The following is a 57671-nucleotide window of genomic DNA, read 5'->3' on the forward strand; positions in this document are numbered from 1 at the left end:
TTCGGTGGCGTAGGTGTCGGGGCCGTCGAGCTCGGCGGGGAACGGTTCGTCGGGCTGCCCGGGCACGGCCCGCGTCCAGTACTCCGTCTCGTCCTCGAAGCCGCCCTCGGCGGCGAAGGCGCTCAGCCGCTCGGCCCACTGCCGCAGCGGCGAGGACTTGACCGGCAGGGCGGCCACCCCGTCCCGGCCCTCGCGGCGGGCGCGGTAGGCGGTGTCGAGGTCCTCCAGCAGCACCCGCCAGGAGACCCCGTCGACCACCAGGTGGTGGACGGCCAGGTGCAGGACCGGGGGCCGGTCCCCGGCGCGCTCGTGCAGCACGGCGCGCAGCAGCGGCCCGCCGCCGCCCAGGTCGTGGGGGCCGAAGTGCGGGGTGTCCCGGTCCGGGCCGGTGTGCCGGGCCAGGGTGAGCCGGGCGGCCGGCTCCCGGATGTGCCAGCGCGCGGCGCCGGCGCCGTCCGGGGCGGTGAAGGCCGAGCGCAGCGCGTCGTGGTGGGCGACCAGGTCGTTCAGGGCCTCCTCCAGGGCCGCCCGGTCCAGGTCGCCGGGCAGCAGCAGGGAGAGCGCCTGGCCGAAGTGGCCGGCCCGGTCGGCGGCCCGGCCGAGCCACCAGCGCTGGATCGGCGTCGGCACGGCCTCCCCGGTGGCGGCCACCGGCGCGGGCGCGGGCGGCGCCTCGGCGTCCTCCGCGGCCAAAGCGAGCGCGGCGACCGTCTGGTGGCGGTAGAGGTCCCGGGAGGTGAGCGCCAGCCCGGCCTGCCGGGAGCGGGCCACCACCTGGATGCCGAGGATGGAGTCGCCGCCGAGGTCGAAGAAGTTGTCGTCGGCGCCGACCCGCTCCAGCCGCAGCACCTCGGCCCAGATCCCGGCGAGCGCCCGTTCGGCGGGGGTGCGGGGGGCGACGTGGCGGACGGCGGTGGCGGCCGGCCCGGGGTCGGGCAGCCGGCCGCGGTCGAGGGTGCCGTCGGGGCCCAGCGGCAGGGCGGGCAGCGGCATCACGACGGTGGGGACCAGGTGGTCGGGCAGGGTCAGGGCGAGGGTGCGGCGCACCGCCTCGGGCTCGACCCGGCCGCCGGGGACGGGCACCACGTAGCCGACCATCCGCCGGGGGTCGTCGGTGAGGACGGCGGCGGCCTCGGCCACCCCGGCGCAGCGCCGCAGCGCCCGCGCCACCTCGTCCGGGTCGGTGCGCAGCCCGCGGGGCTTCGCCCACTGCTCGACCCGTCCGAGGTGCTCCAGTTCGCCGTCGGCGGTCCACCGCACCAGCTCCCCGGTGCGGTGGAGCAGTTCCCCCGGCGCGCCGTACGGGTCGGCGACGAACTGCCCGGCGGCGCCTTCCGGCTGCTCGGGGAAGTCGCCCGCGAGGTACAACTCGCCCGGCACTCCCTGGGGTTGGGGGCGCATCGCGCGGTCGAGGACGTAGCCGCGGGTCCAGCCGGGCAGGCCGGACGCGGTGAGCGCCCCGGGCAGCGCGGTGTCCGGCTTCCAGGCGTCGAGCAGCGCCCGCTGCTCCTCCTCGGGGATCAGCGGCAGCTCGGCGAGGGTGCGCTGGGGGCCGTCCGCCATCCCGGCCAGCAGGCGGTGCAGGTGGTCCGCCAGCGCGGTCACGGTCCGCCGGTCGAACAGGTCGGTGTTGTACTCCGCCGTCAGCGTGCAGCCGCCGTCGGCGTCGGGGGTGAACTCCAGCACCAGGTCGAAGCGGGCGGCCGGGCGGGGCAGCGGGTACTCGGCGAAGCGCAGGCCCCCGGCGGGCGCCGGGGCGACGGGGGTCTGCTGGACGACGACGACCTGGACCAGCGGGGTGCGGCCGGGGTCGCGGGGCGGGGCCAGTTCCTCGACCACCCGGTCGAAGGGCACCTCGGCGTGGGCGAAGGCGTCCAGCAGGGTGGTGCGCATGCCCGCCACGAAGTCGTCGACGGTGGCCCGCTCGTCCACGTCGCCGCGCAGCACCACGGTGTTGACGAAGAAGCCGGTCACCTCCTCCAGTTCCCGCCGGTCCCGCCCGTTGGTGACGGTGCCGAAGGCCACGTCCCGCTGGCCGGAGTGGCGCGAGAGCAGCAGCGCGCACGCCCCGGCGAACAGGGTGAACACCGTGGTGCCGCGACCGGCGGCGAGGTGGCGCAGCCGGTCGACCAGGTCGGCCGGCAGCCGGTGGCGGTGCGCCGCGCCGTTGGTGGTGCGCTGCTCGGGCCGGGGGCGGTCGGTGGGCAGGCGCAGGGTCGGCAGGTCGGCGAGGGTGTGCTTCCAGTAGGCGAGGTCGGGTGCGTGGTCGGTTCGGCGGTGCTGCTCCCAGTGGGCGAAGTCGGGGTACTGGAGGGCGGGGGCGGGCAGGGCGTCGGGTTCGCCGGTGGCCTCCGCCCGGTAGAGGGCGGCCAGTTCGCGGGTGAGGACGCCCACCGACCAGCCGTCGGTGACGATGTGGTGCTGGGCCAGCAGCAGCAGGTGCTCCTCGGCGGCGAGCCGGACCAGCAGTACCCGGGCGAGCGGGCCCCGGGCGAGGTCGTAGGGCCGTTCCAGTTCCTCGGCCAGCAGGCGTTCGGCCGCCGGGGCGCGCTCCCCCTCGGGCAGGGCGCCGAGGTCCTCGGTGCGCAGCGGCAGCTCCGCCCGCTCGGCGACGCGCTGCACCAGCTGCCCGTCGAGGGTGGCGACGGTGGTGCGCAGCGAGTCGTGCCGGGCGGTGAGCCGCCGCAGGGCCCGGTCGAGGGCGTCCCGGTCGAGGGCGCCGTGCAGCCGCAGGGCCACGCCGGTGTGGTTGCCGGTGCCGCCGGGGGCGAGGTCGTCCAGGAACCAGAGCCGGCGCTGGGCGCTGGACAGCGGCAGCGGCTCCCCGCGCGGGGCGGGCGGGATCGGCCCGGTCGGTGCGGCGGCGGGCACCGCGTCGAGCAGCGGGGCGAGGGCGGCGACGGTGCGGGCGGTGAAGACGTCGCGCAGGGTGAGCCGGACGCCGAGGCGTTCGGTGATCCGGGCCAGGGTGCGGGCGGCGAGGACGGAGTCGCCGCCGAGGTCGAAGAAGTCGTCCTCCACCCCCACGGCGTCGTGGCCGAGCGCCTCGGCCCAGACGGCGGCCAGGGCGCGCTCCCGCTCGGTGCGCGGGGCGGTGCTCCCGGCGGCGGCCCGCCGGGCGGGCGCGGGCAGCGCCCGCTGGTCGATCTTGAGCTGCGGGGTGAGCGGGAACTCGGCCAGCACGACGACGACGGCGGGCACCAGGTGGGCGGGCAGCGCGGCGGCCAGGGCGGTGCGCAGCTCGGCCGGGTCGGGGGCGTGCCGCGGGTCGGCGGGCGTGGCGTAGCCGACCAGCCGGGTGTGGCCGGGCTCGTCCTCGCGGACCGTCACGACGGCCTGGTCGACGGCGGGGTGGGCGCGCAGCGCGGCCTCGATCTCGCCCGGTTCGATCCGGAAGCCGCGGACCTTGACCTGCCGGTCGAGCCGGCCGAGGAACTCCAGTTCCCCGTCGGCCCTCCAGCGGGCCCGGTCGCCGGTGCGGTAGAGCCGGGCGCCGGGCGCGCCGAAGGGGTCGGCGACGAAGCGCGCGGCGGTCAGGCCGGGTCGGCCGAGGTAGCCGCGGGCGACGCCCTCGCCGCCGAGGTACAGCTCGCCGTCGGTGCCGGGCGGCTGGGGCCGCATGGCCTCGTCGAGCACGTACACCCGGGCGTGCGGCAGGGCGCCGCCGATGGTGGGTGAACCGGTGCCGGCGGTGAGCGGGCCGGTCCAGGTGGCGACGATGGTGGCCTCGGTCGGACCGTAGGAGTTGATCATGCGTCGGCCGGGCGCCCAGCGGTCGACCAGTTCGGCGGAGCAGGCCTCGGCCCCGACGATCAGGGTGCGCAGGTGGCGGCCCGCGCCGGCGGGGACGGTGGCCAGGGCGGCGGGCGGGATCAGGGTGTGGGTGATGCGGTGCCCGTCCAGGACGGCGGCGAGCTCCTCGCCCAGCCAGGGGCCGTCCGGGGGGATCACCAGGGTGGCACCGGTGAGGACGGAGACGAACAGTTCCAGGACAGAGGCGTCGAAGCTGGGCGAGGAGAACTGGAGCACCCGGTCGCCGGGGCGCAGCGCGTAGTTCTCGACGGCCGCGGCGGTGAATCCGGCGATCCCCCGGTGGGTGACGACGACGCCCTTGGGGGTGCCGGTGGAGCCCGAGGTGTAGATCACGTACGCCGGGTGGTCGGTGCCGGCCGGGGCCGGGCCGCCCGTGCCGTCCGCGGCGCCCGGCACGTCCGGGCCTGCGGGCAGGGCGGTCTCCAGGACCCCGCTCACGTCGGCCGGGTCGTCCAGGACGATCGCGGGGGCGGCGTCGGCGAGCATCAGCGCCCGCCGCTCGGCGGGGTAGCCCGGGTCCACGGGCAGGAAGGCGGCGCCCGCCCGGACGACGGCCAGTTCGGCGGCGACCAGTTCCATGGAGCGCGGCAGGACCAGCGCCACCGTCCGCTCCGGGCCGGCGCCGCGCCGGCGCAGGTCACGGGCCAGCCGCTCGACGCGCTCCGCCAGGTCCCGGTAGGTCCAGCTGCGCCGGCCGTCGGTCACCGCGGGCGCGAGCGGGGTGCGGGCCGCCTGGGCGGCGAACAGCGCGTCCAGGGTCCGGGGCCTCGGGGAGGTGCCTCCGGCGGTGCCGCCGGCCTGCGGCGGGGCGGACGGGTGCACGGGCTGGGCAGGCCGGTCGGCCATGGCGGAAGGTCCTTCCGATGGGGGCGACGACGAGGGCACCGGGGCAGGCGGTAGCCCGCCCTCGGGCCCGGAGGAACAGGGGAACGGGAACACGGCGGAACGGCGGAACGGTGGTGCGGCGGTGCGTGGATCGGGCCTACGGCTGCGGGACCGACCGGCTCAGCCGGAGGCGGCCCGGCGGGCCGTGCGCCCGGAGACCTGCACCCGGTCGACGCGGCCGGTGGCCAGGTCCCGGTGGAAGCGTCCGCCGGGCTCGGGGCGGCCGGTGTCGGGGGCGAGCAGGTCGTAGGAGAGGTCGGTGTAGCAGCGCAGCGGGATCGGCGGGTCGCCGTCGACCGAGAGGGTGGCCGTTCCGTCGCCGGCCGCCTCGATCCGGTAGCGGACCGAGCCGTTGCGGTAGTCGCCCGCGCATCCGGCCAGGGTCCCGGGTTCGGCGAGCGGCACGGGCCCGCGCGCGTCCACCGGTTCGATCGCCGCGGGCACCCGCAGCCCGGCCGACTTCTCCAGTTCGGCCGCGAGTTCGCGCCAGAGCGCGGTGGCGGCGCCGGCGTTGCCGGTGAAGGCGACCACCACGCCGCTGTCCGGGTCGGCCCGCAGGTGGCAGGAGGTGCCCATGGCGTTGCCGTCGTGGCCGCACCAGAACCGCCCGTCCTGGCGGTAGAGCGCCACGCCGGCGCCCCAGCCGTCCGCGAGCGCTCCCGGCCGGGCGGCGGGTTGCGGGCGGCGCATCAGCTCGGCGACGTCCGGGGGCAGCGTCTTGGACCGGCCGACCAGGGCGGCGCCGAGGGCGGCGAGGTCCGCGGCGCCGGCCAGCAGGGCGCCGGCCGGGGCTTCCAGCGGGGCCAGGTTCTGCCGGACCGCCCGGGGCCGGCCGGTCGCGGCGTTGAGCGCGTGGCCGGCGGCGACCGGTCGCCCGGGCGCGGCCGTGTCGACGAAGACCGGCCCGGTGCCGAAGGGTTCGAGCAGCAGGGCGCGCACCGCCTCCTGCCAGGGCATCCCGGTCACCGTCTCGACCAGGCGCCCGGCGGCGACGTAGCCGGCGTTGGAGTAGGAGAAGTCCGTCCCGGGCCGGAACAGCGCGTCCCGGGCGGTGCACACGGCGGACAGGTAGCGGGTGGCGGTGGTGCGGGCGGCGGCGTCGGAGTCCGGCCCGGTGGGCAGTCCGCCGGTGTGGCCCAGGAGGTGACGAATCGTTACTTCAGGCAGCTGCCGGAGCTCCGGAAGGTGCTCGGCGGCCGGCTCGTCGAGGTCGAGGTCGCCGTCGTCGGCGAGCAGCATCACCAGGGCGGCCGTGTAGGGCTTGGTGAGCGATCCCACCGGAACGGCGGTGTCCTCGGTGAAGGGCTCCGCGGTGGCGGTGTCGGCCACCCCGGTGTGCAGGGCGACGGTCTCCGCGCCGGTGTCCAGCACCAGCTGGGCACCGGGCACCCGGTGGGCGCGCGCGAGCGTGTCGAGCCGGTGCTGCAGCTCGCTGCGCAGGACCTGCGGCACCCGTTCTCGTACGGGCGCCGGACTGGCGTAGGGCATGGCGGAAGCTCCCGTTGACTGGTTCTCGGGTGCGGGCGCGCCGGGCGCCCGCAAGGGAATTGCGGATGGGAGTGCGGCACAGCGGGGAATTTCCGGCCGTCGGCGCCGCCCGCTTCCGGACGCGCGGGAACGGGGGGAATCGCGGGAAGCCCCGTCGCCCACGACCGGCCGGCCCGGCATCGGGAATCCCCGGGACACCCGCGGCCGAGCGCCGCACCCGCCCTCGCGGAGCCGTTCCGAGGGCGCATCGACGTGCCCGGGACGGACGGTGCGAATGCGACCCGAATTTCCCGCCGCACGATGAACGGCGGGCCGGCGCGCGGTGAACCGCGAACGGCCGAATACCCTTACCCCGCCGGAACGGTCGGACAGAATCCCGTCCCCCGGCGACCAGCCGCTCTCCCGGCCCCCACCTGCGCAATGGCCGTACCCGGCATGTCCATCCCCCCTGTTTGCGATCCGTCCGCGCACCCGTCGCGCGGAACGCGCCGACGCGGCCGGGGAGCCGCAGAATCCCTGCCGTCCCGAACGCCCGGACGACGAACGCGCAACAGTCTTCACGGCGGGTCAGCCGCTCGCAACCCCTTCCGATTGAACGGAAAGCGGCTCCGTCGGTAATCGGAACGCCAAAATCCCTGGTGCGACTCCCGGCCGCGCCCGGAGCACCCGAGAACGGGCTCGAATTCTTTGGCCGAAAATATGAGGTTCAGATCTCACCAGCCACTCGAACAGCTATTCGCAGCAATATTCGAGTGATTTCCCGGACGACTGTGACGGAAGTGCCGGAACGCAACGGAATCAATCGGGTGAGCCGTGAGTGAAACCGCCCGGACGCGGCAACAGGTCCAGCGCGGCGTCGACGAGCACCCCGGGGGCCGGGCCGACGTCCAGCACCGCCCCCCGCTCGTCCGGCTGGAGCGGTTCGAGCGCGGCGAGCTGCGAACCGAGCAGCGACCCCGGCATGAAGTGGCCGGTGCGCCCGCCGATCCGCTCCGCCAGCAGCTCGCGGCTCCCCGTCAGATGCAGGAAGAAGGCGTCCGGGCCGGCCTCCCGCAGGACGTCCCGGTAGCGCCGCTTCAGCGCGGAGCAGCTGACCACACCGCCGGTGCCCGCCGCCTCCCGTTCGCGCAGCCACCGCCCGACGGCCTCCAGCCAGGGCCGGCGCCGCCCGTCGTCGAGCGGGATGCCGGCCGCCATCCGGGCGATGGAGTCCGGCCGGTGGAAGTCGTCCCCGTCCGCGAAGGGCACCTCCAGGCGCTCCGCGAGCAGCCGGCCCACCGTCGACTTGCCGGTGCCGGCCACCCCCATGACCACGACGTACGGGGCGCGGCGCTCGTTGCCCGGGGCCATCGGCGCCCCTACCCCCAGAACTGCGGTGGCGGGCCCTGCGAGCCGGCCGGGTACTCCTCCAGCGGCACCAGGCCCCGCTCCCAGCCGGTCAGCACCGGTTCGAGCACCCGCCAGGCCTCCTCCGCCTCGTCGCCGCGGATGGACAGCGCCGGGTCCCCGTTCAGGACGTCCAGCAGCAGCCGGCCGTAGGCGGGCAGCTCCTGCGGGTCCATCCGCGCGGTCATCGAGAACGGGGCCAGCCCGTGGGCGTGGGCGCCGATGCCGGTCAGGTCCAGGGTCAGCCCCTCCGGCTCCAGTTCGAAGCGCAGCACGTTGGGCCGGGCCTCCTCACCCTGGCCGAACGGCAGGTGGGGCACCGGGCGGAAGTGCACCGCGACCTCCTTGCGGTCCTCGCCCAGGGCCTTGCCGCTGCGCAGCCGGAACCTCGTCCCGGCCCACCGCCAGCTGGTCAGCTCCAGTTCCACCTCGGCGAAGGTCTCGGTGCGGCGCTCCGGGTCGACGCCCTCCTCCTCGGCGTAGGCGGGGACGTCGCGCTCCCCGATCCGGCCGGGCAGGTAGCGGGCCCGGCGGGTGCGGTGCACCACGTCGTGCTCGGTCAACGGCCGTACGGAGCGCAGCACGTCCACCTTGCGGTCGCGCAGGTCCCGTTCGCCGAGCGTGATCGGCGGCTCCATGGCCACCAGGCAGAGCAGCTGCAGCAGGTGGTTCTGGATCATGTCCTTGAGCGCCCCGACCTGGTCGTAGTACCCGGCCCGGCCCTCCAGCGCCAGCGTCTCGTCCCAGACGATGTCCACCTCGGAGATGTGGGTGCTGTTCCAGATCGGCTCCAGCACCCGGTTGGCCAGCCGGCTGCCGAGGACGTTCTGGACGGTCGTCATGGCCAGGAAGTGGTCGACCCGGAACACCGCCCGCTCCGGCAGCAGGTCGGCGAGCAGCCGGTTCAGCTCCTGGGCACCGGCCAGGTCCTCGCCGAACGGCTTCTCCAGCACGATCCGGCTGCCGGCCGGCAGGCCCGCCGCGTGCAGGGCGGTGATCACGGCGGGGAAGAGGGCCGGCGGGAGGGCGAGGTAGACGGCCACCGGCCCCTCGCCGGCGACGACCGCGGCCACGTCCGCGGGGTCGGTGACGTCGGCCCGCCGGTAGCGGACGGCGGCCGCCACCGCCTCCCTGGCCCCGGCCGGGAGGTCGCCGGCGTGCCGGTCGAGCCGGGCCGCGGCCCAGCCGCGGTACCGCTCGGTGTCCCAGTCCTCCCTGCTCGCGCCCGTCACCCGCAGCGAGTCGCCGACGTGTCCCGCCGCCCGCAGCGCGGCCAGCGCCGGCAGCAGGAAGCGGGCGCTGAGGTCCCCGGTCGCGCCGAGGATCGCGAGCCGGTCGATCATCCCCGCCCTCCGGCCCTCGCCCGGCCGAGGCTCACGCCGCCGGCGATGATCCCGATGTGGCTGAACGCCTGGGGGAAGTTGCCCATGAACTCTCCTGTGGACGGGTTGATCTGCTCGGACATCAGCCCCAGCGGACTCGCCCGGGAGCACAGCGAGTCGTACAGCTCCTCCGCCTCCTCGATCCGGCCCTGGCCGACCAGGTTCTCGACCAGCCAGAAGCTGCACAGGACGAAGGCGCCCTCGTCGCCCGGCAGGCCGTCCGGGGACTCCTCGTGGAGGTAGCGGTAGAGCAGCCCGCCGCCCGCCGACAGGCGCTCGGCCACGGCCGCGGCGGTCGCCACCATCCGCGGGTGGTCGGCCGGCACCACCTGGCGCAGCGGGAGCGCGAGCAGGCTCGCGTCCAGGGCGCCGCCGCCGTCCAGGTGGGCGCTGAGGGTCCCGGCGTCCTCGTCCCAGGACTGCTCCAGGATGAGCCGGCGCAGCTCCTCGGCCGAGGCGCGCCAGCGGTCCGTCCCGGCGGGCCGGCCGAGCCGCTCGCCGATCCGCGCGGCCCGGTCCAGCGCCACCTGGCACAGGCCCGCCGAGTAGGTGAACACCCGGCCCTCGCTGCGCACCTCCCAGATGCCCTGGTCCGGCTGCCGCCAGGCCTGCCCGGCGGTGTCGGCCAGCTTGGCCAGGCCGGCCCAGAGCGCGGGCTGGATCTCGCCGCCGGCGCGCAGCCACTGCTCGGCGCAGTCCAGGATCTCGCCGTACACGTCGTGCTGGCGCTGGTCGGTCGCGCCGTTGCCCCAGCGCACCGGGGCGGAGCGCCGGTAGCCCTCCAGTTCGCCGTCCTCGATCTCGTCCGGCACCGGGCCGCCCCGCAGGTCGTACATGATCCGGGGCCCCCGGCTGGCCTCGAAGGCGTCCAGGACCCAGCCGAGGAAGGCGTCGGCCTCGCCCCGGAAACCGATCCGGCGCAGCGCGAACACGGCGAACGCCGCGTCGCGGATCCAGCTGTAGCGGTAGTCCCAGTTGCGGATCCCGCCGATCGGCGCGGGCAGCGAGGAGGTGGGCGCCGCGACCAGCGAGCCGTTGGCCCAGTCGTCGCAGAGCTTCAGGGTGATCGCGGCCCGCCGGACCAGGGGCTCCCGGGGACCGTCGTACGAGAAGTGCCCCATCCAGCGGCGCCAGGCCTCGGCGGTGCCTTTCAGGGTCGCGTCGGTGTCGAAGCGGTGGTGGCGGTGGAAGCGGCCCCAGGACAGCACGAGGTCCAGGCGCTCGCCCTGCCGCAGCTCGTGGGTGCTGTGCAGGCCGGTCAGCGGACGGTTGGAGCGCAGGTGCAGGCGCAGGTCCGGGCGCCGGTGGGGCCGCACCTCCAGTCCGCTGAACAGGGCCCGGGTCTGCGCGCCGCCGCGCGGCTCCAGTTCGGCGCGCAGCCGGACGGTCCCGTCCAGCACCACGGCGGAGCGCACGAGTTCGCCCCGGTCGGCCGGTACGTCGTCGGTGAGGTCGGCGCCGGAGCGCAGGGTCAGCGCGTCGGTGACGCGCACCAGGCCGGTGGGGCCGCGCAGTTCGGTGATCAGGACGCCGGTGTCCGGTTCGTAGCGCTGCCTGGCCTCGATGAGGTCCTCCGGGGCGAGGGTGAAGTGCCCGCCGCGCGCGTGGTCCAGCAGGCCGCAGAACAGCGGTTCGGAGTCGAACCGGGGCAGGCACAGCCACGGGATGGCACCGTCCAGGCCGACCAGGGCGGCGGTCGCGCCGTTCCCGATCAGGCCGAGGTCCTCCAGCGGCAGGTAGCCCTGGCGCCGGCGCACCGGCCGGAACGGTGGGTCGGGGTCGTGCATGCCGCCTCGCTTCCGCAGTGCCGGGGGGAGTCGGTCGAAGGGGGCGCCCCGGTGCGGCTCCCGCTCCGCCGGCGGCCGGTGACCGGCCGCGCGGCCGACGGCTCCCACCTTCCCGGGGATCGGGCCGGTCCGCGATCCGGCCGCTGCCGGCTGCGGTGCATTCCGGTGAAAAGAACGCGGCCCCCGTGGCCCGCCGCTGCCCACGCGGCCCTGCCGGGCACGGTGGGGCAGCTGCTAGCGTCTGATCGCGGACGATGGACGGCGGACGGCGGAGGTTGCTGTGGTGGACAGGGGCGCGGAGCGGGCCTTCATCGGGTCGTTCACCTCGACGGGCGGGCGCGGGATCGTCCTGGCCGCGCTGGACCCGGACACCGGGGCGCTGACCGCCACCGGGGCCGTCGACGGCGTGGACCCGTCCTACCTCGCCCTCGGGCTCGCCACGGGCGGCCCCGTGCTCTACGCCGTGTCCGAGACGGCGCCGGGCGCCGTCACCGCCTACGACATCGCCGGTCCGGTTCCCCGCCCGCTCGGCGCCCCGGTCCCGGTGGACGGGGACCACCCCACCCACCTGAGCCTCGTCCAGGGCCATCTGCTGACCGCCAACTACGGCTCCGGCAGCGTCAGTGTGCTGCCGCTCGCCGCCGACGGCACCCCGCGGCCCCCGAGCACCGTGCTGCGTCACCGGGGCAGCGGCCCGCACCCGGACCGCCAACGGGCCCCGCACGCCCACCAGGTGCTCCCCGACCCGTCGGGGCGCTGGGTGCTCGCGGTCGACCTCGGCACCGACTCGGTGCGGATCTGCGCCCTGGACCCGGCGACGGGAGGGCCGGCCCCGCACTCGGAGACCGCGCTGCCGCCCGGCACCGGTCCTCGGCACCTGGCCTTCCACCCCTCCGGCCGCCACGCGTACGTGCTCGGCGAGCTGCGCCCCGTGGTGACGGTCTGCCGCTGGGACGCGGCGGCCGGGGCCCTCGAACCGGTCGCGGAGGTCCCGCTGTTCCCCGAGGGTGTCGAAGGCCCGGTCTCCCCGTCGGCCCCGGTGGTCTCCCCCGACGGCCGGTTCCTGTGGGCGGCGGAGCGCGGCACCGACACCATCGTGGTGCTCGCCCTCGACGGGACGGGCGAGCGGGCCCGGGTGGTCACCTCCGTGCCCTGCGGCGGCCGCTGGCCGCGGGACCTGGTGCTGGGCCCCACGGGCACCCGCCTGTACGCGGCGAACGAGCATTCCGGCGACGTCACCTGGTTCGAGGTGGACGGCGCGACGGGCGTCCCCCGCCGGGCGGGCTCGCTGGCCGTCCCGTCGGCGTCCACCGTGCTCTTCGGCTGACCGCGGCGCCCGGCCCGCCTCCGGGCGCCCGGCCGGTCACGCGTCCTCGGCGCGGACCACCACGACCGGGACGGTGGCGTGCCGGGTGCAGTGCTGCGCCACCGATCCCAGCAGCATCCCGGTGAAGCCGCCGAGGCCGCGGCTGCCCACCACCAGCAGGTCCGCCCCCCGGGCCGCCTCGACCAGCGCCCCCGCCGGGGTGCCGTGGCGCGCCTCGGTGCGCACCTCGACCGGCGGCCGCTCCCCCACGGCCTGCCGGACGGCCCGGTCGGCCTCCTGCCGCGCCCGGCCCTCCAGCGCCGCCTCGTCGGTGATCCCCGGGGGGAACCAGCCGCGCGCGCCGTGGTACGTCGGGTACTCCCAGGCGATCACCGCCACCACCGCACCGCCGGTGAGCTCGGCCTGGCGCACGGCCCAGCGCAGCGCCCGCCGGGACGGCTCCGAGCCGTCCACCCCGACCACGATGCGGCCCTTGTCCTCGGGCCGGTCGGCCATGGCTCCTCCTCGACTCGACGGCGGCGGAGGATCGCACCGGTCGGTGGTCCCCGTCACCGGGCTCGGTGTCCAGCCTGGTACCGACCGCACCGGGCGCGCAGCGCGGCTGGTCCGGGCGGGTGGGTGGGCCGCGGCCGACGACGGGCGGGCCCCGGGTCGGCGGCGCGGGCGGACCGAGTGGAAACCTGCACATGAAAACGGATATCGTTTCGCCGGACCCCCCGTGCCGGACCGGTTGCGGGGGCATATGAACATGACAACACTGGCAGAAGGCGATGTCTCGAATGCGCACGGACACGGCGGGAGTCGGAATGCGAGTGGACGCCGCGCTGGCCGGGACCTGGGTGGACCGCTGGGAGCGCCAGCAGGAGCGGTACGCGGTGGAGCGTGAGGAGCGCTTCACCGTCATCGCCGACGTACTGGAACAGACCGTCGGACACCGCGAGCGGCCGCTCGTCGCCGATCTCGGCAGCGGCCCCGGCTCGCTGTCGGCGCGCGTCGCCGCCCGCCTGCCGCACGCCGAGATCCTCGCCGTCGACATCGACCCGCTGCTGCTCGCCCTCGGCCGCGCCCGGCACCCCGAGGTCGCCCGCTGGATCGAGACCCTGATCGGCCGCCCGGGCTGGGTCGGGGACCTCGGGCTCGACCGCCCGCTGGACGCCGTGGTGTCCACCACCGCGCTGCACTACCCACCGCCGGACGCGCTGCTCGGGATCTACCGCGACCTCGCGGGCGTGCTGCGGCCCGGCGGCGTCCTGGTCAACGGCGACCACCTGATCCCCGAGGACCGGCCGCTCGCCGAGCTCGCCCTCGCGATCGGCCGGCGCCGCGCCCGGCGCCGGGGCGCCGACGCCGCCGAGGACTGGTCCCAGTGGTGGGCCGCGGCCGGGCGGGTCCCCGAGTTCGCCGACCTGCTGACGGCCCGCGAGCGGCAGCTGCCCCCGACGGACGGCGCCGGCAACGGCCTGTCGGCCGCCCGGCACGGCGAACTGCTGCGGGAGGCCGGCTTCCGGCAGGCCGGACCGGTGTGGCAGTACGGCACCAGCTCCGTCCTCGTCGCCCTGCGCTGACCCCGGCCCGGAAAGCGATCCGGAGCGACCCGTCCGGGAAACGATCCGGAGCGACCCGTCCGGGAAACGATCCGGAGCGCCGACTTCCGTACCGGCACAGTCTTTGCGAGCGCGTGACACACGCGCCCTGTTGATCACCCAGGGAAACGGTTAGCGTTTCCCTCGGTCGCCGACGCCCGCCGCGGTGGGAGCCGCACGCGGCGTCCGACCGCGCGCGCCACGCCGACGCGCGGACCGCCGGGGGACGCGGGCCGACACGGGGCAGCCTGTCGGCGGCTGCGGCCCCCTCCGCCGACTTCTCACGGAGAGCTGGTTTCGCATGCGGCCCTTACCGCTGTATCTCGAACCACGGCTGGAGCCCCCGCTCCGATCCCTCCTGGAGGAACGCGACCTCCTCCACACCCTCACCGACGCCCTGGGATCGCCCCTCAACCTGCTCCTGCCCGAGCAGATCGCCGAGAACCTGGCACGCTTCCAGGCCGTCTACCGCAAGCACCACCTCACCGGCCGGATCCACTTCGCCCACAAGGCGAACCGCTCCAGCGCCCTCGTCCGCCGGCTCGCCGCCACCGAGGCCGGACTGGACGTCGCCTCGCTCGCCGAGCTCCAGCACGTGCTCGGAGCCGGCTGCCCGCCCGAGCGGATCATGGCGACCGGGCCGAAGAACCGCGAGTACCTCTGGCTGGCGGCCCGCACCGGCGTCACCGTCCACCTGGACTCCCGCGCCGAACTCGACGACCTGGCCGACCTGGTGCGCAAGCAGGCCCTGCCCCCGGTGCGCGTCATGCCCCGGCTGTCGGGCTTCCGGGCACCGGGGACCACCGTGCTCACCCGGCCGAGCCGGTTCGGCACCGACGTCGGCGAGCTGACGGAGCTGCTCGACGCGCTCGAACGCCACCGGGACGCCGTGGAGACGACCGGCGTCGCCTACCACCTGGACACCACCGGCGTACCGGAGAAGGCCGTCGCCCTGGAAACCTGCATCACGGTGCTGAACGAGTGCCGGCGCCGGGGGCTGCGGCCCCGCACCGTCGACATCGGCGGCGGGTTCGGGGTCGACTACCTCGCCGACGCCGGCCAGTGGGAGCGGTACACCACCGAACTGACCCGTGCCGTCCTGGGCAAGCGGCCCGCGCTGACCTGGCAGGGCCACGGCTACGGGCTGCGCAACGAGTCCGGCAGACTGCGCGGCACCCTCGGACTGTACCCGGCGCACCGCCCGGTGGCCGCCGAGGCCTACCTGGACGAACTGCTCTCCTACCCGGCGCCCACGCTCGGACGGCCGCTCGGCACCCTGCTGCTGGAGAACCTGTACGACCTGGCGGTGGAGCCCGGCCGGGCGCTGGCCGACCAGTGCGGGGCCACCCTCGCCCGCGTCCTGGAGGTCCGGCACACGGCGGCCGGCGAGCACCTGGTGCGGCTGGAGATGAACGCGCGGGACGTCGGCCTGGAGGAGCACGGGGTGCTGATGGACCCTCTGCTGATCCCCCGGCCCGGTGCGCCGGCCACTCCCCACCCGCCGGACGAACCGGTCGGCGTCCACTTGATCGGCAACCTCTGCCTGGAGACCGACCTGATCACCCGCCGGACGGTCTTCCTGCCCGGCCTCCCCGCCCCCGGCGACCTGCTCGCCTTCGCCAACACCGCGGGCTACCTCATGGACTTCAGCGCCGGCCGCGCACTGCGCCAGCCCGTGGCGCGCAAGGTCGCCGCGTACCGGCAGGACGGCGCCTGGCGCTGGCGCCTGGACGAGCAGTACTGGCCCGTCGACGTGACGGCCGCCGCAGGACACCGGGGGGACGGACAGGCATGAGGTACGACAGCATCACCGACGCGATCGGCAACACCCCGCTGGTCCGGATCGACCCGGCGGTCACCGGCCTGACGCACATCGACCTGTACGCCAAGCTGGAGATGCTCAACCCGTTCGGATCCGTCAAGGACCGCGCCGCCTGGAACATGACCCGCGAGGCCCTGCCCGGCGCCGTCGAACGCGGCGACACCGTCGTGGAACTGTCGAGCGGCAACACCGCCAAGGCACTCGCACTGATCGCCGGCCTGCACGGACTGCCCTTCAAGAGCGTCACCAACCGGATGAGGGTCCCCGAGGTCAAGGACCTGCTCCTGCTGCTGGGCGCGGAGATCGAGGAACTGCCCGGCCGCACCGAGTGCCTCGACCCGACCGACACCGACGACCCGCTCACCCGCATCCACCGGATGCTCTCCGAGGCGGACTCCGGCTACCTGCACACCGACCAGTACTACAGCCCGCTCAACCTCGACGCCCACCTCACCGGCACCGGGCCGGAGATCGTCCGGGACCTCGACGGCCGCGCCCCCGACCACTTCATCGCCTGCGTGGGCACCGCCGGTTCGTCCACCGGCGTCGCGGCCGTGCTGCGCGCCCACAACCCGGCCGTCGAGGTGCTCGGACTGGTCGCCCACAAGTCCGACTTCATCCCCGGCATCCGCACCATCGACGAGGTGCACGAGGTCGGGCTGTTCGACCCCGCCACCTACGACGCCATCGCGTCGGTCACCTCCGACCAGGCCATCGAGGGCATGCTCACCCTGCTGCGCCGCTGCGGCCTGCCGGCCGGCCCGACCGGCGGCGGCGCCCTCTTCGGCGCCCTGCGCCACCTGCGCACCGTGGACGCCGAGTTGGCGCGACGGGCGAGCGGCGAACGGCACACCGCCGTCTTCATCGTCTGCGACCGGGTCGAGAGCTACCTCAGCTACGTCCGCCGCCGCCGGCCCGAGCTGTTCAACCAGCCCGCCCGGCCGAACCCGGTGGAGGCCGTGACCCCGGCCGAACTGGCCGCCGCCCGGACCGTCGAGGTCGACGCCGCCCGGAAGTGGATCGCCGAGGACCGGCCGCTCGTGGTCGACCTGCGCGGTCCGTTCGCCTTCGCGGCCCTGCACATCGAGGGCTCGATCAACATCGTCGACGAGCTGTTCGACGAACTCCTGCACGGCGGACTGCCGTTCGGAACCCACCAGCCGGTGCTGCTGGCCTGCCCGGTCGGCGAGAAGTCCGCCCGGTACGCCGCGCTGCTCGGCCGGATGGGACACCGGGACGCGCGCAGCCTCACCGGCGGCATCATCGCCTGGCGCGACGCGGGCGCCCCACTGGTCCGGGACTGAGCGGAGCCGGCCATGACCACCCTCACCGAGCTCCACGACTGGCACCGCGACCTGCGGGCACAGTTCCCCATCGTCACCGGCAACCCGGACCGGGCCTACCTGGACAGCGCGGCCACCTCGCAGAAGCCCCGGGCGGTGCTCGACGCCGTCCAGCGCTACCTGACCACCGCCAACGCCAACGCCGGCCGCGGCACCTACACCTGGGCCAACGCCACCACCGCGCTGGTCGACCGCACCCGCACCCGGGTCGCCCGCTTCCTCGGCGACCCGGCACCGCAGCAGCACTCCGGCGTCCACTTCGTCAGCGGCACGACCGAGGGGCTGCGCACGGTGGCCCGCGACTGGCTCCCCCACCACCTGCGGGACGGCGACGAGATCATCGTGCCGTTCGCCGACCACCAGGCGAACGCGCTGCCGTGGCTGGAGGCCCAGCGGCTGCTGGCCGGCCAGGGCGTGCGCATCACGGTGCGCGAACTGCCGTACGACCCGGCCTCGCACGACTACGACCACCGCGCGCTGGCCGGACTCGTCACCGACCGCACGGCGTTCGTCGCCGCCACCCATGTGCACCACGTGTACGGCGGCGACATGAACGTCCACCGCATCCGGGCCGCGGTCGGCCCGCACGTGCCGATCTGCCTGGACGCCGCGCAGAGCGTCGGCCACCTGCCGGTGGACGTCGGCACGCTGGACGTCGACTTCGTGGTCTTCTCCGGACACAAGGCCATGGCCCTGCCCGGCACCGGCGCGGTGTGGGCCCGCAACACCCGGGGCCCGGTCTTCACCCCCGGCGGCTGGAACGGCACGCCCAACACCTGCGGGATCGCCGCTCTGGAGGCCGCCCTGGACTGGCTCGACGCCGCCGGGCCGGACCGCGTCCGGCGGTGGAACACCGCCCTGGCCGCCCGGCTCACCGACGGGCTGCGCACCCTGGCCCCGTACGAGGTCCTCGGCTGCCGGTCGAGCCTGGCCGCCGATTCCGCGGTCCAGCAGCGCGAGGGCATCGTCACCTTCCGGCACCGCGGGATCGGCTCCAACGACCTGGGCTTCGTCCTCGACAGCCACGGCCTGATGGTGCGCGCCGACGGCCACTGCCAGGCGAGGGCCGGGGAGCGCGAGAGCTCGGTGCGGGTGAGCCTGCACGTGTACAACGGCCCGGAGGAGATCGACCGGCTGCTCTCCGTGCTGCGCGGGCTGCGGTAGCGGCCCGGCCCGGGCGCGGCGTTCCGCGCCCGGGCCGCTTCGCCGGCGTGGAGTCGGGCGCCGCCGGCGGGCCGTCACATCCGCTGGAGGTTCCGCACCAGTCCGGTCATCTTCGGCGAGGGGGCGACGTTCAGCTCCCGCTGCAGGAACGAGCGGTAGTGCTGGTACGAGCGCAGCGCGCTGGCGAGGTTGCCCTCGGCGAGGTGCACCTCGACCACGATCCGGTGGGCCGTCTCACGGACCGGGTCGATGGCGATCGCCGCCAACGCGGTCTGCAGCGCCGACAGATAGCGCTCCGCGTCGCACAGTTGGTGCGCCAGACCCTCCAGGGCGTACAGCCGCAGCTGGTCCCACCGCTCCCGCTCCAGCGTCAGCCACTCCTCCTCCCAGCCCGGCAGCAGCTCGGCGGCGAGGTCGTCCACGATGTCGTCGCAGCTGACCGGCAACCGGTCGAGCCCGGACACGACCTGCCGTGCGGAGCAGCGCGCCGACCGCAGGTCCACCCGGACCGCCGGGGCGAGGCGCAGCCACTGCCCCGGGCTCTCGACCGGTATGGCCCGGCCGCGCCGCACGTGGTAGAGGGCGGTGCGCAGGTTCGCGGCCGAGCGGTGCTGGGTGCAGTCCGGCCAGAGCCGTTCGGCGACCGCCCCGCGCTGGACGCCGCCGTCGTGCAGGGCGAGGAACGCCAGCAGGTGCTGAGCACTCACCGGAAGGGAGACACAGCGTCCCGCGTCGGTGGCCTCGAAGCCCCGCAGCAGCTCGATGCCCGGACCGTCCCACAACACACCCCCACTCTGTCCCGACAGTCCGTCGCCCGCACCCGTTCGGACATGCCCCGGTTGCGGCCGAGGCCCGTCACGGCCGTGTCCGTCCGGCCCCGGACCACCGTCGCGCGTGCGTCGCACGGACGTTGTGACGGCGTCACGGTGACGCCGCCCGGGCGTCACGGCCGTCGTCGCCGACCGTGACGGCGACGCCCCGCAGTCGACCGGCCGACACCCTAATGGGCCGCCCCCGAACGGGTGTTGGAGAAGCCGCCGCTCCGCCGTGGGCACCCGGCCCGGTCCGCGGGACCGCCGGCGGTCACGGCGCGTGCACCGACCGGGCCGTGACGCGGCGAACGGCCGCGGCGGATCCGTCACGAGGACGCGACGCGTCCGCGACGGCGCTCCCGCGCCGGCCGTGACGCTCCCGGGCACACCCGTGCGACGGCCGCCCCGTTGACTGGCACCACCTGCTGCCCGGCGGAGCGCACCCGAAGCCCCGCCCGACACCGGAAGGCGATTCCCCATGAAAGCCAGATCGGTGCTGCACGACGTCCGCACCCCCGAGGACGGACTCCTCGGCGACCCGGCCGTGTGCATCGCCGTCCTGGACGGTCCCGTCGACCTGTCGCACCCCTGTTTCGAGGGCGCGGACCTCACCCGGCTGGACACGCTCGTCGCCGAACCGGCCGGCAACGGCCCGATGTCGCTGCACGGCACCCACGTCGCGAGCCTGCTCTTCGGCCGGCCCGACGGTCCGTACGCCGGGATCGCCCCGCGCTGCCGCGGACTGGTCCTGCCGGTCTTCACGGACGCGGGCGAAGGCCGGGTGCCGCAGCTCGACCTGGCCCGGGCCGTCGAACGCGCCGTGCAGGAGGGGGCGCACATCATCAACATCAGCGGCGGCGAAGCCGGCACGGACGCCCAGCCGGACCCCATGCTGGAGCGGGCGCTGCGGCTGTGCGACGACAACGGGGTCCTGGTGGTCGCGGCCGTCGGCAACGACGGCTGCGACTGCGCCCAGGTGCCGGCCTCCGTCCCGACGGTGCTCGCCGTCGGCGCGGCCGGACCCGACGGCGAGCCGCTGGACATCAGCAACTGGGGCTCCGCGTACGCCACCCACGGCGTGCTCGCCCCCGGGAGCGACATCGAGGGCGCCGCCCCGGGCGGGGGCGGCGCCGCCCTGACCGGCAGCAGCTTCGCCACACCGCTGGTGGCCGGGGTCGCCGCCCTGCTGGTCGCCGCGCAGGTACGCGCGGGGCGCCCGCCCGACCCGCGGGCGGCCCGCCGGGCCCTGTTGCGGGGCGCGCGGTCCGTGCCCTGCGCACCCGCCGACGCACCGGAGTGCCGGCGCCGGCTGGTCGGCCACCTGGACGCGGCCCGGGCCTACGAGCTGATCACCCGAGGAGACCTGACGGACCGGCCGGCCACTGCCGGGACCACGGCGGACGGCACCCGCCGCACCACCCTCCCCCCCGAGGTCGGGGCCGCCGCGGCCGGCGCACCCTCGCTGCTCGGGGCCTCCCCTTACGACTCGCACGAGGGAGCCAGCACCATGGACACCCAGAGCGTTCCCGTCGCCACCGCCGAGGCCGTTCAAGCCCCCCAGGTCGCACCGGCCGCGCAGGCCGTACCGGGCCCGGAGGCCGTCCAGGCCTTCCAGGCCGCACCCGCCGCGCAGACCGCACCGTACGAAGCCCTCCCCCCGGCCGCAGCCGCCGGGGTGACGGGCGCCACCGCCTCGGGCGCCCAGCCCGCGGGCGCCCCCGCCGTCCCGCCGCCCATGCCACTGACCGCGCCCACCGTGGCCGCGCCCCCGCCGTCCACCGGCGCGACGGTGTCCGGCCAGGCCCCGGCGGCCCCCTGCGCGTGCCAGGGCGGCGGGCCCTCGGGGGCCGGGCTGCCAGGGGCCGTGCCGTCGGGATCCGTGCCGTCGGGTGGCGCACCCTCGGGCGGCGGCGTCCGGCCCTCCTGTGCCTCCACCAACAACCGCCCGCTGGTGTTCGCGATCGGCCAGGTCGGCGTGGACTTCCTGACCGAGGCCCGCCGGGACAGCTTCCGCCAGCTGATGGACCCCGTCGAGGTGCCGGTCGAAGGCAAGCCCGATGTGACGAAGGAACTGCCCGCCAATCCCTACGACGCCGACCAGCTGCACAGGTACCTGACCGCCAACCCGTGGGCCTCCGACAAGGTCACCTGGACGCTGAACCTGGAGAGCACACCCGTCTACGCGATGGAGGCCGAACCCGCGGCGGGCATGGACTGGACCAGCAACCCCCTCGTGCAGCTCGGGTCGAGGGCGGAGGTGGAGGCGATCGTCAACGACCGCAGAAAGCTCGCGGACGCCCTGCTGGCACTCGCCGCGCCCGCCGCCCCGGTGTCCACGATCTACCGGTCCTTCCGGGACGCGTACCTCGGCCAGCACAAGTTCACCCAGGACGAGGACGGCTACATCTCCCGGATCTCGATACCCGGCCGGCTGACCGACCGGACCGTACGGCTGTTCTCCGGACAGGTCGTACCGGTCGTCGAGGTCAAGAGCCGTGGCGTCTACATCTGGTACCAGAAGCAGTTGGTGGACGCCGTGGTGAAGGCCGTCATGCACCAGGCGCACCACGATTCGCTGACGGTCGACGAGACCTACGTCCGCAAGACCATGGACGCGTTCCTCGACAAGGTCTACTACCAGTTCCGCAACCTCGGGCAGACCTCCGCCGACCGGGCGCTGAACTCCGCCGGGACGAACGCGTTCTCGATCGCCGGCCCGATCAGCAAGGCCATGCTGCTGGGCCAGAGCGTCCCCAGCACCGTGACGGAGTCCGGCAAGCCGATCTCCCTGTACTGCATCGACACCATCTCCGTAGCGAAGAGCCCGTACTGCCGCATGGGATCGGACTGCCAGGACGTGAAGGTGACCTTCTTCGACCCCGAGGACGACCGGCACGCGCGGGTCTCCATGCTGTTCACGATCGACGTCAGCGACGAGTTCCCCGTCACCCTGGCGCCGGCCCACCAGTTCCTGGAGTCCTGAGCACCCGGCACCGTCGGTGTCCACGCCGACCGCACGCCCCCACACCACCCGTCAGGAGGAGACGGATCATGAAAACCCCCGCAGGGCTCCCCAAGCCCACGCCGAGACTGCCGGTCCTCGCACCACCGGTCCGCCGGGACGGCCGGGACGAGGCCGGAACGCTGTCCGGCAGCCCGGGCGTCGTACCGGCCCGGTCGGCCTGCGCCGGCCTCACCGGCCCGGCCCGGGGCATGTGCTACGCGGCCCTCTGACGCCCCGCCCCGACGGGCCCCGCCGAGGACGGAGTGCAACCAGCACGACGAGAAGGGATGAGCAGAAATGACCAACGAAGAATTCCGTGAGGAGCGCCGGACGTGGACCCCCACGCCGCAGCTCCCGAAGCTGGCGGAGCCGGTGGACCGCACCCGCCGCACCGGCGGCGCCCTGGGCAATACCCCCGGCGTCGAAGCCGACTTCGACTGGGGCAGGCTCGCAGGCACCCTGGCGAACGTGGCCTCCAGCATCTTCTGATGAGGCACCCCGCGCCGGCGACGGGCCCCGAAGGGTCCGTCGCCGGCCACCCGCCCGGTGACGCCGCCTCGTACGGCCGACCACCGGAGCACCGAACAGGAGAGAGAGGACCATGTACGAGCAGCCGCCGCCCCAGGTGCCGCCGATCGACCGCACGGTCGGCTACGACGCGTACCTGAAGGTGTACAAGGAGACCGTCGACGTCGGCGACGACCGGAACGCGGCCGCGCGCCCCGTCCGGGCGCCCGTCGGATTCACCGGCGGCCCTCGGCCGACCAGCGTGGTGGCCCCCACCTTGAAGGAGGGCGCCGATCCCACCGAGCACCCGACCACACTGATCATGGACGGCCCCGGGGGGATCTACGGCCCCAGCTTCGCGGACCCGGCCCCCTGGGCCTGCGGCGGCGCCCCCACCCCCGGCTGCCTGCCGCCCCCACCCCCCGCCATCGGAGGCCTCTACTGAACCCTGCCAGCCGTCCCCGTACACACGAAGGGAAGAGCAACCATGACCATGGAAGACGTCCGCGAGGAACACCGGGTGTGGTCCCCCACCCCGCAGCTCCCCAGACTGGCCCCTCCGATCGACCGCACCGGCCGCACCGGCAGCGCCCTGGGCAACACCCCCGGCGTCGAGGCCGACAGCTTCTGGGACATCGTCAAGACCATCGCCCCGATCGCCGCCAGCGTGCTGCTCTGACGGGATCCCCCCACGGACACCTCGTCCGTACCGTGCCGGCCGCGCGGCCCATCCGCCGCCCGGCCGGCACTCCGCTGCTCCGCAGCTGCCCGGTCGCCCGACCCCCTGTCCGGCCGAACGTCCGTTCAGTAGCATGAACCCGCCTCCGCCCGCGGCCCCGAGGGGACGAGTGACCGCCATGACCACCCTGACCGCCAACACCCCGCCCGTCGACGTCGTGGACATCGACGTGGACATCGACCTGATCCTGGACGACGACGGCGGCACCGTCGCGGACGCCGCCACGGCTCCGGGAACCCTCGCGTCCGGAGCACCGGTGCTGATGACCCCGCCGCAGAGCACCCAGGCCGTCTTCGAGTTCGACCCGCCCGTCCAACTCGACCCGCCGCTCCTGGTGGACGCGCTGCCCCCGCAGGTCACCCAGATGGTCACCGGCGACGACCGCTGAAGGCCCGCGCCGCCGCATGGACCCCGACCGCCGCTCCGCGCACCGCTACACGCGCCCCTTCGACCGCTTCCCCTCCCGCCGCGAGCACCAGGCCCGGTGGGCCGAACTGTCCCGCGCGATCGCCGCGGCCGGCCCGCCGGGCGGTGAACCGTCCGAGCAGAAGGGCGAGTTGACCGTCCTCGGCTCCGGCATCGAGGCCGCCGGCTTCACCCGCGCCGACGAGCGGTTGCTCCGCGAGGCCGACCACGTCTTCCACTGCGTGGCCGATCCCGCGACGATCGTGCGCATCAACGCCTGGCGCCCGGACGCCTACGACCTCGGCGTCCTCTACGACGACGCGAAGGACCGCTACCTGACGTACGTCCAGATGTCGGAGGCGGTCCTGCACTTCGTGCGGGCCGGGCGCCGGGTGGCGGCGGTCTTCTACGGCCACCCGGGCATCTTCGTGCTGTCCAGCCACCGCGCCGTGCGGATCGCCCGCCGCGAGGGCCACACCGCCGTGATGCGCCCCGGCATCAGCGCCCTGGACGTGCTCTGCGCCGACCTCGGCGTGGACCCGAGCACCCCCGGCATGCAGACCTTCGAGGCCTCCGACCTGCTGATCCGCGGACGGCGCCTCGACCCCGGCCTGCACCTGGTGCTCTGGCAGGTCGGCATCGTCGGCGAACTCGACTACCGGCGCGCCGGGTTCACCAACCGCCACCTGCCCGTCCTGCTGGACCGGCTGGAGGAGGTCTACGGGCCGGACCACACCGTGGTCAACTACATCGGCGCCCGCTACCGGGGCCTCGACCCCGTCACCGCCCGGTACACCGTCGCCGCCCTGCGCGACCCGGCCGTGCAGCGCACCGTCACCAGCGCCTCCACCTGGTACCTGCCGCCCGCCGTCGCCGCCCCGGCCGACCCGCGGGTGCTCGAACGCCTCGGCCTGCTCGAACCCGGCCGGACCGTCCGCCCGCCCGACGGCCCGCTGCGGGTCGTCGACGCGTACGGCCCCCGCGAACTCGCCGCCCTCCGCGGCTTCGCCGACTTCCGCGTCCCGGCCGGCTACCACTGGCAGGAGGACACCCCGGGCGCCCGCTTCGCCCTGGCCCTCGGCGAGGACGGCGCCCTGCGCGAGCGCTACGTCCGGGATCCCGCGGCCGCCGTCGCGCACTGGGCCCCGCCGGACCTCGGAGCCGACGAACGCGCCCTGCTGGCCCGGCGCGAGGACCTGGCCCTGCAGGCCGCCGCCCGGGGCGTCCCCCGGCGGCCCGGGCCGGAGGCGGCACACCGGCTGCGCACCCTGCTCACCCGCAAGTCGGAGGCCCGCCGGCTGGCGCGGGACGGCGCGGCGGGCTGGCCGTCGATCCGGCGGGACCTGGACTCCGTCCTCGCCGGGGCCCTGTACCCGTGGACGGGCCTGTACGGCACCGCGGACGGCGGCCTCTCGGTCTACGTCCTGGGCCGCGCGACCGACCCGCCCCGGCACCGGGTCCACGTCGACGGCCTCCGGGTGACCGACCCGAGTTACGCCCACGGCGTGCTGCGCTGGCGCGCGGCGGACGGCGGCGTCGGCGGCGAGCTGCGGACGGAGTTCGGCCGCGACGGCCGGCGCCGGCTGACCGGAACCGTCGCGGGCGCGGCGGTGCGCCTGACCGAGTACCCGCTGCCGCAGGTGCCACCGCTCGCCGACCTCGTCGGCGGGTACCGCAGCGAGGGCCTGCGCGTGGACGTCGTACCCGGCGCCCCCGGCTCGGCCCCGCGTCTGCGCGTCACCCTCGACGGCGAACCCGTCACCGCCGCGGTGGTGATCGGACCGGCGGGCTTCGAGGTGGACGGCGTCACCGTCCCCTTCTCCGCGGCCGTGGCGGAGCCCGCCCGTCGCCTGTACGGGGACTACCGGCTGCGGCTGCCCGACCGCCCGGGCGGCGCCCGCCTGGAGGTCGCCGCGGACGGCGTCGTTCTCGACGGCCGGCCCGTCCCCGGGGCCGGGCCGAGCGGACGGCGGCTCGGCTGGCGGGACGGACCGGAGCTCTTGCCCTCCGCCGACCTCACCCTGCTGCTCGACCCGATCACCCTGCACCCGATGCTGCACGGCACCGGCCGGACGGCGGACGGCGAACCGTTCCCGCTGCTCGGCATGGTCCCGGTCGACGGCGAGGCCGCCCGACGGCTCGCCGCCCGGCCGCGGTTCGGCATCCCGGCCGGCCCCTGGGCCCACCTGACGGCGCTCGCCGCCGGGGCGAGCCACGACGGCGGGCTGTTCTGGTGGCACGGCTGGGAGCAGTCGGCCACCGCCCTGCGGACCGTGGAGCAGGCCCTGCGGGACGGCGGCCGGTAGCGCCCGGCACGGACCCGGCCGGCGACGGCCGGGTCCGTACGGACACAGGGACGGGGACGGGGATCAGCGCAGGCCGGCGAAGAGGTCGTCCTCGGGAAGGGCCGCGCCGGTGGTGTCCTTGACCCGCACGAAGGTCTCCACGCCCATCAGCTCGGTGAACCGCTCCTTGCCCATCTTCAGGAAGAAGATGTTCTCGCCCTGGCTGGCGTGCGCGGCCAGGGCGTCGAACTTCCGGCCGCCGAACGCGGTGGTGTCCACCCAGGTGGTGATCTCCTCGTCCGGCAGGCCGATCTCCGACATGTCCGGCATCTCGGACGCCTCCGACTCCTCCGCCGCCCCGGACTCCTGCGCCGCCTCCGGCTCCTCCCAGTCCGCGCCGAACTCGCGCATGACCTCGCCGAACCGCTGCATCGCCGAGCGCGGCGCCGTCGTCCAGTAGACCTTCGGCGTCGGATCGGTCAGCTCCAGCGCCGCCATGGTGATGCGGTGGGCCTGGATGTGGTCGGGGTGGCCGTAGAACCCGTTCTCGTCGTAGGTGACGACCACGTCGGGCCGGTAGTGCCGGATCAGTTCGGCGAGGCGGGCGGCGCCCTCCTCCACCGGCGTGCGCCAGAACGACCCGGGCTCGTCGTTGCTCGCCCAGCCCATCATCCCGGAGTCGGCGTACTCCAGCAGCTCCAGGTGACTGACCTTCAACACCTCGCAGCTGGCCTCCAGTTCCTGCCGGCGCATCGCGGCGACGGCCTCCGGGTCGTGGCCGGGCTCGCCCGGCTTGACCCCTCCCGGTCCGTCACCGCACCGGCCGTCCGTACACGTCACGAGGACCGTGCGGACGCCCTCCGCCGCGTACCGGGCGAGGACACCCCCGGTCCCGGTGGCCTCGTCGTCGGGGTGGGCGTGCACCGCCATCAGCGTCAAGGGCCGGTCAACCATGAAAATCCATCCTCCGATGTGAAAAGTACTCGCCCCAGTCTGCGCCACGGGGCGGGGTCGTCGCCGGGGTTGTCCCGTTCCGCGTCGCGCACCCGGCAATCCGCGAGACAGCCGCTATCCACGCCCGGCGGCCACGGTGACCGGCAGGCCGGCCTCGATGCGGCCCAACAGCCGTCCGCCGTGGACGCCGGGGGTGTCGAAGACGCCCTGGCCGTCGGGGTCGTCGTCGGCGCCGGCGCTCAGGACCTCGGGCACCAGCACCGCCGCCGCGGCGGCGGGCGCCTCGGCGCCGGTGGGCGCCGAGTAGGCGGCGGCGAGGTACGCGGGCGCCAGGACGGGGCCGTGCAGGGTCCCTTCGACCAGGTCGGGCTCGAATCCCGCGGACAGCACCGTGACCCGGGCGTGCAGGTCCCCGTGGACCATGACCAGCTTGTCCGTCATGTTGCCGACGAAGGCCTCCACGTGGACGCTGCCGCGGACCAGCAGCTTGGCGTCACCCTCCAGGTACACGGCGGCCGCCCGGAGGTCGCCCAGCACTATCAGCGCGGAGCAGCCGTCGTCGATGGTGAGGACGGCGCCGCTGACGTCGAGGTCACCGTCGACGACCAGGCCGGTGCCGTCCAGCTCCGCGGCGTCGAGGTCGAGGTGCCCGTCGATCGCCAGGGCGCCGGCGTGGACGTCGTACGACTCCTCGTAGAGGTTCTCGTACGTGGAGACGGGCAGGCCGCGGCGCTCGAACAGGGCGACGGACTCGTCCCAACTGTGCAGCGTGGTGGTGATGTTCATGGGGCAGACTCTGCCATGCGGCACTGTCAGCCGATCGCAACCGGATCGAGACCGATCGGTTCGCCCGTCCCGGACCCGCCGCTCCCTCGGGTTCCCTACGCTGTGGCCGATCCACTGCGGCCGGCCCGCTCCGGCCGGCCGCGTTCGGTCCGGGATTTTCGAGGGGGAGCCCATGGAGCTCGACGCGTTCATGGAACTGGCCGGTCCACCGATCGGCGCCGCGATCGCCGCCTACGGCGACTCGGTGCTGACGCAGGCGCAGGACGCGGCCGCGACGGCCACCGTGGGCCTGGGCACACGCATCCTCCAGCGCGTCTGGAACCGGCGCGACGAGCGGCAGCGCGAGGACCTGGAGACCAACGTCCTGGAGGCGGCGGAGGAGGGCGCGGGCGCGGACGCCCAGGGCGCGCTGCGGCAGGCCGTGCGGCGCACGCTCCACCAGGACCCGGAGCTGCTGGCGGAGCTGGCCGCGCTGCTGGCGCGGGCGCAGCCGGCGCCGGTCAGCATCGTGGTGAGCGGCCAGGGGGCCGTCGTCAACACCGGCAGCAACAGCGGGACGATGAGCAGCAGGACCGTCGTCCACCGGGACGGCACCCGGTGACGTCGCCCACCCACCATTTCAGCGGCGCCGGACAGATCGCCAGCTTCAACAGCTCCAACGACGGCCTGATGGTCACCCAGGTCACGACGATCGTGCTGCCCTCCGAGGCGCTGCGCTCCGCGGCCGACACCCCGGCCGTCGACGTCGTCCACCTGCTCCGGCCGAACGGCCGCTTCACCGGCCGGCAGCGGGAACTGGCCGCGCTGCGGGAGGTGTTGAGCGCCGAACGCACCGGGCCCGGCGCGGCGACGGCGGTGCTCCACGGGCTGGGCGGGGTCGGCAAGAGCACCCTGGCGCGGCAGTACGCCCAGAGCTTCCGCACCGCGTACGACCTGGTGTGGTGGATCGAGGCGTCCTCCCCGGGGGCCGTGGAGGAGGCCCTGGCCGAGATCGCCCGGCGGCTGAACCCCGTGTGGGCCGGAACCGCGCAGCGGCCGGAGCTGACCGCCTGGGCGCTGGCCTGGTTCCAGCACCACACGAACTGGCTGCTGGTGTACGACAACGTCGAGGACCCGGCGCTCCTCGCACCGTTCCTGGGCAGCCTCACCGGCGGGCACCACCTGGTCACCACCCGGCTCGCCGACGACTGGGACGCGGTCGGCGTCGACTCCGGCGACGCGCTGCTCGCACTCGACGTCCTCCCGCAGGAGCAGGCGGCCGAGCTGCTGTGGTCCTGGGTCTCCGAGTGGGACGGGTCCGACGAGTCGCGCTGGGAGGTCGGGCAGCTGGCCCGGGAGCTCGGCGGCCTCCCGCTCGCCCTGGACCAGGCGGGCGCCTACCTGCGCCGGACCCGCACCACGGTCGCCGCCTACCGCGGCCGGCTCGGGCTCCAGCTGTCCAGGACCCCGGCGGGCCGGGACCCGCAGCGCACCGTCGCCAGGGTCTGGCAGGTCACCCTGGCGGCGGTCGCCGAGGACGACCCGGTCGCGGTCGACCTCCTGCACGCCCTGGCCTGGCTGGACGCCGACGGCTGCCCGCGCGACCTGGTGGACCGGCTGGCCCCGGACGAGATCGCGGCCGACGACGCGCTCGGCGTCCTGCACGCCTACAGCATGATCGGCTACGCCTGGCGCGACGTCCGGGTGCACCGGCTGGTCCAGGGCGTGCTGCGCGCCGACGCCCTCGCCCGGCGCCCGGCGGGGGCCGCTCCCCGGGGCCGGTACGAGGCCGAGCAGGCCCTGCTGCGGACCGTGCGTCCGGCCGGGCCCGACCAGGACCCCGACGCCGCCGAATTGGCCCGCCTGGTCGGCCAGATCCGTGCCCTGGCCGCGACCGACCCGCGGGACAGCTGCGACTCGGCGGTGTTCAACCTCTACGCCGGCGCCGCCCTGCACCTGGAGGCCGGGGGGCAGACCACCCGGACGCTGCCGCTGTACGAGGCGTACGAGGCCCAGATCCGGCACGGGCTCGGGCCCGAGCACCCGCTCGCGCTGGTGGCCCGCTCCGCGGTCGCCCGGGTCCACCTCGCGACCGGCCGGCCCGACCGGAGCATCGGGATCCTCGGCCCGCTCCTGGAGCAGAGCCTGCGGGTCCACGGCCCCGGGCACCTCACCACCCTCAACATCCGCAGCAGCCTCGCCTCCACCCACCAGGCCCGCGGCAGCGTCCAGCAGGCGGTCGAGGAGTACGAGAAGGCCGCCGACGACAGCCGGGTCGCCCTCGGCCCGGACCACCTCAGGACCCTCACCCTGCTGAGCGACCTGGCGGGCGCCCACGCGGCCCTCGGCCGGTTCGACCGGGCCATCGGGATCTACGAGGACCTGCTCCGCAGGGACCTCGCCGACACCAGACCCGACGACCTGCCGGGGCCCATGGTCGGGCTCAACGGCCTACGGCTGCGCAACAACCTCGCCGGGGCGTACGAGACCGTCGGCCGCTACCGGCAGGCGATCGCCCTCTACCAGGAGGTGCTGGCCGACTTCGAGGAACTCGTCGGCTCCGAACACCCCGACACCCTCAGCTGTCTGAGCAACCTCGGGTACGCCCACCACGCGGCCGGCGACCTGGAACGGGCCAGGGAGATCTACCAGGACGTCCTGACCCGGCGTGCCGACGCCCTGGGCGAGGAGCACCCCGACACCCTGCTCAGCCGGAGCAACCTCGCCCACCTCTGCCTGACGAGCGGTGACATCGCGACCGGGTTCGACCTCTGCCGCACGACGCTGGCCCAGCGCACCGGGGTGCTCGGCCCGGAACACCCCGAAACCCTGGTCAGCCTCTCCATGCTGGCCTCCGCCCACGACGCGGCCGGCGAGCCGGAACGGGCGCTCCCCCTGTTCGAGGAGGCCCTCCGCCTGCGCCGCGAGGTCCTCGGCCCGGACCACCCGGACACGCTGCGCAGCGCCGGGAACCTCGCGGTCGCCTACCACGGGCGGGGCGAGTCCGCCCGGGCCGTCCCGCTGTTCGAGACCGTGCTGGCCGAACAGGAGCGGCTGCTCGGCCCGGAGAGCCGCGACACCGTGCTCACCCGCAACAACCTCGGGGTGGCCTGCCGGGGCGCGGGCGACCTGGAGCGGGCACGGTCGCTGCTCACCACCGTGCTGGAGCAGCGCACCCAGCTGCTGGGCCCGGACCACCCGGACACCCTCGGCAGCCGGGCCGCCCTGGCCCGGGTGCACGAGGCGGCGGGCGACGTCACCGGGGCCGTCGAGGGGTACCGGGCCGCCCTCGCCGGACTGACCGAGGCGGTCGGGACGGACCACCCCGTCTCCGTCGTGGTGGCGGGCCTGCTGGCCGAAGCGCTGCGCACGCGCGACGATCCCCGTCCGCGGCAGTAGCCCGGCGGGTCGGTAGCCCGGCAGGTCCACGCGTGGTGCCGGGACGGGACGGCTCTCCTACCATCGGGGCGACAGCGGATCCCAGGGACGGGTTGGCCCCATGACCGACGGCACCACCGGGATCGACCGGTCGAAGCCGAGCATCGCCCGCGTGTACGACTACCTGCTCGGCGGCACGGACAACTACGCCGTCGACCGCGAGGTCGGCGACTTCTTCCTCCACGAGCTGCCCGGTTCGGTGGCCATTCCGTTCGCCAACCGCCGGGCCCTGGTCCGCGCGGTGGGCGCCATGGCCGGCGACGGCGTCCGACAGTTCGTCGACCTGGGCAGCGGCCTGCCCACGGCCGAGAACGTGCACCAGGTGGCCCGGCGGCACCGCGCCGACGCCCGCGTCGTCTACGTCGACAACGATCCGACCGTGCTCGCCCACGGCCGGGCGCTGCTGGCCGCCGACCCCCGCACCACGCTGGTCGGGGCGGACCTGCTGGAGCCGGAGGGGATCCTCGGCGACCCCGACGTACGGCGCCTGATCGACTTCGACGAACCGGTGGGCGTCGTCTTCAGCGCCGTCCTGCACCACCTGGAGGATTCCGAGCGGCCCGCCGCTCTCGTGCGCTGGTGGGCGGAGCGGGTGCCCCCGGGCAGCCTGGTCTACATCTCCCACTTCCGCTCCGGCGGGAACGAGGAGACCAGGCGCATGGAGCGCAAGCTCCAGGAGAGCTTCGGCCGCGGCTGCTGGCGCACCGACGGGGAGATCCTCGCCCTGTTCGGCGACCTCGACCTGCTCGCACCGGGGCTGGTGCCCTGCCCGCTGTGGCGTCCGGAACCCGCGCCGGGTGACGGTGGCGCCGCGGCCGAGGGCGGCCTGTCGGTGTGGGAGCGGCTGATCTCCTGCGGGCTGGCCCGCACGTCCTGATCGTCGCGGGCCCCGTCCGCAGGGGCCCGGCCGGCCGCCGTCGGCCGGGCTCCGCCAACCCCGGTCAGGACAGGTAGTCCTCCAGCCCGCCGTCGCGCCGGGTGTCCAGGGTGACGCAGTGGAAGCCGCCGCCGAGTGCCCGGGAGTGCCGCAGCCGGTGCGGCAGGACGGTGATCCCGGCGTGCTCCAGCTGCTTGATCAGGCTCTCCTGACCGGACTCGACGATCGCGGTGTCCGGGGAGACCATCAGCAGGTTCATGCTGATCCAGCTCTCGCTGAGCGCGTGCTCGGGCGTGTCCCCGGTGGGCTCGGCCGGCGGGCACCACAGGATGTCCCAGCCCTTCAGCGGCGCCGGGACGGTCTCCGGGCTGATCCGCTCGGGGTTGAGCAGCACCAGCCCCGGCCGCAGCAGCGCGATGGTGCTGTCGATGTGGGTGTACCCGTAGATGTCGCGCAGCGGGTGCAGCCGCAGGCCCCCGTCGCCGAGCAGGCCGAGGGTGGACTCCAGCCACCGCAGGCCGAGTTCGTTGCCGCTGCGGGAGACCTGGTAGAACACGTCCCGGCCGAGCCGCAGCACGTTCGCGGCGTCGAAGACCGGCTCGGCCTCGCCCAGCAGCGGCAGCCCGTCCGCGTCGGACTCGAAGAGCTCGTCGCCCAGCCGCGGCCGGGGGGCGGCCACCCAGCGCGCGCCGCGGCGCAGGTAGTCCTGGAAGAGCCCGCGCAGGCCGAACACCTCGAAGTAGCGCTGCCGCATCGGGCTCGCCACCTCGATCAGCGTCTCGCCGACCACCAGGGTGAGGTCCCGCGGACAGTAGGAGTGGAAGCCGCCGTCGGCCTCCCAGAGCGGGGAGGCGAACCCGGCCGCGTGGTCGACCGCCTCGGGCCGGTGGACGGTGACGCCGAGGCCGCGCAGGGTGGCCACCAGCGCCTCCAGGTCCTCCTCGGTCTCCTCGACGACCTGCTGGGGGTAGGGGCCCGCCTCGATCGAGGCGAGGTCGGCGGCACTGGTCTTCGGGAAGCAGGACAGCCAGGAGGACGGCTCGGTCTGCTCGGGCAGCCGGGCGCCGGCGGCGGTCCCGACCACGATCTCCCGCAGTGTGGTGAATTCGTCCCAGCTGTGGACCGGACGGGCCGAATCGGACATGGCTCTCCCTTGACACGGGTTTGGGGAAACGCGGAAAGGACGGCGGACGCGACGGCTCGGAACCGCGCGGCTTCGAACCGCACCACAGGACGGCAGCGCCCGGTGGACTCCGAAGGACCGCGGGCCGTCGGCGGAGCGGGGTCCCCCGAACATGCGGAAAACAGCGACGGAAATCGGGACGGATTGATCGCCGGAGCGGCTCCGGCCGACCACGGCGTTACGGGAAATCACTGGCCGGGCAGCCGAATTCGCTTTTCGGAGGGCCGGGATCGCCTGTCAAGCTACCCGGACGACCGACGGCGGCGCAAGGACCGTGATCGGCACCGAACGCGCCGCCGCGCCGAGCCTCCGGTCGGCCCGTCCGTTGTTCAACTCCCCCGCACCGAGGCTGATCAACACCCGGGCGAGGGCCCGAAAGCCGACCCCGCGGGCCGACCCCGGCGAGGGCCGGCAGCCGGCCCGGACGCGGTGCCCGTGGGACCGGCCGTCACCACTGGGCCCCGCGCTCCGGGGCTCACCACCGCCAGGCCCGGCGGATGCGGCTCCCGCCCGCCAGGGCCAGCAGCGCCCCGCCCGCCGCGGCGACCCCGGCCACCGCCAGGTTCTGGCGCTGCGCCCGGCGCCGGCCGGCGGCCTCCGCCCGGGCGGAGGCCGCCAGGAAGGCCCGCTCGACCCCGGCCGCGGCCAGCTCGCCGGCCGCCACCCGCCGCTTGAGCTGCTCCAACCGGACACCCCGGCAGAGCAGTTCGGGGTCCTGGTCGGCGGCCTCCCAGCCCCGGGCGGCCGCCGAGAGCCTGCGCTGCTCGCCCAGCGCCTCGCGGCCCTCCGCCAGCCACCCGCGCAGCCGGGGCCAGGCCTGCGGCAGCGCGTGGTGGGACAGCTCGACGGTGTCCCGGTCCACCACCACGAGCCGGGCCCGGACCAGCCGTTCCATCACCTCGGGCACGCCGGGATCGTCGAACTCGGCCCGCCGGACCGGCTTGCGGGTGCCCTCATCGCCCCCCGGCACCAGGTCTCCCCCCGATAAGAGCCCGCCGCCCGGCGTCAGCCCGTCGCCCAGCGCCGTCGCGCCGCCGGCCGCGTCCTCGCCGGCGCCGAGCAACTCCCCGCCGAGCCGCAGGAACACCGCCCGCGCCCGGGCCTGGCCGGCCGGGTCCAGCCCGTTGTACAGCGACTCCGCCGTCCGGGCCAGCGCGCCCTCGAAACCTCCGGTCGCCTGGAAGCCGGCCAGAGTGAGGGCGTTGCCGCTGCGCCGCCGCCAGGTCTCCAGCAGTGCCGTGGACACCAGCGGCAGCGCGCCCGGCTGCTGCGCGGCGGTCGAGATGAGGACGGCCAGCAGGGAACCCTCGACGGTGCAGCCGGACCGCAGGGCCGGCTCGGTGATCGCCCGCCGCAGCTCGTCCGGCGCCGGACGCCCCACCGACAGCACCGCGTTCCGGCCGGCCTCGGCCAGCCCCGGGTGCTCGGCGAACAGCGGCCCGCACTGGTCCGAGCGGAGCACCAGCACCACCCGGCACCGGGCCGGCGCCGCCACCGGCAGCCCCTCCGGCGCCTGCCTCACGGTACCCGCGGCGGTCGCCACCAGCGCGTCCAGGAAGCGCGCCCGCTCGGCGGCGTCCCGGCAGCGGGTGCGCAGCTGCTCGCCCTGGTCCACCACCAGCACCGGGTCGCCGGCCGTCGGCCCCGAGGCGCCCCGCGGGCTCTCCCCGACTCGCTGCCCGAGCCGGGCGAGCGCGAGCGCGTACGCCTCCATCGGTCGTTCGCCGGGAGTCAGCAGCGCCACCGGGACACCGCCGTCGGCCGGGGGCCGGCCCGCTCCGCCCCCGGCCCCGGTTCTCCGCCCGGCCGCCGCGCCGGAGCCCGGAGCCCCGCCGAGCCGGGCCAGCAGACCGGCTCTGACCAACGAGGACTTGCCCGCCCCGGACGGACCGGAGAGGATCACCAGCCTCCGTTCGGCCAGCAGGGCGGCCAGCCGGTCCAGCAGCGCCTCGCGGCCGAAGAAGCGCTCGGCGTCGGCCGCCTCGAACGCGGCCGCACCCGGATAGGGGGCGCTTCCGGCGTCCTGGGAGCGCCGCCGGGCCGCGGTGTCGGCGGCCAGTTCGGCGGCGAGCAGCTGCCAGCGGTGCCGCCACTCCCGCACGTCCCCGCCGCAGGCCTGCACGTAGGCGACGGTGACGGCGAGGCTGGGCAGCCGCCGGCCGCCCGCGGCCACCGACAGGCTGGCCGCCGAACAATGGGCCCGCAGGGCGAGTTGACGGTACGGCGGACTTCCGGCGCGTTCCCGCAGGGCCCGAAGATCGCCCGCGAAGCGCAGCAGCGGCCCGTCCCCGGGGTCCAACGGACTTTCCCGACGCGGCACTACGGCCCCCTTCTCCGTTGATGCGGTGTCCTGAAACCTTGAGTGCCCACGCGCCACACGCGCCGCGTGCGCCTCGTGTCCATCCCCCGGTTATTCATCATGCACAGCACCCGTTGGCGTCAAACAATGGTGCGCGCGGGTCGGTTGTTCCGAGTTGATGTTCAATGTCCAGCCGTACGGCGCCGAACAAAGCCGGTGGGATAGAACCGGACCCCGCAGCCTTCGGCGACTTCGGAGACATCCATGAAGTTCACGCGGTACTGCCGTTCCCTCCTGTCCACACCCGCGATGGCAGTGGAGCGGTACACCAAGAGCCATCAGTCCGGGGCCGACATCGCCATGGTCGATCTGGAGGATTCGGTCCCACCCGCCCGAAAGGAGGAGGCCCGTCGACTGGCCGAGGAGTTCTTCGCGCTCCCGTCCGCCAAGCTCGCGCGCAGCGCGGTGCGCATCAACACCCTGTCCGGACCGGACGGGCTGCGCGACCTGATCGCCATCGCCCGGTACCGCGTCAAACCGGACCTGGTGCTGATCCCGATGGCGGAGTCCCCCCGGGACATCGAGATCGCCGCCGGCGCGCTCGCCGCGGACTGCCCGGAGACGGAGTTCCTGGCGGTCGTGGAGACCCCGCTGGGCATCGAGCACGCGCCCGCCATCGCGGCCGCCGGACACCGGCTGCGCGGGCTGGTCTTCGGCTCGGCGGACTACGCCTTCGCGGTCGGCGCCCGGCTCTCCTGGGAGGCCCTGGCCCACGCCCGCGGCCGGGTGGTCAACAGCGCCCGCGCCGCGGGGGTGGAGGCGATGGACGCACCGTTCTTCGAGGTCTCAGACCTCGTCGGGCTGCGCCGGGAGGCCGGGCTCGCCCGGGACTTCGGGTTCAGCGGCAAGATCGCCGTCCATCCGCGCCAACTCGCGCTGATCAACGAGCTGTTCAGCCCGGGCGAGGAACTGCTGGAGCGCGCCCGCCGGGTGGTCGCGGCCGGTCTGGAGAACGGCCGTTCGGTGACCGTGGTGGACGGGGTGATGGTCGGCATGCCGTTCTTCGAGGCCTCGCAGCGTCTGATCGAGCAGTTCGACCCGCCCCGGCCCGACGGTTCGCACCACACGCAGCACCCCCACCGCGCAGAACACGCGCAACACGTGCAGCACGCGCAACACGCGCAACACGCGGAGTACCAACCGCAGGGCCACGAGCCCACCGACCCCCCGAACCACGCGACGGAGAAGTGACGATGACCGAAGAATCCATCCTCGGCCCGCGCCGGTACCGCAATGCCGAGGCCATGCTGGCGAGCGCCGACCCGGTCTGGCAGGCGGCCGCCGCCAACGGCCTGATCGGCATCACCGCGGACTCCGAGTCCAACAACCGGCTGATCGTCCGCGAGACCGGCCACGAGTTCGCCAACATGGTCTCCTGCTCGTACCTGGGCCTGAACAACCACCCCGCGGTCCTGGCCGGCGCGGTGGACGCGCTGACCGAGTCCCGCAGCACCTCGCTGGTCCTCTCCACCACCCGGATCCGGCACAACCTGCTGGTGCGGCTGGAGGAGGAGCTCGGCGAGCTGTTCGGCGCGAACATCCTGCCGGGGGCGTCCTGTACCACGCTCACCGCGGGCATCCTGCCGCTGATCGCCTCCGGCCACCTGGACGGCACCTGCCAGGGCGGCGGCGGCCCCCGGGTGATGGTCTTCGACCGCTTCTGCCACTTCTGCATGGCGTACATGAAGCCGGTCTGCGCGGACGAGTCGCTGGTGCTGACCTGCCCGCACAACGACCTGAACTACCTGGAGGACATCTGCCGCAAGTACCCGCGGGTCGCCTACGTCGCCGACGGCGCCTACTCGATGGGCGGCACCGCGGCCCTCGACGGGCTGCTCGAACTCCAGGACCGCTACGGGCTGTTCCTCTACATCGACGACTCCCACTCGCTGTCCATCGCGGGCGAGCGCGGCGAGGGCTACGTCCGCTCCCGGCTGGAGATGAACCCGCTGACGGTGATCACCGCGAGCCTCGGCAAGGCCTTCGGCACCAGCGGCGGCGTCGCGATGCTCGGCAACCGGGAGCAGTTCGAGTTCCTGCACCGGCACGCCGGCCCCATCGGCTGGTCGCAGAACATCCCGCTGCCGATGGTCGGCGCCTCGCTGGCCAGCGCCGCCATCCACCGCTCCCCCGAACTGGCCGACCTCCAGGGAGCACTGGCCCGCAACATCGAGCTCTTCGACGAGCTGCTGCCGACCACCTTCGCGGGCAACGGCCTGCCGGTGCGCCGGGTCGACGTCGGGGAGGCCGAGCGGGCGGTCAAGCTGTCCGCCCAGCTCTTCGAGCGCGGCTTCTACAGCTCCGCGGTGTTCTTCCCGATCGTGCCCAAGGGCGAGGCCGGGCTGCGGCTGATGCTGCGCGCCGACATGGACGAGCGGCTGATCCGCGAGTTCGCCGGCCACGTCAAGGAACTCACCGCCGACCTCTAGGACCTGGGAGCAGCACCATGGGAGGAACCGAACCGGCCGGCTACCGGCTGATCGGCGAGCGCCGCTACCGCGAGGTGGTCGGGCGCTACTACGAGGAGTTCGAGGTCGGCGAGGTGGTCGAGCACCGCCCCGGGCGGACCGTCACCGAGCTCGACAACGTGCTGATGAGCATGCTGAGCATGAACGACGCCCCGCTGCACATCGACGCCGCCTACAGCGCGCACACCCCCTGGGGGAAGCCGATCGTCTCCAGCCTGGTGACGCTCAGCATCGTCGGCGGGATGACCGCCCGCTCGACGAGCGGGCGCACCATCGCCAACCTGGGCTGGGAGAACATCCGGATGACCCACCCGGTGTTCGCCGGCGACACCCTCTACGCGGAGACGGAGACCCTCGCCAAGCGGCTCTCCGAGAGCCGCGCCGGGCAGGGGATCGTGCGCTGCCGCACCACCGGGACGAAGTCCACCGGCGAGGCCGTGGTGGTGTTCGAACGCAGCTTCCTCGTCCCGCTGCGCGGCCACGGCCTGGACGAGGTCGCCGGGTACTGACCCGGCGCCGGGCCCGACGGTCTCCACCGTCGGGCCCGGCGCGCGCGAGGGGAGGGCGGTCGGCCGGCCGCCCTCCCCTCGCGCGCTTCGTTCACGCCTCGCGGCGGACGTCCACCAGCACCTTGCCCATGGTCTGCCGCGCGGCCATCGCCCGGTGCGCCGCGGCCACCCCGGACAGCGGCACGGTCCGGTCGATCCGCGCCACCACCCGCCGCTCGGCGGCGAGCCGGAACAGGTGGTCGGCGATGCCCTCGAACAGCGCCCGGTCGGTGAGCACGTGCCTGAGCCAGAAGCCCTGCACCCCCGCCGAGCGCTCGGTCAGGTCGCCCATCGTGAAGCCGTCCTCCACGCCCTCCCGCGCCCCGACCGACACCAGCCGCCCGAAGGGTGCCAGTCCGGCCAGCCCGGCGCGCAGCACCCGGCCGCCGACCGAGTCCACGAACAGGTCCAGCCCGCCCGACTCCGCGAGCCGCTCGCCCAGGTCGGGGTCCTCGGAGTCCAGCACGGCGTCGGCGCCCAGCGAGCGCAGGAACTCCCGCTTCTCCGGGGTGGAGGCCAGGGCGACCACCCGGCCCGCCCCCAGCTCCCTGGCCAGCTGCACCGCCAGGTGACCGACCCCGCCCGCGGCCGCGGACACCCCGACGGCGTCGCCCGGCCGCAGCCGCCCCGCCAGGACCAGCGCGCCGTACGCCGTCGCCCCCTGCTCCAGCAGCGCGAGCGCCTGCTCGTCGTCCACGCCGTCCGGCACCTCCACCGTGTGCGCCGCCTCGGGGACGGCCACCTCGGCGTACCCGCCGCCGGTGCGCAGCAGCGCGACGACCCTCCGGCCGTCCTCGCGGCGCCGCCCGACCGCGTCGACGCCGAGCACCAGCGGCAGCGGGAGCTGCAGGTACTCGCCGGCGCGGATCTCCAGGTCGGCGTAGTTGAGCCCGGCCAGGGTGACGTCCACCAGCACCTGGCCCGGCCCGGCCACCGGTTCCGGCACCGTCTCGATGCACAGCTCCTCCGGCCCGCCGTAGCGGTGGATCACCGCCGCGCTCATCCCCTTCCCGTCCACGGCCACCTCGTCCCCTTCCGCCTCCGCCTGGTCCACGGCCACCTCGTTCACGGCCACCTCGTTCACGGCCACCTCGATCTCGGTCGTCTCGTTCACGGTCGTCTCGTTCACGGTCGCGTCGTCCACGGTCGCCCGGGGCCTCATCCGGCGAACAGCGCGAGCAGCGCGCTCTCCAGGGCGCGGACGGCCTCCGGGCTCTCGGCGACCACGCAGTACATCACCGAGCCGTCGGCCGGCCCGAAGTCGTTGCTGTACAGCACGCCGGTGCCCGTCCGCGGGTCGAAGGCCAGCCCGGCCGCGCCGAGCGCCGCCACGGCCTCGGCGAAGGACGGCACCTTGAGGCCGGCGAGCTCCAGCAGGTGGCGCGAGCCGCGGTGCTCCTCGCGCAGCAGGCGGGCGGCGAAGATGTCGTGCAGGTGGCTGGAGCCGGTGAGCCGGCCGTTGGTCTCGTGGAAGTAGATCTCGCCCCCGGGCGTCAGCACGGCGTCCGCGCTGACCGTGCCCCGGTAGCCGATCACCCGCAGCGACTCGCACAACCGGGCTCCCTGCTCGACGAGTTCGGCCAGGACGCCCGCGTCCGGGGTGACCGGCGGGGTGATCTCGCCGACCACCACCGGCCGCATGACCATCTCACCGCAGCCGGCGAGCACCACGGCCGCGTCGTCGACGAGGAACTGGGCGTACAACGGCGCGCAGTCGGGGAAGTACCGCTCCACCACCACCCGTTGGCCGCGCCCGCCGGTCAGCCAGGTCCACCGCTCGGCCACGTAGGCGGCCACGGCCGCCCGGTCCGGCAGCGGAACCACCCGCTCGGCGCCGACCGCCTCCACCTTCTCGTCCCGGGCGAGGATCTCGTTGCCCAGCCCGCCCGCCTGGTACTCGACCTTCAGCATCACGCTGTGCCCCTGCCCCAGCAGGTGCTCGACAGCGGCCTCGACCTCGGCCGGCGAGCCGGCCACCGTCCCGGGCGGAATCGGCACCCCGACGCCGGCGGCCAGCGCCCGGAACCCCGCCTTGCTGTTGACCAGGGCGTTGCCGCCCTGCGCGGCGAAGGGCCGGCCGGGCATCGCGTGCGCCAGGCCGAGCGCGGCCGCCAGCCCGGCCACCGCGCCGTTCGGCGAGACGGCCAGCACCTCGTCGACGGTGCGCCCGTCCAGGACGCGGCGCAGCTCCGCGAGGAAGCCCGGGTCGACCAGGCGGTCGGTGGTGAGCACCTGGTGGCCGTGGGCGCCCGGCGGCGGCACCACGAAGGTCAGGCTGTCGGCCCGCACCCCGGTCAGCCCGGCGACGTACGCCAGGTACTCCGGGTCGGGGCCCCAGGGCAGCACCAGGACGTCGCCGTCCTCGGCCCACCAGAGCATCCGCTGTGCCCCGCACCCGGCGAACAGCTGCTCCAGCGGCGTCGCCCCGGTGAGGTCCCCGACCATCTCCTCGGTGCGGTTGTTCGCGATGCAGAGCGTCGTCATCTGGTGAACTCTCCCGGTGTCCGGCGCTGTCGCGGCCCACGGTTCTGGTCCCGCGCACGACACGGGTGTGGCGTGCGCTCCTGGTGTAGCGCACCGGGGTTGTTCTGGTTCGGTCCTCGGTCATTGAACAAAACGCCGAACAACCGGCGGCCCTCCGACCTGCGCGGTCGGGCCCGCCGGAGGGCCGGGCCGGCGTCGGCCCGAGCCGCGTACGGCACCCGCCGGTCAGCGGGAACAGGACAACGACGGCCCTCCTCGCGCAGCCTCTCCGGGCAGGACGACGGCTCCGGCCCGGGCTCGGCGCGGTACTCGCCGCAGGCGCGGTACCTCTCGTTCCGGTGGCCGACCCGGTCACCGGCGCCGTCGTACAGGATCTCCGGGGTGCCGGTTCCGCCGCTTCCCCGGCCGGGCCGGCGGCGCGGCGCACCGTCCTCGTGGGTACCGTGGACGTGCTGGTCGACCGACCCGTCCGGCCCGGCCGACCCGGCCCGATCCGACCATCGCGGTTCCGTCCGCAGAAGGGGGAACGAACTCCCATGACCACCACCGTCGCCGCCTACGCCGCACCGGGCCCCAAGGCCCCGCTGGAACGTACCACCATCGAGCGCCGTGCGGTCGGCGAGCACGACCTGCTGATCGACATCGCCTTCGTCGGCATCTGCCACTCCGACATCCACCAGGCCCGCGAGGGCTGGGGCGAGGCGATCTTCCCCATGGTGCCCGGGCACGAGATCGCGGGCGTCGTCACCGGGGCCGGCCCCGGCGTCACGAGGTTCCGGGTCGGCGACCGGGTCGGCGTCGGCTGCATGGTCGACTCCTGCCGCACCTGCGACAACTGCCGGGCCGGCCTGGAGCAGTACTGCGACGACGGCCCGGTGTGGACGTACAACGCCGTCGGCAAGGACGGCCGGCCCACGTACGGCGGCTACGCGAAGAACGTGGTCGTCGACGAGAACTACGTGGTGCGCATCCCGGACGCGCTGCCGCTGGACAAGGCCGCCCCGCTGCTGTGCGCGGGCATCACCACCTACTCCCCGCTGCGGCACTGGAACGCCGGGCCCGGCACGCGGGTCGCCGTCGTCGGCCTCGGCGGGCTCGGCCACATGGGCGTGCAGATCGCCCACGCGCTCGGGGCCGAGGTCACCGTGCTGTCCCAGTCCCTGCGCAAGAAGGACGACGGCCTGCGGCTGGGCGCCGACCACTACCACGCGACCAGCGACCCGGCGACCTTCCAGGAGCTCGCGGGCACCTTCGACCTCGTCCTCAACACCGTCTCCGCCCCGCTCGACTTCGCCGCCTACTTCTCCCTGCTGCGCACCGACGGGGCCATGGTCAACGTCGGCCTCCCGGAGGAGCCCGTGGAGGTCGACCTCCGGCGGCTGGCCGGCAAGCGCCGCAGCATGAGCTCCTCGGGCATCGGCGGGATCGCCGAGACCCAGGAGATGCTGGACTTCTGCGCCGAGCACGGCGTGGCGGCCGAGATCGAGCTGATCGGCGCCGACCGGATCAACGACGCCTACGAGCGCGTCCTCGCCAGCGACGTCCGCTACCGCTTCGTCATCGACACCGCCACCATCTGACGACCGGCCGGGCCGGGCCGCACCGGGCCCGCGCCGCGCCGAACACTTCGGAGGAGACCGTGCAACCGATCCTGGTGACCGGGGCCGCCGGCCGCGTCGGGGGCGTCGGACGGTCCGTGGTCGAGGACCTGCGGCGGCGGGGCCTCCCGGTCCGCGCCCTGGTGCACCGCGACGACGGGCGCGCGCGGGCCCTGCGGGCGACCGGCGCCGAGGTCGTCGTCGGGGACCTGACCCGCACGGACGACGTCCTCGCCGCCCTGGCCGGCTGCCGCCGGACGTACTTCGGCATGGGCGTCTCCGACCAGTACCTGGAGGCCGCCCTCACGGCGGCGGCCGTGGCCCGGGAGGCGGGGCGGCTGGAGGTGTTCGTGAACATGTCCCAGCTGACCGTCTCCGAGCTGGGGCTCTCCGCCGCCGGCGAGTCCCACCAGCACCGGCAGCAGTGGCTGGTCGAACAAGTGCTGAGCTGGTCGGGCCTGCCCGTCGTCGAGGTCCGGCCCACCGTGTTCCTGGAGAACCCGCTCTTCCGGGCCGGACTGTCCTCGATCGCCAGGGACGGCACCGTCAGGCTGCCGTTCGGGCGGGCCAGGACCTCCCCCGTGGCGGCCACGGACGTCGCCGCGGTCGTCGCGGAGGTCCTGGCCGACCCGGCCCCGCACCTCGGCCGGGTCTACGAGCTGACCGGCCCGCGCTCCCAGGACGGCCCGGCCATCGCCGCGGAGGCCTCCGAAGCCCTCGGCCGGCCCGTCCGTTACGTCGACGTCCCGCTGCGGGAGTGGATCGACCACGACCTCGCACCGCTGGAGCTGCCGGACCACGTCCTCCGGCACATCTCCACCATGGCCCGTCTCCACGCCGAGAACCGCTACGACCGCCGGACCGACGGCGTCCGGCAGGTCACCGGCCGCCCCGCCACCGGCGTGGGCGACTTCGTCCGGCGGAACGCCGGCCTGTTCACCGGCTGACCAGCGGGGACGCGGCGGGCCGGCGTTCCCCCCGCCGCGAGCGGCCGGGCGGGCGCGTCTCCTACTGGAAGGAGACGCGGTGGGCGCCCGTCATGGACGTCACCAGGGAGTACAGCGAGGTGGTGGCGGTGATGAACAGCCGGTTCCGCTTCGGGCCGCCGAAGGTGAGGTTCGAGACCGGCTCGGGAACACGGATGCGGCCGAGGAGAGTGGCGTCGGGGGCGTAGCAGTGGACGCCGTCGTCGAAGGCCGCCGCCCAGAGCCGGCCGTCGCGGTCGAAGCGGATGTTGTCGAAGCGGCAGCCGACGCCCTTGACGAAGATCCGGTCGCCGGTGAGGGTGCCGCCCTCCCGGATGTCGAAGACCCGGATGTGCCCGGCCCGGCTGTCGTTGACGTCGCCCTGCGAACGGCCCCCCGCGCCCGAGGGCTTCGACGGCCCGCGCCCCGGGCTCCGAGCCGGGCGCGGCTCCGGTCGGTGACCGGGCCGCGCCCGGAGCGGTGCACCGGGGCGCGGGGACGTCGGCGGGAACTCCGGGAGCTCCGGGGGCATCAGGAGCTCCGGGGATTCCGGGGTATCAACGCCCCTGGAGGCGCTTGACGTTGTCGCCGAAGGACCAGCCCTTCGAGCCGTCCCAGTTGAGCGACCACGTCATGAGCCCCTTCAGCGAACCGCTGAAGGCGTTCCACGACTGACCGACCAGGCCCGTGTCCATGTAGCCGCCGCCCGCACCGGGCTGGGCCGGCAGGCCGGGCACCTGCTTGTCGTAGGGCACCCGGATGGTGGTGCCCTGGATGGTCAGGCCGTTGTTCAGGCAGGTGGTCTGCGCGGTGAAGCCCTGGACGGTACCGGCCTGGTAGGAGTCGCCGGAGCAGCCGTACATGCTGCCGTTGTAGTACTGCATGTTCAGCCACCACAGCTGCCCGTTGTCGGCGTACTTCTTGACGATCGGCAGGTAGGCGCCCCAGATCGACCCGTAGTTGACGCTTCCGCCGGTGACGTACGCGGTCTCGGGGGCCATCGTCAGGCCGAAGCCCGCGGGCATCTGGGACAGCACGCCGTCGATGATGCGGATCAGGTTGGCCTGGGAGGCGGACAGCGTGTTGATGTTGCCGCTCCCGGACAGGCCGGTCTCGATGTCGATGTCGATTCCGTCGAAGTTGTACTTCTTCAGGATCGGGACGACGGTCGCGACGAACTTGTCGGCGACGGTGCTGGAGCTCAGGTCGATGCCGGCGGCGGCGCCGCCGATCGACATCAGGATCGTCGCCCCGGCCGCCTTGGCCTGGCACATCTCGGCGGGGGTCGAGACCTTGACGTTGGTGTCCATGCCGTCCTGCCACAGGACGGTGCCGTCCGAGAGGATCACCGGGAAGGCGGCGTTGATGACGTTGTAGCCGTGCGCGGCGATCCGGCTGTCCGTGATGGGCACCCAGCCCATGCCGGGGTGGACGCCGTTCAGGGCGCCGTCCCAGTTCTCCCAGTACCCCTGGAGGACCTTGCCGGACGGCTTGGGCTTCGTGGGGCAGGTTACGCTCGGCGGCGTGGTGGTGGGCGGCGTCGTGGTGGGCGTCGACGTCGTCGGCGGTGTGCTGGTGGGCGGCGTGGTGGTCGGCGTCGACGACGTCGGAGGCGCGGTAGTCGGCGTGGTGGCGGTCGGCGAGGGGCTGCTGCTGCCGCCGGGGCCGGTGAGCGACACGTCGTCCGCGTAGAACGCGGGCTGCCCGTACCAGCCGTGCAGGAAGACGGTCACCGAGGTGGTGTTCGCCCCGGTGGTGAAGCCCACGCCGAGTTGGCTGTACGACGCGCTGTTCGCCGTCCAGGTGGAGGCGTCGGTGACACCGGTGCCGGTGGCGCCCAGGTAGATGTAGCTGCCCTGGACGTAGGCGCTCAGCGTGTACTGGGAGTTGGGCTGCACGCTGATGGTCTGGGTGCACTGGGCGGTGTCCTGGCCGGTCGGCGTGGCCTTGAGCGCGGAGGCGCCGGAGTGGACCGGGCTGCTCACCGCCGCACCCGCGCCGCCGGAACAGGTCCAGTCGGAAAGCCCGTTCTCGAAGCCGGGGTTGGCCACCAGGTTGGGGGTGGCGGCCCCGGCCGTGACGGTGCCCGCCACGGCGATGCCGGCGCCGATGACGGCTGCGGCGCTCACCCCGGCGAGGAAGCGCTTCAGGACGGTCGGCCCGTGCTCCGGGCCGCCGGTCCGGTGCACCTGTACTGCGCGTTCCACGGTCGCCCGCTCCGGGCGGAATCCGCCCGACGGGCGTGGGATGCGCGACCTCCGACGAAACATGCTGTGCTCCCTTTCCGCCGAGCGTCATGGACATGACCGACGCGTGGGGGCGTGACGCCCGGCTCTGGGTGAGGTGGGGGAAACATGTGGGGCTGTGCCGGACCGGATCGTAGGAGGGGCGACAAGGGGAGTCAATAGGTCTGGACCAATTAGGTCTGGACCATTGCAGAGGGCGCGCACGACGACGCCGCCCGGTCCGCTCCGTACGAGCGGGCCGGGCGGCGTCGTCGTCGTGCGACGGCCGTGGTCAGTCCACCGCCGCCCCCACTACCCGTGCGCCGCGGCGGCGGCCGCCGCGAGCGTGGCGACCTGGGGCTTGCGGATGTCGGAGTGCGCACCGGAGAACGGCTCGCCCGCCACGTTGTCGATGACGGCGGCGGCGTTCACCCGGTAGAAGGTCCCGGGCACGAAGGCGTAGTCGATGCCGCCCTCGGCCGGCATCACCCGGTCCCCGGCCGGCACCACGGCCTGGTACCCGTCCGCGCCCATGCCGTCCCAGCGTCCGGCGACATCGGCCTCGGAGTCCTGGCGGGCGAGGAAGGACGCCTTCGGGTACCACACGCCGACGGCCCAGTCGTGGACGCTGTAGGTGGAGACGAGCGGACCGCGCACCCGGTCCGCGAAGGCGTTCAGCGCACCCGCGCTGCCGAAGGGGTTGTCCTGGGCGTGGGCGAAGGACCAGTGCGAGAACGCCCCCTGGATCAGCAGGAGTGAGGCGACCGGGCTGTCCGCGGGGGCGCCGACGCCGGCCAGGGCGAAGGAGACCAGCCGGGCACCGAAGCTGTGGCCGAGGAGGTGCACCCGCAGGCCGGGCGAGCGGCCGTGCAGGGTGGCCAGCAGCGGCCCCAGGCCGCCCCGGCCGATGTCGCCGGCCCGGGCCTTCATGATCGAGAACGAGAGCACCCGCAGCACGTCCTTCGCGCCGTTCACGGCGTGCTGGAACCAGTCGCCGATGCCCTGCGTGGAGGAGCCGGGCGGCGCGCTGCCGAAGGCCTCGGCGGCGGCCTGGTACGACGTCTTCGGATCGGCGTCCAGGAGCAGCGCGGTCTCGCCCGCGTCCTCGAACCCGCCGTCCGGCCCGGGCGGCGGCACCAGGGACCGGATCAACTCGTGGATCCGCACCAGTCGTTGCTCCTTGGCCGCATCGGGCTCGGCCGCACCGGCCGCCGCCACCGCCTCGTCGATGCGTCGGCCGATTTCGGTCACCGTCTGCTGCTGCTCGGGGTCGGCGAAGCCCTGGCCCAGCGACGCGGCGATGTCCGCCCCGGAGACGGCCGCCGTTCCGGCGCTGAGGTCCAGCAGGGCGCCGTCCCCGGCCTGGGGCGAGGCGACCGCCGGTGGCGGGGTCGCCGGCGTGGGCGGGAACCAGAGCGCGGGCCAGTGGACGCCCGCGAACCCCACCGTGCCGAGGTTCGCCGCGCCGCTTGCGGCCTGCCGGATCAGCGGGAACATCGCGTCGTAGAGCACGCGGGCACTCTGTTCGTCCACGCTCCACCCGTGGCTGAACACGAACAGGTCCGTCACCCCCTCGGCCGTCACCTCGTCGAGGAAGTCACCCGCCGCCGGCGCGGTCAGCACCCCCTTCTCGTCGAAGGTGAGGTCCCACACGGGCTCGTCGGTCGGCAGTCGCCTCATCGCACATGACCCTTCGGATGGCCGTTCGTCGGTTCGTCCGTTCATCGGTTCGTCGGTTCATCACACGTTCGCCAGCATCCGCATCAGGTCCACCAGGCCCGCCCCCTGGGCGTACCGCTCCCGGCCGAGGTCGGTGGCGGAGGCGGTGAGCAGGCTCTTGACCTCCCGGGGTCGGCCGATGAACTCCGGGCGGGCGGACAGGAAGGCCGCGATCACACCGGACACGTGCGGCGCCGCCATCGAGGTGCCGGACTGCTCGGCGTACGTCAGCAGACTCTCCGGCACCGGGTCCCCCGGGGCCGGGGTCAGCCCGGCGGTGGCCCGCACGTCGCCGCTGGCCGCCGAGGCGATCCACTCGCCGGGCGCCACGACGTCCGGTTTCATCCGGCCGTCGAGCGTCGGGCCCTTCCCCGAGGTCCAGGTGACGCCGAACGCGTGCGGCGCCTCCCGGTGGGTGGAGCCGACCGCGATGCAGTCCTCGGTGTGTGCCGGTTCGGTGATCGAGCCCATGATGGCCGAGGTGTTGGCGGTGTCCCGGGCCGTGCTCCGGGCACCGAAGTTGCCGGCCGAGATCACCACGACCACACCGGAGGCGACCACCTGGCCCACGGCCTGGCAGAGCGGCGACTGGCCCGCGGCGTACTGGTCGGGCCTCCACTCGCAGCCGAGGCTCATGTTGACGCCGTGCACGCGCAACACCGCCGGGTCCACGTTGACCTCGGTCCGCAGGTAGGTGAGCGCGCGGATGACCGCGCTGGAGGAGGTCACATAGGTGCCCTGACGGCTGAGCCTCATGACCTTGATGCTGACCAGATCGCAGTCCGGCGCCATCCCGGACAGCCGGTCCGCGCCGGCCCTGGCGACGAATCCGCCGTCCCCGGGCTCGTCCGGCGTCGCCACCCGCGGCGTCATGCCCTCCGGGGTGCAGCCCGCGATGATGCCGGCGACGTGCGTGCCGTGCCCGCTGTCGTCCACGAGCGGCGACGCCGGGTTCTGACCCGTCGCTCCGCCGGGTGGCTGCGCCACGGGGTCGTCCGGGTTCACCAGGAAGCTGAAGTCGCGGTGCAACCGGGTGGTCCGCCCCTGCGGCAGGTCCTCGCCCCGCCCCTCGGCCGCGAGCTCCAGCCGGGAGAAGTGCGGGTGGGCGGCGTCGATGCCGCTGTCGATGACCGCCCACACGATCCCGCTGCCGCGCGCGTCGTAGGCGCGCCAGGCGGCGTTGGCCTTCACCGTGGGTGCCGAGCGGTCGATCTGGGGATCCAGCGGATAGTCCGGCCACACCCGGAAGATGACGGGCGGCCGCCCGGTCCGGACGGCGGACTGCCGGTCGTCCTCCACCAGCTCGTGGAGGTCCCCCCGGGAGAGGACGGTCTGGTACAGCTTCGGCGCGACCAGCGCGAGCCCCCGCGGCACCTCGGGCTGCACATGGCTCCCCGAGGTGACCTCCACCGGCCACCACCCGCTCGACCGCCCCGCGTAGTGCTCCCAGAGCGCGTAGAACTCGTCGCGGACCGCCTGGAGTCCGCCGGGAAAGCGCAGGTTCAGCTCGATCAGCATCGGCACCTGCCGCTCCAGGTCGGCCTCGGGCTCCGCGGCCTCGCGGAGCACGACGCCGGGCGGGGACAGGTTGAGGTCACCCACGATGGGCGACCGGAAGGGGCTCTCCGGCTCGTACGCCATGACCGTTCTCATCTCCCGGGGCGGGCGCGGCGGCCGACCCGTCGGCGCCACCGCTCCTGCTGCGAGTGTCAGCCGGTCCCACAGCCGCTGCAACTCGCCGGTGCCCGCCCCGGCACGGGCCTCCTCCCGTGCTCGACGCCCGTTCGCCCCCACCGGTCCGGCCGTTTCGCCCCTCTCCCCAGGACCGGCCTGGCAGCACGCACCGGAACGCGGACGCTCCCGCCGTCGCGAAGGTGACGGCGGGAGCGAAACGGCCACGGGAGTCGCGCACCATCGGACACGACGACGCGACGACGCGACGACGCGACGAGGCGGGGGAACGGGGGCGCGGGGAACGGCGTGCGCCGGGTCAGTGGAAGCCGAGCGCGGAGGGGGCACGGCCGGGCGGTCGGCGGGCCGCGGGTTCGCGGGGTCGCCGCACGCGGCTGCCCGAGGCGGCGAGCGGACCTTTCCCTCGCACCGGCCCGTGGTGGTCGAACCGTCGCTGTAGGGCGGGCCCGTCCTCCCGTCGGGTAGGAGGACGGGCCCGACCGGTCAGCGGCCGGTCACCAGCTGGTCACCGGCGAACGGTGCCGGGCCTGGCCGGGTGCGGTGACGACCGGCCCGGTACTGGAGGGAACGGTGCCGGGCCGGACGGCGAGGCCGCCCGCGACGGCGTACATGGCCTCGTCGAAGGCCTGGCCGCCGGTCGGCGTCCTGCCGACCGCGAAGACGGCCACCGCCCTGCCGTGGAGGACGGACGTGGAGAGGTAGTCACCGACCATGCCGCCCCCGCTCGTGGCGGCGATCCGGGACACCGACATCGGGCCGGCGACAGTCCGCGGCGCACTCCAGGTGGCGCCCCCGTTGGTGGAGGAGACGAAGCCGACCTCCAACTCGCAGGTATCGGCGGTGCAGTCGGCGTTCGGGTAGAAGTAGTAGTACAGCCCGAGCCTGGCGGTGCGACCGGCGGTGGTGCGGTCGACTCCGAGGCCGGGGATGAAGTGGTCGACACCGCTGGTGGTGGGGTCGATCGGCACCCGGGTCACGGCGGACCAGGTGGTGCCGTCGGCCGAGCTCGCGTAGACGATGTCGTTGGCCGCGCAGCCGGCCCGGAAGCGGCAGTCCTGCCAGGCGACGTAGACCCTGCCGTCGGCGTCGATCTCCGCCGAGGGCAGGCCCTCGCCGTCGCGCAGCCCGCCCGCGACCTCGTGCGCGACGACGTCGGCGACCAGGACCGTGGAGCTCCAGGACCTGCCGCCGTCGGTGGAGGTGAACGAGCGGATCGAGGTGGTGTCCGTCGAGAAGGGGACCACGACCGTCCCGTCGGGCCGCACCAACGGCTGGCCGCCGAGGCCCAGGTTGACGCCGGACGGGCCGGTCGGGGCGGACCAGGTGGCGCCGCCGTCCCGGGAGGCGGACATGACCATCAGGTTGTCGGAGGAGGGGATGTCGACCTCGACGTAGCAGGTGCCGAAGTACGGGCTGGTCGGAGTGTTGTCGCAGACGATCCACTCCTTGTCGTAGACCTGGCCGTCGTGACCGACCGCCCGCACCGGGTCCTGCCAGTGCAGGCCGTCGGCGGAGCGACTGACGGTCACACCCACCGGGTTGCGTCCCGAGTCGATGACCAGGCCGGCCACCATCCAGGTGCCGTGCCTGGCGTCGTAGGCGACCGCGGGGTCGGAGGCGCGGGCCCAACTGCCGCCGCCCCAGTGGGTGGTGAGGCCGGGCAGCATGCCGTGCTGCCAGCTGAGGCCGCCGTCCGACGAGGTGTTCCAGCCGAGGCCGGCCGCCCCGCCGTCAGTGAACCGCCCCACCTGGGCGGCGGAGACGATCGTGCCGCCGTAGGCGAAGGTGTCGGGCTCCACCTCGGTGGCGTACTGGCTGCCGGCGCTGGTGAACGGGTCGCTGCTCACCCGGACCAGGCTCGGTCCGCCGCCGTCGACGGTCAGGGCGATCGGGTTGGTGCCGGACGTGGCCTCGCCGGCGGCGCGGGCCGGCGGCGCGGACGCGCCGGCCGGGCTCGCGTTCCAGGCCGCGCCGACCAGGACGAGGGCGGCCGCCGCGACGGTGGCGAACGGCCTGCGCCAGGGGGTGGGGGTGCGCGGGTGCTTCATCCGAAGCTCCTTCGCGTGGGGGGGGTGGTTCGGACGACCCGGCGGGCGCGGCAGGCCGCACCTCGTGGTCCTTGCCCTTGCCCCGATGCTCGGGCTCGGGCGCGATGACGACGGCGGCCGCCGGGCCCCTCGGCGAGGTGGGGTGTCGTGATGGCCGGCGGCGCGGGAGTCGGCGGACCGCGCGAGCGCGACGATCCGTCCTCTTCCCAGGGGGGAGCGTGACACGGAACGTCCCTCCGACCGCCGGGGATCCCGGCAGGCGCAAGGGTGAAGGGCGCCCATGCGACTGTGCACACATGTTCGCAAATCGGAAGTGTGAGCCGGATCATGACATCGCACAAGATGTACGACCACAACTCGCGGAACGACGCCGCCGGCGTTTACTCCCTTGCGGGGAACGGGAATTGAACCGACGCACAAGCCCCGCGCCCACTGGCTGTCAGCACGCTCTGCCAGGATGTCGGCGTGCCCGACTACGACCTGACCCGCCTCGGGTCCCGTGCTTTCGAACAGATGGTGGTGGCCCTTGCCCGGAGGGTTCTCGGGCCGGGCGTCCAGGCCTTCGGCGACGGACCCGACGGTGGCCGGGAAGCGACCTTCGAGGGAACCATCCGCTGGTCGGCGGCATTCTCCGGGATCGCTTCGACGCCCGAGGTCTGGACGGGTTTCACCGTCCTGCAGGCGAAGTTCCAGGTGAAGCCGAAGTCGACCCCGCAGGCCAACGGGCTGTGGCTGCGGGAGGAGATCCGCAAGGAGATCGACGGCTGGGCGGACGCCGCCGCGAGGCACTCCCGCACCCGCCTCCCCGACCACCTGGTCTTCGTCAGCAACGTCGAACTGTCCTCCTCCGCCCGAACCGGCGGGATCGACCGGCTCAACGCCTATGTGGCGGGACGGCTGGCGGACATCGCACGATCCGGCGTCGGCCTGGCGGTCAAGGGGTTCATGATCTGGCACGCCGACCAGCTCAGGTCCATGCTGGACGCCGACAGGGACGTCCGACACGCCTTCCCGTCACTGCTCAGCGTGGCCGATGTGCTCGCCATGCTCGGACCCAGGACGACGGGACCCGGCCCGCTGGAAGCGGAAGAGTCCATCCCCGGAGGAGCCCCAGGACCTCTGACGCGGCACATCGACCAGCTCACGGACCCGTTCGAGCTGGAGGTCCACCGCGCCATCGCCCCGTCGACGGACGAGATCGTTCCCGCACTGCCGGCCTACGTCGAGCGAGAGCACGATCTCGTTCTGGCCGAGGTCGCCGCGCGGGCGGTGGCGGGGAGCAGCAGCCTCGCCGTACTGGTCGGTGACTCGTCGACGGGCAAGACCCGCTCCTGTTGGGAGCTGATCCACCGGCTCCCGCCCGGATGGCGTCTGTGGCATCCGATCTCGCCCAGCCCCGCCGAAGCGCTGCTGGCCGATCTGCCGCACGTACCGCCTCGCACGGTGATCTGGCTGAACGACCTTCAGCAGTACCTGCTGACGCCACCGGGCGGTGTCGGTTCCCGGGCCGCCGCGGCGTTGCGGGCGCTGCTGCGCCGGGAAGGCGCCGCCCCGGTCCTGGTCCTGGCGACGATCTGGCCCAGGGAATGGAACGAGCTCACATGCCCGCCGGGCGGACTCGGCCAGGATCCCCACGCCCAGGCCCGCGCACTGCTCCGCGGCCACGACATCGAGGTTCCGGATTCGTTCAACGCGTCCGATCTGACGAGGCTGCGAACCGAGGCAGCCGGTGACTCCCGGCTCCGGCGGGCGCTGGAACGCGCCGAATCCGGCATGATCACACAGTACTTGGCCGGCGCCCCGGTCATCCTGGAGCGCTACCGCCATGCCCGGCCCGCGGCAAGGGCCCTGATGGACGCGGCCGTCGACGCCCGCCGCCTCGGCCTCGGATCACCGATTCCCGAGGAATTGCTGGAACGCGCCGTGCCGGGCTACTTGACGGACCACCAGTGGAACTCGGTCGCGGACGACTGGTTCAGTACGGCACTCGCCTATGCCACGGCGCCGTGCCTGGGGGCGCCCGGCCCGCTCACCCGCATTCGACCGCGCCCGGGGGACGCGGCTCCCGAGCGGCCGCGCTACCGGCTCGCCGACTACCTGGAGCAGTCCGGCAGGGCACAGCGGGAGGACGGCGCCGGCACGGCCTCCCTCTGGGACGCCCTCGTCCTGCACGCGCCCGAGGCCGACCGCCCGGCCCTCGCCGCGGAGGCCGCGGACCGGTTCCTCTACGGCCCGGCAGTCAGGCTCCGCGCCGAGGCGGTCGCCAACGGGGACGCCGCTGCGGCCCGCGCCGTCGCCGAGCTCCTCGCCGAAGCCGGATTCCACCAGGAAGCCACCGACCACTACGTCACGGCCGCCTATCGAAGTGACATCCCGTCCATTCACGACGTCGCGAGGGGTCTTGAGGACACCGGAGCGGAAGACATGGCCGCGCATGTCTGGGAGATGGGGGTCGATCTGGGCGACGATCACTCCCGGGAAGCGCGTGCGAGGGCCCTGATCGCTCAGGACGAGGCGGATGCGGCACTCCCCTACCTGGCGGACGCGGTCACGGGCGGATCCGTGTCGGCCCTGCTGACGCTCGCCGACCTCATGGCCGACACGCGCGGCCCGCGGAGCGCCCCCGAATGGATCCAGCGGCAAGCCGCCGAGAACGAAGGATCGTTCGCGCGGGCAGCCGGAACGTGGCTGCTTCGCCACGGGTTCACCGACGATTGCTACGCCCTCCTGCGGAAGTCGATCGCAGTCGGATCGGATCCCGACCTTCCGTGGATCACGGCCTTCCTCTCCGGGACGCGGGAGGAACGACGGATCGACGAACTCCTCCACCATGCCGTCACCGCCGAGTTCGAAACGGATTCCTCCGGACTGGACTGGCTCGCGGAGCAGTCACTCGTCGAACCGGCCCTGGAGTGGTTGCGCGGGAGGACGGCCTCCGATGCGCTCGACTCCCCCGGGACGATTTCCCGTGTCCTGTGGCACGTCGAGCGGCACGAAGAGGGGATCGCCCATCTCATCGGAGTTCTCGACCCTGACGACACCAGCCAGTTGCGGCACCTCGCCAGTTGGCTGAAGACGTCGGGGCGGTTCGACGAGGCGTACGAGTTGGACCTCCGCGCCGCCGAACAGGGCCACCCCGACGCGATGTCCGGTGTCGCACAGTGGCTGGAAACGCGGGGACACCACGCGGAAGCACTGCGGGAGTACCAGCGCGCGGTTCGGGCGACGGCCCGGGCGGTGCACACCAGCAGGCATCTCTCCGTTTGGGCGATCGCCGCCCTGCTCGAACGGAAGTTCGGGGCGCCGGGAGAAGTGATCTCCGACGTACCCGATCCGATGGACCGGGCGATCCACCTGCTTCGAGCCGAGGCAGGACCCCGCGCGGCCGAGGAATGGCTCCTGCGACAGGCTGAGGGCGGGCACCCCTCGGCGCTGGGCCGGGCCGTCGAGCTGCTCGCTTCCGAGGGGATGGAGGAGAAGGCCGACCGCCTGCGACGGTACGGGATCCAGCCGGGCGGCCTCCTCGCAGCGCCGTGGTCACCACCGGTTCTGGACATGGAAGCCCTCGACTGACGCGCCGGCCGCACGGTGCCGTGGCCCCGGGTCCTCGTCCCACCCGGGCGAGGACCCGGGGCCACGGGGCCGCTCGGGAGGGTTACACGGGGAAGGGCCAGGTCGGGCACCACGGCCAGACGATCTGGCCGGGGAGCGGCGGGCCCCACGGCGGGCAGGCCGGGAGGGGCGCCGGGGTGGACGGGGCGGAGGTCCACAGGACCTTGCCGTTCAGGACGACCGCGATCGCGCCCTCGTTGTAGATGGCCAGCTCGGCGCCCGGGCGGCCGCCCGTCTGGCTGTTCCACAGCGGCGTGTTGGCGGCGGAGTACACGACGAGGTTGCCGTCGCCCTGCATGACCAGCACGTTGCCGTCGGGCATGGCGCCGGGGGCCACCCAGACCGGCTTGTTGTCGCGGTAGAGCACGACGTTGCCGTCGCCCTGCATGGCGAACATGACCCGGCCGTCCGGCGAGTACCAGGCCTGGTTGCGGGAGATCGCGGTGTTGCCCGGGATGCGGGTGGGCGTGGACAGCGCCGCGACCGCGGCGGGCGCGGCGGCGGGCGTCTGGGCGACCGAGGGGGCGGCCGGGGACGGCGCTGCCGCGGCGGCGTGGGCGGTCCCGGCGGTGAGGGTGGCGAACCCGACGGCGGCGACGGCCGCCAAGGCGGCGGCCCGGGTACGGAGAGTGGTCATGGCAGGCTTGGGATCCTTCCGGACGGGGACGGCGAGCCACGGGGGCCGCCGTTCTGACGGCGCGTCATCCTGGTCCTGCGCGCCGGGCGCCCAGGCTATGGCGGCCGTCCCGGGAGGCTGCGGCAGATCGACCGGCAGCTTCCCGGCACCCCCTCGGGTCCCGGTGGCGCCCCTCCGCCCCTTGCGTGCCGACGGCTCCCGGCGGTCCCTCACGTCCCACCGGCCTCCCGCCACCCCTCGCGTCCCGCCGCCTCCCGGCCCCTCGCGGGCCGGCTGGTCGCCGGCCCGCGAGGGGCCGGGAGGCGGATCCCGTGGAGCCGCTCCGGGCGGTGCCTCAGACCGCCGGCTTCCGGGAGGCGGCCGACTCGCCGGTGAGGAGCGCCGTGATCTCCTCGGCGAGGTGCGGGCCGAGCTCGCCCCAGCCCTCCTTGTAGCCGTAGACACCGGCGAGGGTGCGGGCCTCGTAGTCGCCGTTCATGATCTCGAAGTCGTCGGCCGTGATGAGTGCCGGGTGGGCGACGCCGACGGCCGCCGAGACCTTCATCAGCTCCTTGCGCAGGGTTCGCAGGTAGGAGGCGGCCCGGTCGGCCTTCGAGGCCGGGTCGATGCCGCGGGCCAGCCACGGGTTCTGGGTGGCGATGCCGGTGGGGCACTTGTCGGTGTGGCACTTCTGGGCCTGGATGCAGCCGATCGACAGCATCGCCTCACGGGCCACATTGATCATGTCGACGCCCAGGGCGAAGGCGACGGCGGCGTTCTCGGGCAGGCCGAGCTTGCCGGAACCGATGAAGGTCAGCACGTCGGTCAGCCCCAGCTCGGCGAAGGTGCCGTAGACCCGGGAGAAGCCCATTCGGAACGGCAGCGACACCGAGTCGGCGAACATCCGCGGCGCCGCCCCGGTGCCGCCCTCGCCGCCGTCGATCGTCACGAAGTCGACCCCGCGGTCGCCGCGCGCCATCAGCGAGGCCAGCTCCTGCCAGAAGCCCATCTCGCCCACCGCGCTCTTGACCCCGACCGGCAGACCGGTCTCGGTGGCGAGCAGTTCGACGAAGTCGAGCATCGAGTCGACGTCGCCGAACGCGGAGTGCCGCGACGGCGAGGCGCAGTCCTGGCCCTCCGGGATGCCGCGGATGCCGGCGATCTCGGCCGTCACCTTCGCGCCCGGCAGCATCCCGCCCAGCCCCGGCTTGGCGCCCTGGGAGAGCTTGATCTCTATCGCCTTGACGGGCGCGCCGGCGACCACCTCCTTGAGCTTGTCGAGGTTGAAGGTGCCGTCCTCGTTGCGGCAGCCGAAGTACGCCGTGCCGAGCTGGAGGACGAGGTCACCGCCGTTGCGGTGGTACGGCGAGAGGCCGCCCTCCCCCGTGTTGTGCATCGTGCCCGCGAGCGCCGCCCCCTTGTTGAGCGCCGTGACGGCCGCGCCGGAGAGCGACCCGAAGCTCATCGCCGAGATGTTCACCACGCTCGCCGGCCGGAAGGCCTTGGCGCGCCCGCGCGGCCCGCCCAGCACCTTGGCCGAGGGCAGCGGGGCCTGCGGGTCGTGCGCGTCGGGCAGCGTGCCGGCGAAGGTGCGCTGCTTCAGGTAGGCGTGCCCCTGGACGTGCTCGACGTCGACCTCGGTGCCGAACCCGAAGTAGTTGTTCTCCTCCTTCGCCGACGCGTAGATCCACGTGCGCTGGTCACGGCTGAACGGGCGCTCCTCCTCGTTGGAGGTCACGATGTACTGCCGCAGCTCCGGCCCGATCGTCTCCAGCAGGTACCGGGCGTGCCCGACCACCGGGAAGTTCCGGAGCAGCGCGTGCCGCTTCTGCACGAGGTCGCGGGCCGCCAGGAGGGCCACCGCTGTGGCGGCGGCCGCGCCGATCTTCCGGGCTTGCATGGACGTTCCTCCTCGATGGACGGCTCCACCGCCGGGCGGTGGAGCCGTCGTGTCGTACGGGGTGCGGGACGGCGGGGACACGGCCAACCGGGCAGCAGCTCCGTCGAAGAATGCGACATGATGGTAAAAGGCCGCGCCGAACCTCCTGCGACCAGGGGGTGTCAGCGCGCCTTCCCGGGCGACGACGGCACGCTGGCTAGCGTGGTGCCTCCACCCGATGCCCGGTCCCGAGGAGACCCGCCATGGCCAAGATCGCTCTGTACGGCGCCACCGGCATGATCGGCAGCCGCATCCTGCGCGAGGCGCTGGACCGCGGCCACCACGTCACGGCCGTCGTCCGCGACCCCGGGAGGCTCACCGAGAAGCGGCCCGGCCTCACCGTCACCACCGGCGACGTCCTGGACCCCGCTTCGGTGACCGCCGCGGCCCGGGGCCAGGACGTGGTCGTCAGCGCCGTCGGCGGCAGTGACGGGCCCGGTCACCTCGCC

The 57671-nt window shown here is 74.4% G+C and carries 41 protein-coding genes and 1 pseudogene (2 of these 42 cut by a window edge); 22 read left to right on the plus strand and 20 right to left on the minus strand.

The window, feature by feature from the left end; all coding sequences use genetic code 11:
- From ACZ6EM_RS03365 to ACZ6EM_RS03385, 5 genes are all read right to left on the minus strand, one after another.
- On the minus strand, positions 1–4659 hold the start of the coding sequence (locus ACZ6EM_RS03365) for a non-ribosomal peptide synthase/polyketide synthase (protein ID WP_465771512.1). 13020 nt of this gene lie to the left of the window's left edge; only the first 4659 of its 17679 coding nucleotides appear in the window; its start codon is at positions 4657–4659; the stop codon falls past the left edge of the window.
- Between the two features lie 159 nt (positions 4660–4818).
- Entirely contained in the window at positions 4819–6186 is a 1368-nt protein-coding gene (locus ACZ6EM_RS03370; RefSeq protein ID WP_452177563.1) for a serine hydrolase domain-containing protein, read from the minus strand.
- Between the two features lie 798 nt (positions 6187–6984).
- Positions 6985–7536 (minus strand): gluconokinase, encoded by a 552-nt coding sequence (locus ACZ6EM_RS03375; protein WP_465771513.1) that lies wholly within the window; start codon positions 7534–7536, stop codon positions 6985–6987.
- Positions 7537–7544: 8 nt separating this feature from the next.
- Positions 7545–8915, minus strand: a complete 1371-nt coding sequence (locus tag ACZ6EM_RS03380) for a glucose-6-phosphate dehydrogenase (RefSeq protein WP_452177561.1) — start codon at positions 8913–8915, stop codon at positions 7545–7547.
- On the minus strand, positions 8912–10741 hold the full coding sequence (locus ACZ6EM_RS03385) for a glycoside hydrolase family 15 protein (RefSeq protein ID WP_465771514.1): 1830 nt from the start codon (positions 10739–10741) through the stop codon (positions 8912–8914). The genes ACZ6EM_RS03380 and ACZ6EM_RS03385 overlap by 4 nt, the downstream gene beginning before the upstream one ends.
- A gap of 280 nt (positions 10742–11021) precedes the next feature.
- On the opposite strand from ACZ6EM_RS03385, the gene ACZ6EM_RS03390 reads away from it, so the two are divergent.
- Entirely contained in the window at positions 11022–12068 is a 1047-nt protein-coding gene (locus ACZ6EM_RS03390) for a lactonase family protein (protein WP_452177559.1), read from the plus strand.
- 36 nt (positions 12069–12104) lie between these two features.
- On the opposite strand, the gene ACZ6EM_RS03395 is transcribed toward ACZ6EM_RS03390, so the two are convergent.
- Complete coding sequence (locus ACZ6EM_RS03395; RefSeq protein ID WP_465771515.1) at positions 12105–12563, minus strand: universal stress protein; 459 nt, start codon at positions 12561–12563, stop codon at positions 12105–12107.
- A gap of 311 nt (positions 12564–12874) precedes the next feature.
- On the opposite strand from ACZ6EM_RS03395, the gene ACZ6EM_RS03400 reads away from it, so the two are divergent.
- From ACZ6EM_RS03400 to ACZ6EM_RS03415, 4 genes are all read left to right on the plus strand, one after another.
- Positions 12875–13633, plus strand: coding sequence for a class I SAM-dependent methyltransferase (locus ACZ6EM_RS03400; RefSeq protein ID WP_452177557.1), 759 nt, complete (start codon positions 12875–12877; stop codon positions 13631–13633).
- Between the two features lie 319 nt (positions 13634–13952).
- Positions 13953–15446 (plus strand): Y4yA family PLP-dependent enzyme, encoded by a 1494-nt coding sequence (locus ACZ6EM_RS03405; protein WP_465771516.1) that lies wholly within the window; start codon positions 13953–13955, stop codon positions 15444–15446.
- A complete protein-coding gene (locus ACZ6EM_RS03410; RefSeq protein WP_401049455.1) occupies positions 15443–16777 on the plus strand; it encodes a pyridoxal-phosphate dependent enzyme in 1335 nt (444 codons plus the stop codon). The genes ACZ6EM_RS03405 and ACZ6EM_RS03410 overlap by 4 nt, the downstream gene beginning before the upstream one ends.
- 12 nt (positions 16778–16789) lie before the next feature.
- Positions 16790–17980, plus strand: coding sequence for an aminotransferase class V-fold PLP-dependent enzyme (locus ACZ6EM_RS03415; protein WP_401049456.1), 1191 nt, complete (start codon positions 16790–16792; stop codon positions 17978–17980).
- 74 nt (positions 17981–18054) lie between these two features.
- On the opposite strand, the gene ACZ6EM_RS03420 is transcribed toward ACZ6EM_RS03415, so the two are convergent.
- Positions 18055–18765, minus strand: coding sequence for an AfsR/SARP family transcriptional regulator (locus ACZ6EM_RS03420; protein ID WP_359915540.1), 711 nt, complete (start codon positions 18763–18765; stop codon positions 18055–18057).
- Positions 18766–19270: 505 nt separating this feature from the next.
- Here ACZ6EM_RS03420 and ACZ6EM_RS03425 point away from each other — a divergent pair.
- The 7 genes from ACZ6EM_RS03425 (at position 19271) to ACZ6EM_RS03455 (ending at position 25753) form a co-directional block, all read left to right on the plus strand.
- Positions 19271–21775 (plus strand): cyanobactin maturation protease PatG family protein, encoded by a 2505-nt coding sequence (locus ACZ6EM_RS03425; protein ID WP_465771517.1) that lies wholly within the window; start codon positions 19271–19273, stop codon positions 21773–21775.
- 68 nt (positions 21776–21843) lie between these two features.
- Positions 21844–22026: a hypothetical protein gene (locus tag ACZ6EM_RS03430; RefSeq protein ID WP_452181070.1), complete on the plus strand. Its 183-nt coding sequence runs from the start codon at positions 21844–21846 to the stop codon at positions 22024–22026.
- A gap of 67 nt (positions 22027–22093) precedes the next feature.
- Entirely contained in the window at positions 22094–22285 is a 192-nt protein-coding gene (locus ACZ6EM_RS03435) for a hypothetical protein (RefSeq protein ID WP_452191532.1), read from the plus strand.
- A 112-nt stretch (positions 22286–22397) separates the two neighbouring features.
- A complete protein-coding gene (locus tag ACZ6EM_RS03440; protein ID WP_452180630.1) occupies positions 22398–22748 on the plus strand; it encodes a hypothetical protein in 351 nt (116 codons plus the stop codon).
- Between the two features lie 42 nt (positions 22749–22790).
- The gene (locus ACZ6EM_RS03445) at positions 22791–22982 is read left to right on the plus strand and encodes a hypothetical protein (protein ID WP_452180629.1); all 192 of its coding nucleotides are present in this window, start codon (positions 22791–22793) and stop codon (positions 22980–22982) included.
- A 178-nt stretch (positions 22983–23160) separates the two neighbouring features.
- Positions 23161–23430, plus strand: coding sequence for a hypothetical protein (locus ACZ6EM_RS03450; protein WP_465771518.1), 270 nt, complete (start codon positions 23161–23163; stop codon positions 23428–23430).
- 16 nt (positions 23431–23446) lie between these two features.
- Positions 23447–25753, plus strand: a complete 2307-nt coding sequence (locus ACZ6EM_RS03455; RefSeq protein WP_401054162.1) for an SAM-dependent methyltransferase — start codon at positions 23447–23449, stop codon at positions 25751–25753.
- 63 nt (positions 25754–25816) lie between these two features.
- Here the strand turns inward: ACZ6EM_RS03455 and ACZ6EM_RS03460 are convergent, their stop codons facing one another.
- Both ACZ6EM_RS03460 and ACZ6EM_RS03465 read right to left on the minus strand, forming a co-directional pair.
- Complete coding sequence (locus ACZ6EM_RS03460; RefSeq protein WP_452180626.1) at positions 25817–26686, minus strand: PIG-L family deacetylase; 870 nt, start codon at positions 26684–26686, stop codon at positions 25817–25819.
- A 114-nt stretch (positions 26687–26800) separates the two neighbouring features.
- Entirely contained in the window at positions 26801–27472 is a 672-nt protein-coding gene (locus ACZ6EM_RS03465) for a hypothetical protein (protein ID WP_452180625.1), read from the minus strand.
- A gap of 172 nt (positions 27473–27644) precedes the next feature.
- On the opposite strand from ACZ6EM_RS03465, the gene ACZ6EM_RS03470 reads away from it, so the two are divergent.
- The 3 genes from ACZ6EM_RS03470 (at position 27645) to ACZ6EM_RS03480 (ending at position 31766) form a co-directional block, all read left to right on the plus strand.
- Positions 27645–28073 (plus strand): hypothetical protein, encoded by a 429-nt coding sequence (locus ACZ6EM_RS03470; RefSeq protein ID WP_465771519.1) that lies wholly within the window; start codon positions 27645–27647, stop codon positions 28071–28073.
- Complete coding sequence (locus ACZ6EM_RS03475) at positions 28070–30850, plus strand: tetratricopeptide repeat protein (RefSeq protein WP_465771520.1); 2781 nt, start codon at positions 28070–28072, stop codon at positions 30848–30850. Before ACZ6EM_RS03470 ends, ACZ6EM_RS03475 begins: the two co-directional genes overlap by 4 nt.
- A 100-nt stretch (positions 30851–30950) precedes the next feature.
- A complete protein-coding gene (locus ACZ6EM_RS03480; protein WP_465771521.1) occupies positions 30951–31766 on the plus strand; it encodes an SAM-dependent methyltransferase in 816 nt (271 codons plus the stop codon).
- A 64-nt stretch (positions 31767–31830) separates the two neighbouring features.
- Here the strand turns inward: ACZ6EM_RS03480 and ACZ6EM_RS03485 are convergent, their stop codons facing one another.
- Together ACZ6EM_RS03485 and ACZ6EM_RS03490 are read right to left on the minus strand one after the other, a co-directional pair.
- A complete protein-coding gene (locus ACZ6EM_RS03485; RefSeq protein ID WP_452180622.1) occupies positions 31831–32910 on the minus strand; it encodes an inosamine-phosphate amidinotransferase 1 in 1080 nt (359 codons plus the stop codon).
- A 514-nt stretch (positions 32911–33424) separates the two neighbouring features.
- The gene (locus ACZ6EM_RS03490) at positions 33425–35248 is read right to left on the minus strand and encodes an nSTAND1 domain-containing NTPase (protein ID WP_465771522.1); all 1824 of its coding nucleotides are present in this window, start codon (positions 35246–35248) and stop codon (positions 33425–33427) included.
- Between the two features lie 264 nt (positions 35249–35512).
- On the opposite strand from ACZ6EM_RS03490, the gene ACZ6EM_RS03495 reads away from it, so the two are divergent.
- The 3 genes from ACZ6EM_RS03495 to ACZ6EM_RS03505 are packed head-to-tail and all read left to right on the plus strand — an operon-like array spanning position 35513 to position 38285.
- Complete coding sequence (locus ACZ6EM_RS03495) at positions 35513–36499, plus strand: HpcH/HpaI aldolase/citrate lyase family protein (RefSeq protein ID WP_465771523.1); 987 nt, start codon at positions 35513–35515, stop codon at positions 36497–36499.
- Between the two features lie 2 nt (positions 36500–36501).
- On the plus strand, positions 36502–37737 hold the full coding sequence (locus ACZ6EM_RS03500) for an 8-amino-7-oxononanoate synthase family protein (RefSeq protein ID WP_359914677.1): 1236 nt from the start codon (positions 36502–36504) through the stop codon (positions 37735–37737).
- Positions 37738–37754: 17 nt separating this feature from the next.
- The gene (locus tag ACZ6EM_RS03505; RefSeq protein WP_401050524.1) at positions 37755–38285 is read left to right on the plus strand and encodes a MaoC family dehydratase; all 531 of its coding nucleotides are present in this window, start codon (positions 37755–37757) and stop codon (positions 38283–38285) included.
- A gap of 91 nt (positions 38286–38376) precedes the next feature.
- Here the strand turns inward: ACZ6EM_RS03505 and ACZ6EM_RS03510 are convergent, their stop codons facing one another.
- Positions 38377–39438 (minus strand): quinone oxidoreductase family protein, encoded by a 1062-nt coding sequence (locus tag ACZ6EM_RS03510; RefSeq protein ID WP_465771524.1) that lies wholly within the window; start codon positions 39436–39438, stop codon positions 38377–38379.
- Between the two features lie 44 nt (positions 39439–39482).
- Positions 39483–40808: a preATP grasp domain-containing protein gene (locus ACZ6EM_RS03515; RefSeq protein ID WP_465771525.1), complete on the minus strand. Its 1326-nt coding sequence runs from the start codon at positions 40806–40808 to the stop codon at positions 39483–39485.
- Between the two features lie 536 nt (positions 40809–41344).
- On the opposite strand from ACZ6EM_RS03515, the gene ACZ6EM_RS03520 reads away from it, so the two are divergent.
- A complete protein-coding gene (locus tag ACZ6EM_RS03520) occupies positions 41345–42388 on the plus strand; it encodes an NAD(P)-dependent alcohol dehydrogenase (protein ID WP_401049280.1) in 1044 nt (347 codons plus the stop codon).
- Between the two features lie 59 nt (positions 42389–42447).
- The gene (locus tag ACZ6EM_RS03525; RefSeq protein ID WP_401049282.1) at positions 42448–43353 is read left to right on the plus strand and encodes an NmrA family NAD(P)-binding protein; all 906 of its coding nucleotides are present in this window, start codon (positions 42448–42450) and stop codon (positions 43351–43353) included.
- Positions 43354–43414: 61 nt separating this feature from the next.
- Here the strand turns inward: ACZ6EM_RS03525 and ACZ6EM_RS03530 are convergent.
- The 5 genes and pseudogenes from ACZ6EM_RS03530 to ACZ6EM_RS03550 form a co-directional block, all read right to left on the minus strand.
- A pseudogene (locus tag ACZ6EM_RS03530) lies at positions 43415–43747 on the minus strand (SMP-30/gluconolactonase/LRE family protein); the annotation flags it as partial.
- Positions 43748–43928: 181 nt separating this feature from the next.
- Entirely contained in the window at positions 43929–45578 is a 1650-nt protein-coding gene (locus ACZ6EM_RS03535; RefSeq protein ID WP_465771526.1) for a carbohydrate binding domain-containing protein, read from the minus strand.
- A 330-nt stretch (positions 45579–45908) separates the two neighbouring features.
- A complete protein-coding gene (locus ACZ6EM_RS03540; protein WP_465771527.1) occupies positions 45909–47276 on the minus strand; it encodes a hypothetical protein in 1368 nt (455 codons plus the stop codon).
- Positions 47277–47336: 60 nt separating this feature from the next.
- Positions 47337–48956, minus strand: a complete 1620-nt coding sequence (locus tag ACZ6EM_RS03545; protein WP_465771528.1) for a S8 family peptidase — start codon at positions 48954–48956, stop codon at positions 47337–47339.
- Between the two features lie 545 nt (positions 48957–49501).
- Positions 49502–51055: a sialidase family protein gene (locus tag ACZ6EM_RS03550; RefSeq protein WP_465771529.1), complete on the minus strand. Its 1554-nt coding sequence runs from the start codon at positions 51053–51055 to the stop codon at positions 49502–49504.
- A 465-nt stretch (positions 51056–51520) separates the two neighbouring features.
- Between ACZ6EM_RS03550 and ACZ6EM_RS03555 the strand changes: the two genes are divergently transcribed.
- Positions 51521–54628: a hypothetical protein gene (locus tag ACZ6EM_RS03555; RefSeq protein ID WP_465771530.1), complete on the plus strand. Its 3108-nt coding sequence runs from the start codon at positions 51521–51523 to the stop codon at positions 54626–54628.
- Between the two features lie 82 nt (positions 54629–54710).
- Here ACZ6EM_RS03555 and ACZ6EM_RS03560 read toward each other — a convergent pair whose 3' ends face one another.
- Positions 54711–55304, minus strand: a complete 594-nt coding sequence (locus ACZ6EM_RS03560) for a hypothetical protein (protein ID WP_465771531.1) — start codon at positions 55302–55304, stop codon at positions 54711–54713.
- A gap of 334 nt (positions 55305–55638) precedes the next feature.
- Positions 55639–57183, minus strand: coding sequence for an FMN-binding glutamate synthase family protein (locus tag ACZ6EM_RS03565; protein WP_465771533.1), 1545 nt, complete (start codon positions 57181–57183; stop codon positions 55639–55641).
- 242 nt (positions 57184–57425) lie between these two features.
- On the opposite strand from ACZ6EM_RS03565, the gene ACZ6EM_RS03570 reads away from it, so the two are divergent.
- A protein-coding gene (locus ACZ6EM_RS03570; RefSeq protein ID WP_401055069.1) for an NAD(P)-dependent oxidoreductase crosses the window boundary here: on the plus strand, positions 57426–57671 show its beginning. 405 nt of this gene lie beyond the right edge of the window; only the first 246 of its 651 coding nucleotides appear in the window; the start codon lies at positions 57426–57428; the stop codon falls past the right edge of the window.

The sequence above is a fragment of the Kitasatospora sp. NPDC041917 genome (genome assembly GCF_055589745.1).

What these genes read in the sequence shown, in the direction of transcription:
- ACZ6EM_RS03370 (WP_452177563.1), bottom strand. Translation starts at nt 6,186, where the DNA reads ATGCCCTACGCCAGTCCGGCGCCCGTACGAGAACGGGTGCCGCAGGTC.
- ACZ6EM_RS03375 (WP_465771513.1), bottom strand. Translation starts at nt 7,536, where the DNA reads ATGGCCCCGGGCAACGAGCGCCGCGCCCCGTACGTCGTGGTCATGGGG.
- ACZ6EM_RS03380 (WP_452177561.1), bottom strand. Translation starts at nt 8,915, where the DNA reads ATGATCGACCGGCTCGCGATCCTCGGCGCGACCGGGGACCTCAGCGCC.
- ACZ6EM_RS03385 (WP_465771514.1), bottom strand. Translation starts at nt 10,741, where the DNA reads ATGCACGACCCCGACCCACCGTTCCGGCCGGTGCGCCGGCGCCAGGGC.
- ACZ6EM_RS03395 (WP_465771515.1), bottom strand. Translation starts at nt 12,563, where the DNA reads ATGGCCGACCGGCCCGAGGACAAGGGCCGCATCGTGGTCGGGGTGGAC.
- ACZ6EM_RS03400 (WP_452177557.1), top strand. Translation starts at nt 12,875, where the DNA reads ATGCGAGTGGACGCCGCGCTGGCCGGGACCTGGGTGGACCGCTGGGAG.
- ACZ6EM_RS03405 (WP_465771516.1), top strand. Translation starts at nt 13,953, where the DNA reads ATGCGGCCCTTACCGCTGTATCTCGAACCACGGCTGGAGCCCCCGCTC.
- ACZ6EM_RS03410 (WP_401049455.1), top strand. Translation starts at nt 15,443, where the DNA reads ATGAGGTACGACAGCATCACCGACGCGATCGGCAACACCCCGCTGGTC.
- ACZ6EM_RS03415 (WP_401049456.1), top strand. Translation starts at nt 16,790, where the DNA reads ATGACCACCCTCACCGAGCTCCACGACTGGCACCGCGACCTGCGGGCA.
- ACZ6EM_RS03425 (WP_465771517.1), top strand. Translation starts at nt 19,271, where the DNA reads ATGAAAGCCAGATCGGTGCTGCACGACGTCCGCACCCCCGAGGACGGA.
- ACZ6EM_RS03430 (WP_452181070.1), top strand. Translation starts at nt 21,844, where the DNA reads ATGAAAACCCCCGCAGGGCTCCCCAAGCCCACGCCGAGACTGCCGGTC.
- ACZ6EM_RS03435 (WP_452191532.1), top strand. Translation starts at nt 22,094, where the DNA reads ATGACCAACGAAGAATTCCGTGAGGAGCGCCGGACGTGGACCCCCACG.
- ACZ6EM_RS03440 (WP_452180630.1), top strand. Translation starts at nt 22,398, where the DNA reads ATGTACGAGCAGCCGCCGCCCCAGGTGCCGCCGATCGACCGCACGGTC.
- ACZ6EM_RS03445 (WP_452180629.1), top strand. Translation starts at nt 22,791, where the DNA reads ATGACCATGGAAGACGTCCGCGAGGAACACCGGGTGTGGTCCCCCACC.
- ACZ6EM_RS03450 (WP_465771518.1), top strand. Translation starts at nt 23,161, where the DNA reads ATGACCACCCTGACCGCCAACACCCCGCCCGTCGACGTCGTGGACATC.
- ACZ6EM_RS03455 (WP_401054162.1), top strand. Translation starts at nt 23,447, where the DNA reads ATGGACCCCGACCGCCGCTCCGCGCACCGCTACACGCGCCCCTTCGAC.
- ACZ6EM_RS03460 (WP_452180626.1), bottom strand. Translation starts at nt 26,686, where the DNA reads ATGGTTGACCGGCCCTTGACGCTGATGGCGGTGCACGCCCACCCCGAC.
- ACZ6EM_RS03465 (WP_452180625.1), bottom strand. Translation starts at nt 27,472, where the DNA reads ATGAACATCACCACCACGCTGCACAGTTGGGACGAGTCCGTCGCCCTG.
- ACZ6EM_RS03470 (WP_465771519.1), top strand. Translation starts at nt 27,645, where the DNA reads ATGGAGCTCGACGCGTTCATGGAACTGGCCGGTCCACCGATCGGCGCC.
- ACZ6EM_RS03480 (WP_465771521.1), top strand. Translation starts at nt 30,951, where the DNA reads ATGACCGACGGCACCACCGGGATCGACCGGTCGAAGCCGAGCATCGCC.
- ACZ6EM_RS03485 (WP_452180622.1), bottom strand. Translation starts at nt 32,910, where the DNA reads ATGTCCGATTCGGCCCGTCCGGTCCACAGCTGGGACGAATTCACCACA.
- ACZ6EM_RS03495 (WP_465771523.1), top strand. Translation starts at nt 35,513, where the DNA reads ATGAAGTTCACGCGGTACTGCCGTTCCCTCCTGTCCACACCCGCGATG.
- ACZ6EM_RS03500 (WP_359914677.1), top strand. Translation starts at nt 36,502, where the DNA reads ATGACCGAAGAATCCATCCTCGGCCCGCGCCGGTACCGCAATGCCGAG.
- ACZ6EM_RS03505 (WP_401050524.1), top strand. Translation starts at nt 37,755, where the DNA reads ATGGGAGGAACCGAACCGGCCGGCTACCGGCTGATCGGCGAGCGCCGC.
- ACZ6EM_RS03515 (WP_465771525.1), bottom strand. Translation starts at nt 40,808, where the DNA reads ATGACGACGCTCTGCATCGCGAACAACCGCACCGAGGAGATGGTCGGG.
- ACZ6EM_RS03520 (WP_401049280.1), top strand. Translation starts at nt 41,345, where the DNA reads ATGACCACCACCGTCGCCGCCTACGCCGCACCGGGCCCCAAGGCCCCG.
- ACZ6EM_RS03540 (WP_465771527.1), bottom strand. Translation starts at nt 47,276, where the DNA reads ATGAGGCGACTGCCGACCGACGAGCCCGTGTGGGACCTCACCTTCGAC.
- ACZ6EM_RS03545 (WP_465771528.1), bottom strand. Translation starts at nt 48,956, where the DNA reads ATGGCGTACGAGCCGGAGAGCCCCTTCCGGTCGCCCATCGTGGGTGAC.
- ACZ6EM_RS03550 (WP_465771529.1), bottom strand. Translation starts at nt 51,055, where the DNA reads ATGAAGCACCCGCGCACCCCCACCCCCTGGCGCAGGCCGTTCGCCACC.
- ACZ6EM_RS03560 (WP_465771531.1), bottom strand. Translation starts at nt 55,304, where the DNA reads ATGACCACTCTCCGTACCCGGGCCGCCGCCTTGGCGGCCGTCGCCGCC.
- ACZ6EM_RS03565 (WP_465771533.1), bottom strand. Translation starts at nt 57,183, where the DNA reads ATGCAAGCCCGGAAGATCGGCGCGGCCGCCGCCACAGCGGTGGCCCTC.